Source organism: Motilimonas thetidivivens (genome assembly GCF_046452435.1).
In the GTDB taxonomy this organism is placed as follows: Bacteria; Pseudomonadota; Gammaproteobacteria; order Enterobacterales; family CBDFNC01; genus Motilimonas.
Genome location: NZ_JBKFDK010000030.1, coordinates 1 through 43,466, shown reverse-complemented (window position 1 = coordinate 43,466; position 43,466 = coordinate 1). Strand labels below are relative to the sequence as shown.

At 45.7% G+C, this 43,466-nt stretch carries 35 protein-coding genes; 18 read left to right on the top strand and 17 right to left on the bottom strand.

The features are described 5' to 3' along the window. Positions 1-183 precede the first annotated feature (183 nt). Entirely contained in the window at positions 184-723 is a 540-nt protein-coding gene (locus ACK8OT_RS17715) for a gamma carbonic anhydrase family protein (RefSeq protein WP_410197839.1), read from the top strand. A 63-nt stretch (positions 724-786) separates the two neighbouring features. On the opposite strand, the gene ftnA is transcribed toward ACK8OT_RS17715, so the two are convergent. Then, positions 787-1,329: a non-heme ferritin gene (gene ftnA, locus ACK8OT_RS17710; protein ID WP_410197838.1), complete on the bottom strand. Its 543-nt coding sequence runs from the start codon at positions 1,327-1,329 to the stop codon at positions 787-789. Between the two features lie 334 nt (positions 1,330-1,663). Between ftnA and ACK8OT_RS17705 the strand changes: the two genes are divergently transcribed. The 3 genes from ACK8OT_RS17705 (at position 1,664) to ACK8OT_RS17695 (ending at position 4,987) form a co-directional block, all read left to right on the top strand. Next, positions 1,664-2,269: a histidine phosphatase family protein gene (locus ACK8OT_RS17705; RefSeq protein ID WP_410197837.1), complete on the top strand. Its 606-nt coding sequence runs from the start codon at positions 1,664-1,666 to the stop codon at positions 2,267-2,269. A gap of 28 nt (positions 2,270-2,297) precedes the next feature. Then, complete coding sequence (locus ACK8OT_RS17700; protein WP_410197836.1) at positions 2,298-2,720, top strand: universal stress protein; 423 nt, start codon at positions 2,298-2,300, stop codon at positions 2,718-2,720. Between the two features lie 302 nt (positions 2,721-3,022). Next, positions 3,023-4,987 (top strand): methyl-accepting chemotaxis protein, encoded by a 1,965-nt coding sequence (locus tag ACK8OT_RS17695; RefSeq protein ID WP_410197835.1) that lies wholly within the window; start codon positions 3,023-3,025, stop codon positions 4,985-4,987. A 5-nt stretch (positions 4,988-4,992) separates the two neighbouring features. On the opposite strand, the gene ACK8OT_RS17690 is transcribed toward ACK8OT_RS17695, so the two are convergent. The 5 genes from ACK8OT_RS17690 to prlC form a co-directional block, all read right to left on the bottom strand. Then, positions 4,993-5,736, bottom strand: coding sequence for a class I SAM-dependent methyltransferase (locus ACK8OT_RS17690; protein ID WP_410197840.1), 744 nt, complete (start codon positions 5,734-5,736; stop codon positions 4,993-4,995). 47 nt (positions 5,737-5,783) lie between these two features. Then, positions 5,784-8,966 (bottom strand): EAL domain-containing protein, encoded by a 3,183-nt coding sequence (locus ACK8OT_RS17685; RefSeq protein WP_410197834.1) that lies wholly within the window; start codon positions 8,964-8,966, stop codon positions 5,784-5,786. 121 nt (positions 8,967-9,087) lie between these two features. Then, positions 9,088-10,170 carry a mechanosensitive ion channel family protein gene (locus ACK8OT_RS17680; protein ID WP_410197833.1) on the bottom strand — a complete coding sequence of 361 codons (1,083 nt, stop codon included), beginning with the start codon at positions 10,168-10,170 and terminating at the stop codon, positions 9,088-9,090. 3 nt (positions 10,171-10,173) lie between these two features. Continuing rightward, positions 10,174-12,732: a putative bifunctional diguanylate cyclase/phosphodiesterase gene (locus tag ACK8OT_RS17675; RefSeq protein WP_410197832.1), complete on the bottom strand. Its 2,559-nt coding sequence runs from the start codon at positions 12,730-12,732 to the stop codon at positions 10,174-10,176. 180 nt (positions 12,733-12,912) lie between these two features. After that, the gene (gene prlC / locus ACK8OT_RS17670) at positions 12,913-14,946 is read right to left on the bottom strand and encodes an oligopeptidase A (RefSeq protein ID WP_410197831.1); all 2,034 of its coding nucleotides are present in this window, start codon (positions 14,944-14,946) and stop codon (positions 12,913-12,915) included. Between the two features lie 379 nt (positions 14,947-15,325). On the opposite strand from prlC, the gene ACK8OT_RS17665 reads away from it, so the two are divergent. Both ACK8OT_RS17665 and gorA read left to right on the top strand, forming a co-directional pair. Beyond that, positions 15,326-17,293, top strand: coding sequence for a sensor histidine kinase (locus ACK8OT_RS17665; protein WP_410197830.1), 1,968 nt, complete (start codon positions 15,326-15,328; stop codon positions 17,291-17,293). Between the two features lie 176 nt (positions 17,294-17,469). Continuing rightward, the gene (gene gorA, locus ACK8OT_RS17660; protein WP_410197829.1) at positions 17,470-18,825 is read left to right on the top strand and encodes a glutathione-disulfide reductase; all 1,356 of its coding nucleotides are present in this window, start codon (positions 17,470-17,472) and stop codon (positions 18,823-18,825) included. Positions 18,826-18,880: 55 nt separating this feature from the next. Here the strand turns inward: gorA and ACK8OT_RS17655 are convergent, their stop codons facing one another. From ACK8OT_RS17655 to ACK8OT_RS17635, 5 genes are all read right to left on the bottom strand, one after another. Continuing rightward, entirely contained in the window at positions 18,881-20,527 is a 1,647-nt protein-coding gene (locus tag ACK8OT_RS17655; RefSeq protein WP_410197828.1) for a phosphoethanolamine transferase, read from the bottom strand. A gap of 108 nt (positions 20,528-20,635) precedes the next feature. Then, positions 20,636-21,847 (bottom strand): organoarsenical effux MFS transporter ArsJ, encoded by a 1,212-nt coding sequence (arsJ, locus tag ACK8OT_RS17650; protein WP_410197827.1) that lies wholly within the window; start codon positions 21,845-21,847, stop codon positions 20,636-20,638. A gap of 66 nt (positions 21,848-21,913) precedes the next feature. Then, the gene (locus ACK8OT_RS17645) at positions 21,914-22,420 is read right to left on the bottom strand and encodes a cyclin-dependent kinase inhibitor 3 family protein (RefSeq protein ID WP_410197826.1); all 507 of its coding nucleotides are present in this window, start codon (positions 22,418-22,420) and stop codon (positions 21,914-21,916) included. Between the two features lie 11 nt (positions 22,421-22,431). After that, entirely contained in the window at positions 22,432-23,436 is a 1,005-nt protein-coding gene (locus ACK8OT_RS17640; RefSeq protein ID WP_410197825.1) for an ArsJ-associated glyceraldehyde-3-phosphate dehydrogenase, read from the bottom strand. Positions 23,437-23,470: 34 nt separating this feature from the next. Beyond that, complete coding sequence (locus tag ACK8OT_RS17635; protein ID WP_410197824.1) at positions 23,471-23,818, bottom strand: ArsR/SmtB family transcription factor; 348 nt, start codon at positions 23,816-23,818, stop codon at positions 23,471-23,473. A gap of 186 nt (positions 23,819-24,004) precedes the next feature. Here ACK8OT_RS17635 and ACK8OT_RS17630 point away from each other — a divergent pair, with 186 nt between their 5' ends. From ACK8OT_RS17630 to ACK8OT_RS17605, 6 genes are all read left to right on the top strand, one after another. After that, on the top strand, positions 24,005-25,987 hold the full coding sequence (locus tag ACK8OT_RS17630) for a HAMP domain-containing methyl-accepting chemotaxis protein (protein ID WP_410197823.1): 1,983 nt from the start codon (positions 24,005-24,007) through the stop codon (positions 25,985-25,987). A 67-nt stretch (positions 25,988-26,054) separates the two neighbouring features. Next, the gene (locus ACK8OT_RS17625; protein WP_410197822.1) at positions 26,055-27,290 is read left to right on the top strand and encodes an ABC transporter substrate-binding protein; all 1,236 of its coding nucleotides are present in this window, start codon (positions 26,055-26,057) and stop codon (positions 27,288-27,290) included. A 326-nt stretch (positions 27,291-27,616) separates the two neighbouring features. Beyond that, complete coding sequence (locus tag ACK8OT_RS17620; RefSeq protein WP_410197821.1) at positions 27,617-28,375, top strand: amino acid ABC transporter substrate-binding protein; 759 nt, start codon at positions 27,617-27,619, stop codon at positions 28,373-28,375. A 14-nt stretch (positions 28,376-28,389) separates the two neighbouring features. Then, positions 28,390-29,061, top strand: coding sequence for an amino acid ABC transporter permease (locus ACK8OT_RS17615; protein ID WP_410197820.1), 672 nt, complete (start codon positions 28,390-28,392; stop codon positions 29,059-29,061). After that, positions 29,058-29,795, top strand: coding sequence for an amino acid ABC transporter ATP-binding protein (locus tag ACK8OT_RS17610; protein WP_410197819.1), 738 nt, complete (start codon positions 29,058-29,060; stop codon positions 29,793-29,795). Before ACK8OT_RS17615 ends, ACK8OT_RS17610 begins: the two co-directional genes overlap by 4 nt. A 107-nt stretch (positions 29,796-29,902) precedes the next feature. Next, entirely contained in the window at positions 29,903-30,694 is a 792-nt protein-coding gene (locus ACK8OT_RS17605; protein WP_410197818.1) for a CLCA_X family protein, read from the top strand. Here the strand turns inward: ACK8OT_RS17605 and ACK8OT_RS17600 are convergent. The 3 genes from ACK8OT_RS17600 to ACK8OT_RS17590 all read right to left on the bottom strand — a co-directional run bounded on the left by ACK8OT_RS17600 (position 30,691) and on the right by ACK8OT_RS17590 (position 32,895). Next, positions 30,691-31,071: a hypothetical protein gene (locus ACK8OT_RS17600; RefSeq protein ID WP_410197817.1), complete on the bottom strand. Its 381-nt coding sequence runs from the start codon at positions 31,069-31,071 to the stop codon at positions 30,691-30,693. The genes ACK8OT_RS17605 and ACK8OT_RS17600 overlap by 4 nt on opposite strands. Further along, complete coding sequence (locus ACK8OT_RS17595; RefSeq protein ID WP_410197816.1) at positions 31,072-31,428, bottom strand: hypothetical protein; 357 nt, start codon at positions 31,426-31,428, stop codon at positions 31,072-31,074. It lies immediately after the preceding gene. A 75-nt stretch (positions 31,429-31,503) separates the two neighbouring features. Then, positions 31,504-32,895 carry a DUF4397 domain-containing protein gene (locus tag ACK8OT_RS17590; protein ID WP_410197815.1) on the bottom strand — a complete coding sequence of 464 codons (1,392 nt, stop codon included), beginning with the start codon at positions 32,893-32,895 and terminating at the stop codon, positions 31,504-31,506. 244 nt (positions 32,896-33,139) lie between these two features. On the opposite strand from ACK8OT_RS17590, the gene ACK8OT_RS17585 reads away from it, so the two are divergent. From ACK8OT_RS17585 to metE, 3 genes are all read left to right on the top strand, one after another. After that, positions 33,140-33,886: a substrate-binding periplasmic protein gene (locus ACK8OT_RS17585; protein ID WP_410197814.1), complete on the top strand. Its 747-nt coding sequence runs from the start codon at positions 33,140-33,142 to the stop codon at positions 33,884-33,886. Between the two features lie 181 nt (positions 33,887-34,067). After that, positions 34,068-34,472 carry a hypothetical protein gene (locus ACK8OT_RS17580; protein ID WP_410197813.1) on the top strand — a complete coding sequence of 135 codons (405 nt, stop codon included), beginning with the start codon at positions 34,068-34,070 and terminating at the stop codon, positions 34,470-34,472. A 174-nt stretch (positions 34,473-34,646) separates the two neighbouring features. Beyond that, positions 34,647-36,953, top strand: coding sequence for a 5-methyltetrahydropteroyltriglutamate--homocysteine S-methyltransferase (metE, locus tag ACK8OT_RS17575; protein ID WP_410197812.1), 2,307 nt, complete (start codon positions 34,647-34,649; stop codon positions 36,951-36,953). A gap of 210 nt (positions 36,954-37,163) precedes the next feature. Here metE and ACK8OT_RS17570 read toward each other — a convergent pair whose 3' ends face one another. Continuing rightward, positions 37,164-37,781 carry a beta-phosphoglucomutase family hydrolase gene (locus ACK8OT_RS17570; RefSeq protein WP_410197811.1) on the bottom strand — a complete coding sequence of 206 codons (618 nt, stop codon included), beginning with the start codon at positions 37,779-37,781 and terminating at the stop codon, positions 37,164-37,166. A gap of 176 nt (positions 37,782-37,957) precedes the next feature. Here ACK8OT_RS17570 and ACK8OT_RS17565 point away from each other — a divergent pair, with 176 nt between their 5' ends. Both ACK8OT_RS17565 and ACK8OT_RS17560 read left to right on the top strand, forming a co-directional pair. After that, entirely contained in the window at positions 37,958-39,604 is a 1,647-nt protein-coding gene (locus tag ACK8OT_RS17565) for a tetratricopeptide repeat protein (protein ID WP_410197810.1), read from the top strand. A gap of 191 nt (positions 39,605-39,795) precedes the next feature. Continuing rightward, positions 39,796-41,403, top strand: a complete 1,608-nt coding sequence (locus ACK8OT_RS17560) for a methyl-accepting chemotaxis protein (RefSeq protein WP_410197809.1) — start codon at positions 39,796-39,798, stop codon at positions 41,401-41,403. Between the two features lie 432 nt (positions 41,404-41,835). On the opposite strand, the gene ACK8OT_RS17555 is transcribed toward ACK8OT_RS17560, so the two are convergent. Both ACK8OT_RS17555 and gloA2 read right to left on the bottom strand, forming a co-directional pair. Beyond that, positions 41,836-42,267 carry an MAPEG family protein gene (locus ACK8OT_RS17555; protein ID WP_410197808.1) on the bottom strand — a complete coding sequence of 144 codons (432 nt, stop codon included), beginning with the start codon at positions 42,265-42,267 and terminating at the stop codon, positions 41,836-41,838. Beyond that, positions 42,257-42,646: an SMU1112c/YaeR family gloxylase I-like metalloprotein gene (gene gloA2 / locus ACK8OT_RS17550; protein ID WP_410197807.1), complete on the bottom strand. Its 390-nt coding sequence runs from the start codon at positions 42,644-42,646 to the stop codon at positions 42,257-42,259. The genes ACK8OT_RS17555 and gloA2 overlap by 11 nt, the downstream gene beginning before the upstream one ends. A gap of 248 nt (positions 42,647-42,894) precedes the next feature. On the opposite strand from gloA2, the gene ACK8OT_RS17545 reads away from it, so the two are divergent. Then, entirely contained in the window at positions 42,895-43,407 is a 513-nt protein-coding gene (locus ACK8OT_RS17545; RefSeq protein ID WP_410197806.1) for a P-loop NTPase family protein, read from the top strand. The last annotated feature ends 59 nt before the right edge of the window (positions 43,408-43,466 follow it).

Here is a 43,466-nt window from a genome sequence, read left to right as displayed (position 1 = left end):
CGCCGTGTCAATGGATGCGCATTATAGGGAGATTCGTTTTCAGCGCAAGGCTTTTTTGTAAGAAAAATGCAATTAATTTCCTCCCACAATATACCCTCAAGTTATCCACAGGATCTCCCATGTTCTTCGCTTGTTTTGCTGATTTATTGTGCTAATGTCGGGCGTATTAACATGGAGAAAGTCATGAACAAGAATATCCGTCCTTATAAAGGTATCCACCCTAAGACTAATAACACTAACTATATTGACCCATCCGCCGTGCTGGTTGGCGAAATATCATTAGGGATTGATGCAAGTGTTTGGCCGTTAGTTGCCGCACGAGGTGATGTAAACAGTATATATATTGGCGAACGCACCAATATCCAAGATGGCACTGTGTTGCATGTTACGCGTAAAACGCCGAGCAATCCCGAGGGATACCCACTGATTATTGGCGATGATGTGACCGTAGGACATAAAGCTATGTTACATGGCTGTCGCATTGGCGATCGTGTTCTGGTGGGAATGGGCGCGATTATTCTTGATAATGCCGTGGTTGAAGATGATGTCATCGTCGGAGCAGGCAGCTTAGTCCCTCCCGGCAAAACGCTAGAATCTGGCTATTTGTATGTTGGTTCGCCTGTTAAACAAGCAAGAAGATTAACCGAGGCTGAGTTGGCATTCCTGCCTGAGTCTGCAGACAATTATGTTAGGCTTAAGAATGAATACTTGGCTGAAGACTAAAAGCGGCTGACTATATTGTAAAATGAGCCCACTAAGGGCTCATGATTTAGCCAAGGGCAGAAATTAAAAGCCCGCTTCAGCCACTGTCGCGGAATCAATAATGCTTGGGCTACCTGATTTAGCTAACTCAGCAAGTTCTTTGTCCATAAAGTACAAGGCTTGTTTGTTGTCACCGAGAAGCTCTAGCTTATCTATGATAGTTTTAAACAGCTTTTCTTCTTCGTGCTGCTCAGATACATACCATTGTAAGAAATTAAACGTCGAATAGTCCTGACCAGAAAACGCCACATGGGCCAGTTCATTGATTTTTTGCGTGATCATTTGCTCATGCTCTAGCGTCATATGAAACACATGTGCAAGTGATTCAAACTCATGGGGAGGCGCATCGATAGCCCCTAGGATTGGCAATGCGCCGGTTTCACTTACATAGGTAAATAGACGATGCATATGTTCCATTTCTTCTTTAGCGTGTCCACGTAAAAAGACTGCAGCACCTTCTAAGCCGCGATCTTCACACCACGCACTCATCTGTAGATACAAGTTTGATGAGTAAAATTCCAAATTAATCTGCTCGTTCAATTTTTCGATCATGGTAGGCTTTAGCATAGCGAGTCCTTAATATACATCTATGATACTTCATTAATTTTGCTATTTTCACACAGTTAGACTGCAAAATACCACCACCTCAATCAGACTCATACACAAGCATGAAATTACTGCTGATTTATTCTACGATTCTTGACTTATTTCACATCACGAACTATGTGCCACTGGTACAATGCCTCCACTTTCACAAGTTAGAGGCGATGAACATGGAACTGTTATTTAAAGAATGGAAAATTTTAAGCTTCATCATGCTACTTTTTTTGCTTTCATTTATCTAATTAGTGCTGTCGATCCTTTATCATAGCTAGCCACCTTCTTAAAACTATGGCTAACATTGAAAACCTTATATTTATTTCGCCATGGCGAAACGGATGCTAACAAAGCAGGAATTCTTCAAGGCCACCTAAATACCACATTAAGCTCACGGGGCCATCGACAAGCTAACCAATTAGGCTATTACAGTCGCCAATTAGACTTAGATCTGATCCATTGCAGCGATCTTACCCGCGCCAAAGCAACGGCAGCACCACTCTTACGATTCCACTCATGCCCGATTATTTACAGTAACCAATTACGCGAAGTGAGTTACGGCCCCCTAGAAGGAAAGGTAATCAGCCAACTTAACCAAGTAGAACTCCACAACTTGCAGCAATTTTATCAAGCTCAAATACCCTTGCCCTATGCCGGTGCTGAGCCGATAGCCCAACTCGAAAAACGGCTACTTGGCTATTTAAAATTAATACTTGATCACCCGAAGCAAAACCACGCTATCGTTAGCCACGGACAGGCACTCAATTATCTGATCCACTTACTCTTAGGTTGGCCAATACAAAAAATGCAGATGTTAGAGCTCACTAATTGCAGTGTCACAGAACTGAAATTTGATCAACTAAAATGGCAGTTAGTCAGACTGAATCAAGATGTTACATCTATACTTTAGAAGATAGGCCATAACTAAGGGGGGCATCATGTCCGGTTACCGTCATATATTGGTTGCGCTGAACTTAGATGAGGATTGTAAACCTCTACTCGACAAGGCACTTCAACGTGCAGAAATCGATCAAGCAACCCTAACCCTGCTTCACGTTAATATCCAGCTGAACCAACTCTACACCAATATGATCTCAATGGATTTAACACAATTAAAAGAACAGTTAACTGAGCGCTCAGAAAAACTGTTTGATCAAATCATGGCTGGCGTTGATTATCCAAAAATAAACCATCAAGTGATCTGTGGCGACCTGCCCGAAAGCATTTTAACTGCGGCTCAAGAGCTAGAAGTTGATTTGATTATCGCTGGCCACCATCATGACTTCTGGGGATATTTTCATAACACGGCGAAAAAGCTACTAAACCAAGCACCTTGTGATCTACTTATCGTGCCTGTGTAACATTCACCTAAAAACCGCTCGGCTTGCATAATGCCTTTTTAGTATTGGCAACCCGAGCGCACTTACGGCAAAAATATTTTGGCCCTTCCACCAAAGCTTGCAATACAGCTTGATTATTTTCGATATCGGATCGTTTCCAATCGCACAAACTCTGATTCTTTTTCATTAAAAACTCATTATAAAGTATGAATTAATGTCACATATCTGTCATGTCTAAACGCTAAGCTCGGTGCATCAATGGGAGATGCCCTGTTTCTGGCACAGCCACTTCTTTTTCACTCTCGGCAGCTAAGGAATGCACCATGCGTATTAGTACTTTTTCTTCCCTATCTTCTATTTTACTATTGCTAATAGCAAGCATTCTCGGTTATTCGATTTGGCAAAGTGGCCATGAAATCCAGACCATGCAGGCTCAAGCTAATAGCTACCAAAAGTTGAAACACCAAATCAATGTGGATTTTCAACGCACCATCCAAGCTTATCTGGATAGTGGTGATGCAAGCCAATTACAAAATGCCACCAATCAACTACAACTTGTGTATGAGCAAATTACACAACAGCAAATGGCCAACTCAGTCACGATCAAACAACAAATAACCACGCTATTGGATGGCCTAGGCGGCCAATATCGGGCAGCAGGAAAACTATCCGGGAATAACCAGCAAATTCTTGCCTTAGCAGAAACCGAAATGCGTGCATATGCCAATAGCCTAAACCAATATGGCATCGAAGGACTGCAACAGAATACGAATTTGGCAAGCCAATACCTTGCTGTTAGCCAAGAGCTAACTGACACCTTAACGGAATTGAGCCTCAGCCGTGTTGCGTTGTTTAGCAGCGCCAGCGAAGAAAACTTGGACCAATTGGAATACCTACAAACCAAGCTCGTTAATATCAGTCAACAGCTACAACAACTCGCGCCCCTCAACCTGTTTCACCCGGTTGAAACGAAATCCGAGCCTGGCATCCTTAGCTTTGACGATGACGAAGAGCCTATCGAAAAAGGCCAAGAGGCCATCGCTGAGTTAAGTAGTTTAATTAAGCGCTACCCTAAAGAGCTGGATAACACGCGACAAAATATTAACTTAACCCAAAGTGCCAGTAGCCAATTGCACCAAGAAGTCGCACAACTGGAGCAAGGATTATTAAACCTAGAGCAGCAGCTACAAACATCGGTTGCACAACGGCTAGATGAAATTCAACTGACCCTACTGATTGCCGTTGCTGTCTTGGTTGGTTACAGCATGGCCGCCTATTTATTTCAGCAACTGCTGATCGTGCGTCGCTTAAAACAGCTCAATAACGCCTTTGCTCAACTGGTTCAAAGCAACCAAACCAAGCCACTGATGCTGGCTAAATCCAATGATGAATTAGGTGAGATAGCGCAGCGTTTCAACCAATTAATCAGTCGCACTCAAGCCACAGAAGCACTAAAAGCCGAGCAGTTGGTGAAAGTATCGAATGCCTTAAAACAGATGGTGAAACAGGTCGAAACCATTGAGCAAGACTCCAAAGCCAATAGCCAATCCGCTAGCCACAGCGCAACCATGATGGCCGAGTTGAACAACCTATCTAAAGAGGTTGAAACCAGCTCTGTCACCATTTTGGGATATGCGAAGAACAACCAAGATGCCATGCAAGCCAGTCAGGAATATGCTCGCAATGTCTTGCAAGCTACCGAGAGTACCAGCGAGGCGGTCAACCGCTGTCATCAATCATTAGGCTCACTTAACGTGTCGGTGGACAATGTGGCTAGCATTATCGATGTGATCAGCAGCATCTCAGACCAAACCAATCTGTTAGCCCTGAATGCCGCGATTGAAGCCGCTCGTGCCGGCGAGCATGGCCGAGGTTTTGCCGTTGTCGCGACCGAAGTGCGCCAGCTGTCTCATAGCACCCAAGAGTCGCTGGGCCAAATTGCGACGATATTAGAGCAATTACGACAAGCAACAGCCGGGCTTAGTGTCGATATTAAAGGCATTGCCACGGCATCCGAGGCGCAAAAAACAACCGCAAATATCCTCTGGGATACCGCTCATAGTGTCCGAGAAAATGCGATGAGTTCAGCCGTGGTCGCAGAACAAGGTAGTGTCAATGCAAAACTTCAGTCGGGTAAATTAATCGACTTTGCATCAGCCATGGAGCAGGTAAAGCAACAGTCGCAACAAGTATCCAGCCTGTCGCAACAAATTGCTCAACAAATCAAACAAGAAGCGGACAGCATAATCAATACCCTGAATACCAATCCGCTTGAGCAACAGCAGTAACTCAGTTAGCTGATAGCCTTATTTACGTATACATCGAAGCGATTGTTCTTGGTTGCAAAAGCCAAGGTAGGTTTTTGTTCATCAAGCCAAGGCGCATAGTCTGGTCGTTTTACAACAACCCGATACTGCGCAGCGGCCAAGGCGGGAGCAAGCAACGCATCGGCATCAAGATCTGGCCCAACTAAATGCTGAAACACCCGCATTTCTTTCTTTACCAGTGCGCTTTTTTTCTTGTGCGGAAACATAGGATCCAGATACACCACATCAGTGCTGGCTTGGCTTAACCAATCAATGCCCGAGTCAAACACTAAAGACATATTGGCCTGCATCCACTCACCAATTTCAGGATCTTGATAAGCCCGCTGCAACCCGTCAGCCAATAAAGCAGCCACCACCGGAGAGCGTTCAACTAAAGTCACTTGGCATCCTAAAGAGGCAAACACAAAGGCATCTCGACCTAAACCCGCCGTTGCATCGATGACCTTCAACCCCGCTTTAGCCTTAATCCCAATCGCTTTAGCAATGGTTTGTCCTTTGCCACCGCCGAACTTACGACGATGCGCACTAGCCCCGGTGACAAAGTCTACCGCAACTGCACCTAGCTTAGGCTCATCTAATTTGCGTAGCTCTAAACGATGCTCGGTAAGCACTAAAGCAAGTTTGTCAGCATCGGTTAAGGCATCGCTAAAGCCCCATTGGGTTCGCAAGGCAGCAGCGTCATTTTGACGACAAGGAGAATCAACAAGCAGTGGGATCACAACAGGCTCTCAATCAGTAAAATGGCGATAATAACAAATTATTCCATGGCCAGAGAGACTAGCGCCATCATTTCAATCGGCATAGGTTTACCTAAATGATAACCTTGAGCGAAATCAACGCCAATCTCAGCCAAGCGCATCATCACCCTTTCGTCTTCAACGCATTCTGCTATGGTTTGCTTGCCCATTAACTGGCTCACTTCATTAATACTGCGCACCATGGCGTAGTCCATTTCATCATCTGCAATATCGCGGACAAATAAACCATCAATCTTAAGATAATCCACCGGTAATCGCTTCAAGTAGCCAAACGAAGACAAGCCGGTACCAAAATCATCTAGAGCCAGCTTACAGCCCAGCTTTTTCAGCTCTTTCAATAAGAAAGAAGCATGACTGAAGTTAGCAATGGCCACGGTTTCGGTGACCTCAAAACAAATTTTGTAAAGAGGAAGATCTGAGTCCACCAAGGCTTTAACTAAGTATTCAACGAATTCTTTGTTACCAATAGATTGACCCGAAAGGTTAATCGAGCATTGATCCAATTTAGCAACATGATCGGGATGACCTTTTAACCAAGCTAAGGTTTTATCTATGATCAGTTTGTCGAGCTTATCGGCTAGATTGTAGTTTTCAGCCGCTGGAATAAACAACCCAGGCGGTGCCAACTTACCGTTCTCGTCAATCATACGCGTCAAGACTTCATAATGCAGATAGCCAGAGTCATCCTTTCCACTCACCCGCTTTATGGGCTGAGCGTACAAACAAAAACGTTGTTCACGTAACGCTTGCTGAACCTTGTTAACCCATTGCATTTCCCCGTGACGACGCTGCACTTCTTGGTCATCTTGCTTAAACACATGGACACGGTTACGGCCTTCATCTTTCGCCGCATAACAAGCCGTATCGGCACAACTTAATACGTGTTGGCGATTACCGCTATTTTTATTGATTTCTACTAAGCCGATACTGACGCCAAGGGAGAAGGTCTTTTCCTCTGAGATAAAATGGTGCTCAGCAATCGCCGCCACAATACCATGAGCATAAGCCAAGGCATCGTCGGGTTGACAGTCGGCAATAATCACCCCAAATTCGTCTCCGCCCAAGCGGGCCAATAGCGCGTGAGTAGGTAAACTGTCGGTCAACAAGGTAGATAACTGCTTCAACACTTCATCACCTGCGCTGTGACCACAGGTATCATTAATCACCTTAAACTGATCCATGTCCAAGTACATTAAGGCATGAACTTGCTCACCTTCACTCGCTAGATCTATGTGCTTTTGCAACTGGGTTTCAAAAAAGCTGCGGTTATTAAGCCCCGTTAAAAAGTCGTGGGATGCTTGATGAGCCAGCTGCTCCGACAATTCCTTGGTTTCGGTAATATCTTCACAAACTAAGAAAAATTGCTCTTTTCCCGGCACCTTGCGGGTGGTTTCATTTAACCAAAGGGTTTTACCTAATCGGGTTTGGTATTGAATTTGACGGGTCTGTAGGCCATCCGGATGACTCGCACAACGATTTAAGTACTTAATTTGGCTACCTATATCGTGCGCTTCTGTATGCAATAGCGTGATGTTTTTACCGACCACATCATCCACTGCATAGCCCAATAGTAAGGCACCGTAACGGTTACACGACAGCACCAAGCCTTGGTTATTGATCGTTAATAGCATGAAAGGATTTTCGTCATGCAATACCCGATATCGAGCCTCACTTTCCCTTAGCTCAACTTCCGCCCGCTTAATGCTATTAATATCGCGACCTTCCAATAGGATCATTTCAACCCCTTGAGCGCCACGCACGGGCTTGAGGGATAAATCCACCACCACGTTTTGTTTCGATGCATTTTGCTGCTGGCTTTCATAACGAACAAAATCGCCCTTTTGCACCATGTCGATGGCGGAAACTAGCTTTTGTTGCTCATCAAGATCGTGACGCCACCATGGCGACTCCCAGATATACTCACCAATCACATCCACTTCATTGAGATTTAATAACTGCAGGGCTGCCTTGTTTACTTGCAGAATACGCCCTTTATCATCAAGTAAAATAATAAATTGGAAAGCTTCATGAAACAGTGCACTAAAGCGGGTACGACTAGCTCTCAGCTCGCTTTCAACACGTTTTTGTTTCAATAAGTTAAATTGCAGCAGCGCGATAATGACACACAGACTTAACACCACCACCAAAACGAAAAAGAAGTTATCCCGATAACTGCTGTATTCACTGTCTGGTTGGTTAGTTAAAAAAGCATTCTTTGGTAGTTGTTCCGGATCGAGCTGCCAGTGTTCCAGCAACAGCGCATCGAACACAAACTGATTGGTCGCTTTAGTCTCAATTGGCAATGCCTCGATTGGCACACCATGCAAAATATCCAGAGCCTTACGAGCAGCTCTCTCACCTTGGCTAAAACCGCTGATCATTTTGCCGCCAACAATGCCATAACCTAAAGTGTAATCCCAAGCACCAAACATAGGCACCTTAGCCACTTCAAACAAGGCCTTCAGCACTTTATCGTATTCGATATACATACCGTCACGATCGCGGGCAAACACTGTATATAAAATAATCGCATCGTCAGTAATTTCACTGACTTTTTGCTTCAATGAAAGAAAGCTTTCATCATGTAAAACATGAATTTTAGGGTAAAACTGACCACGAATTTTTTCGATGTCGCGCTGGATCAATTTGCCGGAGTGGGTGTCATCAACAATGACATAAATGTTGCTGGTAAGCGGCTTTAAACTTAAGGCAGCGGTTAAGGTTTCTGATAAATCAGGCGTTTCCACTACACCCGTCACTTTTGACATGCCTTCAATCAGCGCAGGTGTAAAATTATTCACTCCGGTAAAAACGATGGGAGTATTGGGGAATAAGCGTTGGCCATAGGTCTTGGCCAAGGCTAATGCATTGTTATCGGTCACTATCACCAAATCAAATTCACGATGCGAGAATTTGCGAGCGAACGCCTCGGTTAACAACACCATGTATTCATCGGTGAAGAAACGCTTACTGTCAAGATAGGAAACATATAGAGAAACGTCTTGATTCTTGAGGATAGACTCGATACCCGCTTGCATATCACGGGTCCATTTAAACCCCTGATGATAGGAATGAAGCACCAGAACTTCTTGCTCTTTCGCTTGCACGGAAGCAATCGGAATATGCAGCAACAGGCCGAGTAAACAAGAAACAATAAAACGACTAAGCCCCAAAATCTGCATCCAATCTCTATTTTATTAACAAGCTAACCAAAGATAAGCTGAGAGTACTCCGCCCGTTGCGCTAACGTCAACTTGAGCACAAGTAGTTTGTGATCAAGCTGAAAAGTATTGCTCTTGTAGTTTAGCCCTCTGGCGCTACTTTCGCCTCCGGTACAACACCTTCAATGTGTAAGGTTTGAGTTGGGAAAGCAAACTCTGCATCATAAGACTCAATGATCGCCATAATTTGCAGTAAAACATCTTGCTTCACCTCGTGGTAGCGAACCCAATTAGTGGTCTTGGTAAAGGTATAGACAAAAAAGTCCATCGACGACGAACCAAAACCATTAAAATTAACGATTAAGGTTTGGCTGGCATCTATCTCATCATGCTTTTGCAGCATGGCTTTAACGTCCCTGACAATCGCCGCCATGGCCTGACTATCCGCATAACGTATACCCAAGGTTTCATAAATTCGGCGATGGCTCATGCGTGACGGGTTTTCCACTGCGATGCTAGAAAAGATCGCATTAGGAACATACAAGGGCCTTTTATCAAAGGTACGAATAATCGTAACACGCCAACCAATGTGCTCTACCGTGCCTTCTATACTACGGTCGGGGGAGCGGATCCAATCGCCGACCTTAAATGGGCGATCGAGATAAATTACAAAAGCACCAAAAAAGTTAGCCAGTAAATCCTTGGCAGCCATACCGACAACCAAGCCACCAACACCACCAAAAGCAAGTACCCCTGAAATACTAAAGCCTAAGGTTTGGAATATGCCTAACGCAGTGATCACCAAAACGGCGGCTTTCATTAGCTTACCTAAGGCATTAACCGTGGTTTCATCTTTGCCTAAATTGATAAATCGCTCTTCCGCGGCGTTGATAAAACGCAAAAACGCCCAAGCGATTAAGCCCGTCAAGATCAGGGTTAAAGACAGTGGAATATAGTCCAACAAGGCACTATTTTGGTCTTGCGCATAAACGCTAGCCACCAAAGCCAGCCCAACGGTTAAAATGACCCAGTTGATGGGTAACCATACCGACGACCAAATAGCATCATCCCAACCTGTTTTGGTCATTTTGACCAAACGTTCCATTTTTTTGGCGAAGTAGCGCCAAACGACAAAGGCGACACTGGTCACTAGCAGGATAATGGTAACGTCAAACATCCAGTTATTGGTTTTATAACCGTTGATTAGATTTGAAATCCATTCCATTGATTAAAGTAACTCCATTAAATCTGGCTGACACTGCTGCTGCAGATAATCTTTTAGCTGGTCAAAAGGCAAAGGCTTACTCAGTAAAAAGCCTTGAGAAAAATCACAACCTTGCTGTTGCACATAGGCTTGTTGAACCGCTGTTTCCACTCCTTCAACCACCACTTGCATGCCTAAGTTATGAACAATATTGATGATACCGTTAAACAACAAGTTATCTTGCTGATTACGAGGAATATCGGCAATAAATGAACGATCTATTTTAACCACATCCGCAGGCAAACTACGCAAATAATTTAACGAGGAATACCCTGTACCAAAGTCATCAATGGCAATTTTTACCCCAGCCGCTTTTAGCGCGCTAATCCGCTTCATATGCTGAGTATCACTATTCATTAGCAAACTTTCGGTAATCTCTAAGGTAACACAATGGCTTGCAAGACCACTTTTCTCGATCACGGTTAACCATTCCGAGGCATTAATATCAACACTTTGAAACTCCAGTGTCGAGCGATTAATACACACCTCGATACCAGCATATCCCAACTGATGTAGCTGCTTGGTTTGAAAACAGGCCTGTGTTAACACTTGCTGCCCTAGCTGTTGAATCAACCCAGCTTCTTCTGCCAAAGGAACAAACACCATAGGTGAAATAAAGCCCCGCTCGGGATGATACCAACGCACCAAGGCTTCTAACTTCGCCACACGACCCGATTTGTTATCAATGATCGGCTGATAAAACACCGTTAATTGATTTGCTTTAATTGCCTCGGTTAATGAAACTAGCAGCGCTTGTTTTTCTAGCTCAGATTGGCGCATTGCTTGCTCATACACCACATAGGTATTGCGACCTTGGTTTTTCGCTTCAGACAATGCCAAACCCACGCGTTGCATCAGTTCATCATGGCTAAAACCATGCTCAGGGTAAATCACACAACCTATGCTAGCGGTAATATAAAGCTGCTGCTGCGCCAACTGAAACCCTTGTGCAAAGGCACTTTGCAGCTGCTCGGCAAACACTTCAGCTTGGCGTGCACTTAGCGCATTGGGAACAATGATCGCAAATTCATCACTGCCTAATCGGGCCAAATAATCACGCTGACGTAAGCGTCCTTTTAAGCGCTCAGCCACCAAGGTTAATAATGCATCCCCTGTGGCCAGCTTTTGGGTGTAGTTAATCGACTTAAACTTATCGAGGTTAATTTGAAACACCGCAAACTCATGCTGACAGGCAATACGATGCTCCAGCTCAGCCATAAAGCCAACACGACTGGGTAAACTCGTTAAGCTATCAACATGTTCAATCACTAATTGACTATCACTGATGGGTTCAATCACCACTAAATAACAAGCCACCTCACCGCCATTATTACGCAGCCCGATCAAGGTCATATCACAATGCACAACCTGCCCTAACTTAGTTTCTAATGCTTTACGCCAAGTGAGTTTTTCAACCACGCCGGTCAAAATCGACTGACAAGATAGTGACAGCGCACTGTTCGATGGCTCGACAAGCAAGGCATCCAAACTCAGCCGCTCAACATCATCGGGCTGATAACCTAATAGTTGCAAGGCGGCATCATTAATTTTCTCGACTCGACCCGTTAACCCTAACTGCAACATCGCCATGGGCAAATGACTGATCATCAGTTCAAAGTACTTATCAAGCACGTGATTCCCCACCTGCTTACTTTGGGTAATATCTTGGGTAATGCCTTGTAGTTGCAGTAACCCCTTAGGGTGTTCACGCAGCGAACTGACTTGCGCACGCAGCCATTTCATCACCCCTTTGGCTGAAATAATTCGATATTCAAATACATGAGGCTCGCTCACAACCCCTTCCATAACGCGCTCAAGCTCTAACATGACCTTAGCTCGATCACTGGGCACTATGTATTGCTCTAGGTCTGGTAAGGTTAACTGGCGGGAAAAAGGGACTAAATCAAATAATCGATAGGTGGCTTCAGACCAATGCAGCTGACGAGTCGGAAAATCAACCGACCACGTTCCCATCAAGCCTATACGTAACGACTCTCGCAACCAATGCTCATGCATAGGACCATTGTGAGCCTTAGGCTGGGTTAACGCGGTCCGGCCTTGTTGGTTCAATTCTTTGGCAATAAAGCTACTTAGCAAAGCCATGACATGGGAGCCTTGATGATCTTTCACCAAGGGCTGGCGATACACCGCAATACATAAACCAATTGCCACTTGCTGCTGATCGTATAAGGTGGCACAAATCATGGCTTCAGAGCTCCCTTTAGCCAATAGTTCTGGCGCAGGAAAATCTGTTTCTTGGCTTCGTTCAATAGCCAATATCGGCTGATGTAACGCTCTGGCAAAGGCTGAGTTTCCTAGCCATAAGGTATCTATATCCTGACAAGCACCCTCACTTGCTTGCACATAAAGCAAGGTATTGGTTTTATCTAAGGTCGTCAGCAACACAGCATCTGCACCTAAGTGCTGGCGTAACTGCTGGACAAACACATCACACAAGCTTTGCCCTGAAAGACCAGACACGGCAGCCACAATGTCAGGCAAGGCATGTAAACTGTGCGGCATAAAGGCACCATCTTAAAATAAGTTCAGAAACAGTTGCTTATCTTAATAAAAAAAAGGGGGGGGAAGATATGATGAGTGAAGAAAAAAGTGAATAATGTGCTTGTTTTGCACAAACAAACCTCACTTTTGTGAGGTTTATTTGATATTAGTGGTTTTTTATCCCTTTGGGCTATAGGGTTTTTATGCTGCCTTGATGCCTGAATGACGTAGCAAGGCATCTACCTTAGGCTCGCGACCACGAAATGCGCTAAACAGAACCATAGGTGAGGCTGAGCCACCTTGCTCTAAAATGTGCTGCATAAAATCACGACCCACTTCGGCACTAAACACACCTTCTTCTTCAAAACGAGAAAACGCATCGGCTGAAAGCACCTCTGCCCATTTATAGCTGTAATAGCCCGCCGCATAGCCGCCAGCAAAAATATGGCTAAAACCATGCTGGAAACGATTATAAGCCGGCGGCACAACCACAGAAACTTGCTCACGCACCTCATCTAACTTAGCTTGCGCTTGGTTAGCAAGGTCTGGGCTGTATTCCAAATGCAGTTTGAAATCAAACAGTGAAAATTCTAACTGGCGCACCATCATCAAGGCTGAATGGTAGTTTTTCGCCGCTAACATCTTATCTAGCATCGCCTCTGGCAACGGCTCACCGGTTTGGTAGTGACCCGAAATAAAGGCCAGCGCTTGTGGCTCCCAACACCAGTTTTCGAGGAACTGACTTGGCAGCTCAACCGCATCCCAAGGCACACCATTAATGCCCGATACACCGCTCGTTTCCACCTGAGTCAGCATATGGTGAATACCATGGCCAAATTCATGGAATAAGGTAGTCACTTCATCGTGGGTGAATAAAGCCGGTTTGTCCGAAGTCGGTTTATTAAAGTTACAAGTTAAATATGCCACCGGTTTTTGTAAGCTGCCATCAAGACGACGACGTCGAGTTAAGCAATCATTCATCCATGCTCCGCCACGTTTATGCTCGCGGGCATAGAGATCAAAGTAAAAGCTACCGCGTAGTTCACCTTGCTGGTCAAAAATGTCATAAAAGCTGACATCCGGATGCCAAGTATCAACCCCTTCACGTCGCGTGATTGTCAAACCAAACAAACGCTTAACCACTTCAAACAGGCCGCTAACGACTTTCGACTCTGGGAAGTATGGGCGTAGCTCTTCGGCAGAAATAGCATATTTGTGCTGCTTGAGTTTTTCACTGTAGTAACTTAAATCCCAAGCTTGTAAATCGGTTTGGCCCGCCGATTGTTTAGCGAACTCACGTAACTCGTCCATTTCCAATTGCGCTTGGGGTTTAGATTTAGCTGCCAAATCAGTTAAAAAGCCCAATACTTGCTCGGGCGTTTCAGCCATCTTAGTGGCCAGACTTTTTTCCGCGTAGTTAGCAAAGCCCAATAGCTGTGCTAATTCATGACGCAAGGTGAGGGTTTCATCTATGATGGCGCTGTTGTCGTATTTGCCCGCATGTGGCCCTTGATCCGATGCTCTGGTCACAAATGCCTGATACATTTCCTCGCGCAATTCACGATTATCCGCATAACTCAGTACCGGCAAATAGCTTGGAATATCTAAGGTAAATAAATAACCGTCTAAGTCTTTACTGCTGGCTAACTCTTTAGCCGCTTGGATTGCAGATTCTGGCAAACCTGCTAATTGCGCCTCATCTGTGATCAGCTTTTGCCACGCTAAAGTAGCATCCAACACATTGTTGCTAAACTGCGAGCTGAGCTCGGATAAACGCTTTCGAATTTCACCAAAACGCGCTTTTTTATCTTCATCTAGGCCTATGCCTGAAAGCGAAAAATCGCGTAAGGTATCGTCGATAAATTTTTGTTGCTCGGCCGATAAACGGGCAAATTCATCGCCCTCGCGGATCGACTTATAGGCTTGATATAAACCTTCATGCTGGCCAACAAAAGTGCCAAAATCTGACAACAAAGGCAGACAACCATCATGGGCAGCACGTAGCTCATCATTACTCACTACCGAGTTAATATGGGATATCGCTTGCCAGGCCTGATTCAATTGATCAGACACCTCATCTAAAGGCATCACAAAATTTTGCCAAGTGTAAGGCTTATCACTGGCCAAAACCTGGTTAATGGCTTGCTTGTTTTGATCGATCAAGGCCGCAATATCAGCTTGAATCGTGTCAGGCTTAATGGCGCTAAACTGAGGTAATGGTTGGGCTATTGTCATCTTTAATCTCAAATTATAAGTGCGATATAACAAACATGAGGCTACTAACAGCAAATATCAAGGCAACAAAAGCTATTAACCCATATACCAATAACATGATTAAAAATAGCAACCGAAATAGATGTAACCGATATATGATAAATTCTTTATAGCTAAATGCGCGATCTAACTCGGATTTTAGCCGGATGGTCTGGGTCAAGCGCTCCCCAAATGCCTCCTGTGAATGTATTCTCAATAAATAGCCGACCTTGCTTAGTCGGTCTATGATTAATCTGTACACTTGCCTCGCCTTAACTGCTTAGGCTAAATCGAAAGGCAAAAAAGTTAATTACGCATTAATTCGAGCTGAGTAAGTTGCTCGGCCAATAGGTAACATTGAATGCCAACAGTGGTTGCAAAAATTAAACGCTCCGTTAGTCAAAACAGTCTCTCTTTTCGACTGCTGTCCTACATTTTGTTATGTAGCAGTGTGTTGGCCGTGGTTATCACTATGGTGCAACTACTTTGGGACTATCGTAAAGACGTTGGCCAAATAGAAAACAGCATCACTCAAATTGAAGCCAGCTTTTTGCAGCCCATCGCTGCCAGCCTGTGGAATTTAGACGAAGAACAAGTGCAAGTTCAGGTCGAAGGGATCATGAACCTGCCCAATATGCAGTATGTCTTGATCAAAGAAATTCTGGGTAGCTCTGAGGTGCCGCTCATCGAAAAAGGCATGCAAAAGCAAAAGTTTGATATCAGTCGTGAATTTGATTTGGTTTACCAAGGAGAAGTGGTTGGTCGATTACTGGTTGCCGCCTCCCTCGACGAGGTATATCAACGCCTAATCGAAAAATCCATGGTGATTTTAGTCAGCCAAACCATCAAAACCTTAGTGGTTTCAATTTGTATTTTGCTGATCATCTATTACCTAGTGATCCGCCACCTCAACCGTATTGCCGACTACACCCGCTCGTTGAAGCTCGACGCAGCCTTGCCGCCACTGAAGCTCGAAGGCCGAGATCCCCACCCTTCTAATCCAGACGAATTAGATGGGCTTGCCGCGACCTATAACCAAATGCGCGAGAAAATTTTTGCCGAGCTATCAGCCAAAGAGAAGGCCAATCAAGAGCTTGCTGCCGAGCGTGATTTTTCAACCACCATCATTAACTCCTCAACGTCTGTCATCTGCTGTTTGGATCAAGCCTTTGATATTGAATCTATCAACCCTGCCGGGGTGATTTTAACCGGATACAGCCAGCAAGAAATGGTCGGTCAAAGTTGGTTAAGCCTGTTTGTCGACCAACCACAACAAGATGAAATCGCTAAGCTACTCACCAAATACCAAGACCAAAAAGATCTCGAAATCACCATGACCGACCAGCTAGGTGAAACCAACACCTTGCTTTGGAGCTTTGTACCGTTTTATGAAGGCGAACATTTCAAATACTTGATAGCCTTTGGTTATGACGTGTCTAGCTTAAAACGTGTAGAAAAAGAAATTAAACGCCTGAATGATCAACTCGAAGAAAAAGTCATCAAGCGCACCGCCAGTCTGGAACAAAGTAACAACCAATTAGTCGTTGCCTTTGATGAACTAAAACGCGCTCAGCAAACCTTAGTTGAATCGGAAAAAATGGCCTCTCTGGGTAGTTTAGTGGCAGGGGTCGCACACGAAATCAATACTCCAATAGGCATCAGTGTTACCGCCTCATCCTACCTTCAGGATCAAACAAAATCGCTAAAACAACGTGTTGCAGAGGGTAAACTGTCCCGTGGATTTATCGAAGAGTTGACCACCAACATGGACGAATCATGTAGCCTGTTGATGAATAACTTACGTCGTGCCTCGGATTTAATCAGTAGCTTTAAACAGGTCGCCGTCGACCAATCAAGTGAGGCCTGTTATACCTTCAATCTCGCGGAAAACCTCAACCAAGTTGTCACCTCGCTCAACCACAAATTGAAAAAAGCCAATTGTACGGTTGAAACCTTTTGCGATAGCGACCTGAAAATGCACAGTTTCCCGGGAAGCTTTACCCAAATCTACTCAAACTTAATCATCAACAGCGTCAACCACGGGTTTGATGACTGGGATGGTGAGCGTAAAATTACCATTCAAGTGACACGTCAAGATGACCGCTTATTAATTGATTATCAAGACAGTGGGCGCGGTATCGACCCAGAAATTGCGCCACGCATCTTTGATCCTTTTGTCACATCTAAACGCGGTCATGGTGGCAGTGGTTTGGGCACCCATGTTATTTATAACTTAGTGGTGCAACTGCTCAAGGGCAGCATAGTGCATGACACCAGTGTTAGCCAAGGGGTCTGTTTCCATATCGATATCCCATACCACAACGTATAACGCCAGTAGTCGCTGCGTGTATCCAGCAGCGACTGCAACTTGCGTCCTCCATCTTTGTATCGCATCATAACCAAACAAAGCCAAACAACTTAACGTGGCTGGTAGATGGCAATAACGAAGCTTATTGCGCTTTACAACCTACCCTAAACACTTATCCAATCCTAAAGGGAAACAAGATGACAGAACATTTTGACTACATTTGTATTGGCGGCGGCAGTGGCGGCATTGCCTCAGCTAACCGAGCTGCCCGTTACGGCGCTAAAGTCGCACTAATTGAAGCCAAAGCCCTTGGCGGCACCTGTGTTAACGTAGGTTGTGTTCCGAAAAAAGTCATGTGGCATGGCGCGCAAATCGCCGAAGCCATCAAGCTATACAGCCCAGATTACGGCTTTGATATCGAACAAAAAGGCTTTGATTGGAACAAGCTAGTCGCCAGCCGCGAAGCTTACATTGGCCGCATCCACCAGTCTTATGATCGCGTGCTAGGTAACAACAAAGTGAATGTGATTAAAGGCTACGCCACCTTTGTTGATGCTAACACCGTCGAAGTTGAGGGTAAGCACTACAGCGCCGACCATATCCTGATTGCTGTAGGCGGCGCACCAACTATCCCCAATATTCCGGGTGCGGAGTACGGCATCGACTCCAATGGCTTCTTTGAACTCACCGAACAGCCTAAGCGTGTTGCCGTTGTCGGCGCAGGCTATATCGCGGTAGAGATTGCTGGCGTACTTAATGCGCTAGGCAGTGAAACCCACCTATTTGTACGCAAACACGCCCCGCTGCGCAGCTTTGATACCATGCTCACGGACACCTTAGTGGAAGTCATGGCCGCCGAAGGGCCACAGCTGCACACCGAAAGCATTCCTAGTTCAGTGGTGAAAAATGATGACGGCAGCCTTACTATTAGCTTTGAAAATGGTGAGCAATACACAGTCGACTGCTTAATCTGGGCCATCGGTCGCCATCCTGCCACCAGCAGCATCAAGCTAGAAAACGCCGGTGTGACCACCAACGCACAGGGCTATATCCCAGTTGATGAATATCAAAATACCAATGTACCGGGCATTTATTGTGTTGGTGACATCATGGCAGGGGGGATCGAACTCACCCCAGTTGCGGTTAAAGCAGGTCGCCAACTTTCTGAGCGCTTATTTAATGGCAAAACCAACGCCAAAATGGACTACAACCTAGTGCCAACCGTGGTATTTAGCCATCCCCCGATTGGCACCATAGGCTTAACCGAAGCCGAGGCCATCGAACAATACGGCAGCGATCAAATTAAAGTATACAATTCAGGCTTTACCGCTATGTACACCGCAGTTACCCAGCATCGCCAGCCTTGTAAAATGAAGCTAGTCTGCGCAGGTGAAGAAGAAAAAGTCGTCGGCCTACACGGTATTGGCTTCGCTGTGGATGAGATGATCCAAGGCTTTGCAGTAGCAATGAAAATGGGCGCGACCAAAGCCGATTTTGATAGCGTAGTCGCCATTCATCCCACGGGATCAGAGGAATTTGTTACCATGACCTAAGCGCAACAGCTAGGTTATCCAAGCCCAAGCCATCGCTTGGGCTTTATTTTATCCGCTAAGCTCTGCATGGTGCGGTAAAGTCCAGCTCATCTTGCCTGATTTGGGTTTCTACGCCATAAAAACCCAATAAACTATGGAACAAGTTATCGTGAGAAAAATCGCCACTTTGAGCCTGTTGTACTAGGCAGTCTCGGTTTATTCCTTTCGCTTGCGCATACTGCTGTGGCAACCAGATCAGCCAAGGCACCTGAGTTTGCTCTTCAGGGGCAATAGCATAAGGCGTACCATGCAGGTACAAGCCATTTTCACCCAAAGACTCGCCATGATCCGACAAGTACATCAAGGCCACATTGTAACTATCGCCATAGCGCTCTAACAAATCAATCACTTGTGCCAAAACATAGTCCGTGTAGGCCAGTGTATTATCGTAAACATTGACGATTTCTTCATCCGTACAGTTCTCGATATCACTACGCTCACAGGCAGGTTGAAACAAAGCATGCTCGGCAGGATAACGCTGATAATAAGTGGGGCCATGACTGCCTATCAGGTGCATGGCGAACAACTTATTGGTCGGCTGAGAGTTTGCGAGTAGCTGCTCTAATTTGGCGATAAAAACCTCATCAAAACAATTCAAACGATGACAATCCGACCAACCTTGCTGATACGAAAATCCAAAAGACGTAACCCCTTTAGCGACATGTTTATCTCCGCCATCATTCTCTAGCCAAGTCACCTCTACACCTGCTCGGCTCAATATATCTAACACATTATCTTGGGCATCGGCTCGCTTTCGCTCGAAGTTGTCGTGAGTTAAGTATGACATCATGCAAGGAAGCGAGTGAGCGGTGGCAGTGCCGCAAGATGAAACTTGTTGTAAAGCAATTAAATCATCATCTTGGGTATAGGGATTCGTGTTACGAGAATAACCATTATATTGCATGTTTGTGGCGCGCGCCGTTTCCCCCACAGCCAACACCACCAGTGTCGGTTTCTGGTCAGCCCCAGATTTCTGCACTGGTAATTGAGCATCTTCACCTAAGGTTTTATAGGCCAGAGGCTTGGTGAAAAAGTTCCGGTTAATGTACTCTGCGCCATAATAAATATGAGCCGGCACTATCATTTTAGTGAGGTAACGATTGTTGCGGCCAACCGACGCGTAATCTTTGTAAAACAGTATCGCTACAATAGCCAAAATCAAAGCAGCAACCAAGATCAGCGCGATACGAGCCAACAACAAACGAGCCCAGCTGGCCGGTAGTAAAACTTGTACGCGAAATAAAGCAGCAGCAGGTAAGCCGCCCAGCAGGATTACAGAGCCAATGGAATAACCATTAAAGTAAGACAAGGCTTCGCCCGAGTTGGTCGCCAGAATATTTTCCACCATGGCGTAACTAAATAAAATATTGTACTGCCAGATGGCGTAAGTGGCGCCAGCCGATGATACCAGCATCAATGCCATGGCCGGCTTTAGCAAATAAGGTAAGGCAAAAAAACTAAAGATAATCAGAAAACAAGCAAACAAAACCAAGCTTGAGGATAATCCAAAAGCCAAGTTCCCAGCACCAGCCAATTCATAAACTCGGTAGTTGACCGGAAAATTCAAAATCACAGCAAAATACAGCGCTAGGATAAAAATAATTTTTTCATAGCTTAATTGCCAACGCGGTAACCATGCTGGCACAACAAAATTTGAATGCACTTTTTCTCAGCCCATTAAACATCAATGAACTAAGTATGGTTGAAGATACTTAAGTGAGACTTAAGCTAAGACGAATTTTGCAGATTTATGACAAACCATTGTATACCCCTACACATCCCTCACCTTAGGCAACATAATGGAAATAGCACTAGTTAGAAGCAACATCGCTGCCGACACCCATAAACACATGGCCAAACCGTAGCTTTGAAATACCCAGCCCGATAAAACCGTACCGATTAAACGCCCCATCGCATTGGCCATATAGTAAAAGCCGACATCTAACGACGCGCCATCTTGCTTGGCGTAGCTGACAATCAAGTAAGAATGTAATGAGGAATTAACGGCAAACACCGCGCCAAATAGAAGTAAACCCGCAATCAACACCACTTCAACTTGCCATTGATATTCTATGCTTAACGCAATCAGGGCCGTTACACTGGTGAGCAGCAACGCCCAATACACAGCAGATCGACCATTTGGTACCACTCCACGACGCTTACCCGTTAGGTAGGGCGCAAAGCCTTGTACTACCCCATAGCCGATGATCCACAGCGCTAAAAAGCCACCAACTTGGCTATGGCTCCAACCAAACACACTGGCCAAGTAAACCGGCAAGGCCACCACAAACCAGACATCACGGGCACCAAATAAGCACATGCGGGCAAGCGACAAAATATTTATGCTGCGCGATTTAGCAAACAGCTCGGTAAACTTAGGCTTATTTTTCGCCTTCCCCATATCGGCATCGAGGCTAACTAAGCTAAAGCCAAACACCACCAACAAGACCAGCGCCATTGCCAACACGGCCATTTGAAAACCAAGCAAATGTAATAGCGCGCCGCCGATAAAAAAGCCCGCCCCTTTGAGAGCATTTTTCGATCCCGTCAGCACCGCCACCCACTGAAACAATCGCCCCTGCTGTTCATCGGGCACTAAGGTTTTAATAGCGCTTTTTGCACTCATTTTATTTAAGTCTTTGGCGATGCCGGATAAGGCTTGCGCCAACATCACCCAACCTACCACCAGCCACTCAGGTGGTACGGTTAACATTAACAACGCGATAACCTGTAACAACAGTCCTATATTCATGGTGCGATTTAGGCCAATGCGCGCGCCAAGCCAGCCACCGAGTAAGTTAGTCACCACGCCAAAAAATTCATAAAACAAAAACAGCGAGGCAATCGCAAAGGCGCCATAACCTAAGTCATAAAAATACAACACCACCAACATACGCAACGCGCCATCGGTGATGGTGAAATTCCAATAATTAAAGGTAACAAGGAGATATTGACGTACCGAGCGAGGTAAAGAGGCAAGCACAACGTTTTCCTTTTGCGATAGCCGAAAAAGCAAAAGCTGGCACTGGTGATGCCAGCCATTTACAGATTAATAGACAGAGTCAGCTGCCACGCCATCTATATATTCAATTTGGCTGGCCTTAGTAAAGGCGCCCGGACGCAGCGCTTGCACGCGAGACTTGATGGTATCAAGATCCCAGCCACGCTCTAGTAACAAATGCGCGGCCAATAAACCGGTGCGACCCGAGCCGCCCATACAATGCAATGCCACGCTTTGGTTATCATCGAGTAATTGATGCAACTCTGGCGATGCTTTAAGCCAATCTATGTTAAAGCCTGAGTCTGGTGCTTGATCATCCTCAATCGGACAATGAAACCATAGCATGCCCAAGGCTTGTACTTGTTGGCTTAACTCGGCTACGCCTGCCTTGGCCATTTCTTCTTCGCTTAATGCGGTCACCACCGCCTTCACGCCCTGAGCCTTCAGCTGCTGCAATGAAGCGGTTAAATCTGTGCCTTTAGTGCCAGGGCAAGGTGTCAGTACTAACTCCGCCCCTTTATCATTGAGTGGCAATTGCCAAGTAGGATGTGTCATCTCGTGCTCCATTAATCTGCTAAACCAACAATACGCACTAACTCAGAAGTGCGCGTGGCGTATCCCATTTCGTTGTCATACCATGCATAAATTTTCACCATGGTGCCACCAACGACCATGGTCGACAGTGCATCTACTACCGTCGAACGCTGATCGCCTTTGTAATCAATCGAGACTAGGGGCTTGGTTTCAAAACCTAAAATGCCTTTTAGCTCACCCTGCGCCGCTTGTGCCAGTAAGGCATTCACCTGCTCAACGCTAGTGCTTTGTTTCACTTGAAAAATAATATCTGTTAGTGACGCATTGGCCAGCGGTACGCGCACCGCGTGACCATCTATTTTGCCAGCCAGCTCAGGGAAAATTTCAATAATCGCCTTAGCCGAACCCGTCGTGGTGGGGATCAAGCTCACCCCACAAGCGCGTGCACGACGTAAATCCTTATGCGGTGCATCCAGAATAGTTTGGGTATTAGTCAAATTATGAATAGTCGTAAACGAAGCATTTTCAATCCCCAACTGCTCGTGGATCACTTTCACCACAGGGGCAATACAGTTAGTGGTACAAGAAGCGGCAGTGACAATACGATGCTTAGCCGAGTCAAAAATATGCTCATTTACCCCGACAACAATATTGGCGACCGATTCATGTTTGACCGGCGCCGACACCACCACTCGCTTAACACCTTGCGCTAGGTATTGATTTAAAAACGTCACATCGCGATGCACACCCGTGGCTTCAATCACCACATCGCAATCCGACCAATCTACCGCGGCTATTTCACCTTGTTGCGTCGTGGCAATGGTCTGCCCGTTAATGATCAACGCATCGTCTTTTGCTTCAACCTGATGGTGCCAACGCCCTTGAATCGAATCAAACTCCAATAAATGGGCCAATGTCGAAGCATCACCTGCCACATCGTTAATCTTTACAAATTCTAACTCCGGCCAGTCAAACGCCGCGCGCATTGCTAAACGTCCGATACGACCAAAGCCATTAATCCCAACCTTAATTGTCATCTCTATTTCCTTATTCCGGTGCAACCGGAGCCATTTATTGCGGTGTGCAGCAGTTTGTTTGCTGTGCTAATTGCTGTAATTTTTCAGGCGCAACATGATAACGCTCTACCAGTACATTGTTCTGATTAAGCTGTTGTAATAATTGCAATAACCAGTTTGGCAATGAATTGCTTAATTGATAATAAACCCATAGCCCTTGGCGTTCAGTGGTCACTAATCCCGTTTGCCGCAACAAAGCCAAATGACGCGAAATTTTGGGCTGACTCAAGGCCAATACATGGGTGAATTCACACACACATAAAGGTCCGTATTGGGTTAATAGCAATAAACTACATAAGCGTGTTTCATCAGCCAGTAATTTGAAATATTCATGCTCTAACATATGGATATCCATATATGGTAATGACGAGAAAGTAACAAATCCTCTAACTAGGCACAATGACTTCACTCAACTAACATAAAAAGTTCATATTGATACTCGAAAGAACATCAAATAAACGTCAGGTTTGATGCAGCTATAGCTGACTGCTCTATGCTTATAAAATTAGTCACCAATGGAAATGGCAACATGCGCTTGAGTATTGTGCAGCGAACCATCGCTGGTTTCGTGATTATGTTTATACTACTGGCTATTTTGGGTGGGATCAGTTACTTCAACACCACAGCCATAAACCTTAGCTTGAATAAGGTAACCCAAGAGACAACGCCTTTAGTGCTATCAAGTACCGCACTCAAACAAGCCTTGCTTAAAAACAATCTAAGCTACCTCAAATTTAGAACCACCGACATTGCCGATGAGCTCGATACACACCAGCAAAGTTTTAATACTGAGCAGCAAACATTTGAGCAAATCAGTCAACAACTCAGCACCAGCCAAGCACTTGATCCCAGTTTGCAGGGCAACTTTAGCGAACTGCAAAACGCTGCTGCACACTACTTTGAATTAGCAAAGCAAATCCTAGTTGAACACCGTAACTTAGTGACCACCCAAAATAGCTTACAAACACTGCGCAGTGAATTTGTCAAACAAGAGGATCAGTTTCAACAAGTTACCCTATTATTACTAAGTGAAACAGCTAGTAAGCGCTCACAACGAAACAAAGCAGAACGGGTAACTAGTGGCATTGCACGAGATTTACGCGAGATCAGACAAGCCAGCGTTAAGACCGATTTACGTAAATTACAAGATGCGTTAAGCCAAGACATAACAAAAGCACTAGACGGCGCTAAACGGATCAAAGTTGACGAAGGTGTCATCATTCGATTTAACAAGGCCGTGGAAAAACTAGCTAGCATCAGTATTTCACAACAAGGTTTGCTGCCCTTGATGATGCAACAGCAAAAATTACAACAAGAAATTGCCGAGATCACCAGCCAAGCCGACCAACAGATGCAATTGGCCGAGCAGCTACTCGAGCGCTTTACCGAGCAAGCACAAAGCGAAGCGCAAACCGCCAGTAATACAGCCGATAAAGCCGTTAAAACCGCGGTCATTTACATTATCGCGGTCACCTTAATATCAGCAGCTGTAGCCGCCATCATTGGTTACACCGTCGCGCGCAGCATTCACAAACCATTAGCCCTAATTTCTCCGGTCATTAAAGCCATGGCGACCGGAAACATGACACAAAGGGTTAACTATCAATCCAATGATGAATTTGGGGCATTGGCCGCCTCGCTCAATTCGCTGGTTGACAGCATGGCAGATGTACTCAGCCAAATTAGCCAAGGGTCAACCCAGCTGGTCCAAGAAGCCAACACCGCCGCCGAGATCAGTGAACGCACCATGGGTCGCGTTGCCGACCAAAAAAACCAAACGGATCAAGTCGCCACGGCTATCTCAGAAATGGAAGTCAGTGTTGGCGAAGTATTCAGATCCACCGAAAATACCCTTTCCGAAGTCACCTTAGCCAATGAAGACACCAGCAATGGTCGCAGTTTAGTGGCGAAGAATCGCGATCTAACGGAGCAATTAGCTCAATCGATAGATCAGGCAGTGCAAATTACCCGCAAACTTGAAGAGTTCAGCAGTAATATCGGCAGCATTTTAGATGTCATCCGCGGTATTGCAGACCAAACAAATTTACTCGCGTTGAATGCCGCTATTGAAGCAGCTAGAGCGGGCGAGCAAGGTCGAGGCTTTGCCGTGGTGGCAGATGAAGTACGCACCCTTGCCACACGAACACAGCAGTCGACTGTTGAAATTCAAGCCATGATCGAAAACTTGCAACTAAGCTCACAACAAGTTGCCAGCGTGATGCACCAAAGCCAAGACCAAACCAATCTCTGCGTCGAACAAACTCGTCTCACCGATGCCGCTCTACAAGCCGTAGTGACACGCATGGAAGCGATCAAAGAAATGAGCGTGCATGTCGCCCATGCCACCGAAGAGCAAATAGCGGTGAGCCAAGACATAGCGAAAAACATCAATGGGATCACCGAAGTCGCTTTAGAAACCGAGAGGGAAGCCAGCGACTCAGCCAAAATCAGTGAAGTATTAGCCCAACTAATCGAACAGCAACGGCATTTAATCAGTCGTTTTAAAGTGTAATTTTGGCCTTATTGCCGAGTAAAAAAAGCAATAAGGAGTTGTTAACCAGCCCAAGAAGGGGTTCGTAATGAAGTTTAAGACCTTGCCATATGCCATCGGCACATCCTTGTTATTAACGGCCTCCATTGCCAATGCAGGCTCAATAACCATTGAAAGCTGGCGTGAAGATGCCGCGATTTGGAACGACGTCATCATTCCGGCTTTCAACGCCAAACATCCCGACATTAAAGTCACTTTCATTCACACCAATGCCACCGACTATAATGGCACACTCAATAAAAAGCTCGCCGAGGGCAATGCAGGTGATTTAATTACTTGTCGGCCTTTTGATGACTCCCTTAAATTATTCCAAGCCGGATACCTCAAAGACATCACAGAGTTAGATGGCATGGGTAATTTTCCTAACTTTGCTAAAGCCGCTTGGCAAACCGATAATGGCGCGCAATCGTTTTGCTTACCTATGGCTTCAGTGATCCATGGTTTCTTCTACAATAAAACCATTTTCAATGAGCTAGGTATTGCACCGCCTAAAACCAACGATGAGTTTTATGCCGCGCTTGAAAAAATCAAAAGTAGCGGTAAATACACGCCCATCGCCATGGGGACAAAAGATAAGTGGGAAGCCGCTACCATGGGCTTTCAAAACATTGGCCCTAACTATTGGCAAGGCGAAGACGGACGCCTAGCCTTAATTGATGGTGATGAGAAGTTTAACGAGCCACAGTACGTTCAAGTATTTGAGCAACTTGCCAAATGGGGGCCCTACATGGGCGAAGGCTATCAAGATCGCAGCTATAATGACGCTATCGCGCTGTTTGCGGATCAAAAAGCAGCCATCTACCCTGCAGGCTCTTGGGACATTGCGGCATTCAATACCAAGCTCGACCTCGGTGTGTTTATGCCCCCCGTCGCCAAAGCCGATGACGAATGCTACATCAGTGACCATACAGACATAGGTGTGGGCATCAATGCCAATAGCCCTAATATCAAAGATGCTGAGACCTTTTTAAAATGGATGACAACAGGTGAATTCGCCGCGATTTATACCAATGCATTACCCGGCTTCTTCTCACTCTCTAATCACTTTATTGATGTTGATGATGCCACGGCTAAATCAATGATCGCATGGCGCGATACCTGTGATTCAACCATTAGGAATTCATATCAAATTCTCAACCGTGGAGAGCCTAGCCTAGAGCTAGAAATCTGGGAAACCAGTGTTGGGGTAATCAATGGCACCATGGCACCAAACGACGCAGCCGAACGCCTTCAGAAAGGCATGGACGCTTGGTATAAGCCTTAGCCCACTTATAATGAATAACTTAGATGCAAGAAGTTGGTCAAATGACGACGAGCTTCTTGCCTTCTTTAGCCGCATAGTTGCGACCTCAACCTAGGGGAAAGCGCCACATCCCATTGCTAGCGCCGCTCCAACGCAACTGATTTTATCGATAATCCAATCAGCCACCCCTCCTTTTTCCCAGAGAAATATTTGACTAATTTATCGCCACAAAATAGTGCTTTCCTTAATAACTTATATAATAATTAGTTATCTAAAACTGTATTGTAATTACTTTTTAGACTTTAATATAACCAAAATAACTTAATTTAGACAAAGAGACTGCAAATATGACAACAGGTTTAGCCCGTGTGCTTGCTATTTCACTAGCAATACTTAGCTTTATTACCAGCCCCGTTTTTGCTCAAGACACCATCAAAGTAGGTATGTCGGGTCGTTATTTTCCCTTTACCTTTGTGCAAAAGGACCAGTTACAAGGTTTTGAAGTGGATATTTGGGATGAAATTGGTAAGCGAGCAGACTTAAAGGTCGAGTATAAAACCGCTAACTTTTCCGGTTTATTTGGCATGTTAGAAGCCGGCCACATAGACACTATTTCTAATCAAATCACCATGACCGATGAACGTTTGGCTAAGTATGACTTTGCCCAAGCCTACGTCGTTGATGGCGCACAGATTGTGGTGAAAAAAGGCCGCGACGACATCAACACAGTTGCAGATCTTAAAGGTAAGAAAGTGGCCGTAAACCTTGGCAGTAACTTTGAGCAACTACTGCGCCAAGCGGATCCCAACAAAGAAATCAATATCATCACTTACGATGCGGGTTTTGAACAAGATGTCGTACTTGGCCGTACCGATGCCTTTGTAATGGATCGCGTTTCATCGGCACAGTTGATTAAAAAGTCGGGTTTACCCCTACAGCTAGCAGGTGAGCCCTTTGCTACTATCAAAAATGCCATGCCGTTCGTTAAATCTGAAACCAATCAAGCCTTGATCGAACGTGTGAACCAAGCACTGAGCAGCATGAAGCAAGATGGTACGTTAACGCAAATCTCAATCAAATGGTTTGACGCTGACATTACGCAATAAAGGAGAGTCCACAGTTGAACTTTGATTTTATCTACACCTTAGAGCTGTTTCCCATACTGCTAAAGTACTTGGGAGTGACCATGCAGATGGCGCTGTTCGGCTTTGTCATCGCATTAATCTTAGCAGTGGCAATAGCAGTAGTGCGGGTGTTTGCTATGCCCGTATTGAATCAAGTTGCAATTGTGTTTATTTCTTTCTTTCGTGGCACGCCGCTATTAGTGCAGCTATTTTTGCTCTATTACGGTTTGCCGCAATTGTTTCCTTGGTTGGTGGGGCTCGACGCCTTTAGCGCCGCTGTTATCGGCCTTTCGCTGCATTTTTCTGCCTATATGGCGGAGAGCATCCGCGCAGCCATATTGGGGGTTGATCGTAGCCAAATGGAAGCAAGCTTAAGTATTGGCATGACCAAACTGCAAGCCATGCAACGTATAATTTTACCCCAAGCCGCTCGGGTTGCCTCGCCTTCCCTGATGAACTATTTCATCGACATGATAAAAAGTACTTCGCTCGCCTTCACCTTAGGCGTGGCCGAAATCATGTCGAAAGCGCAAATGGAAGCTTCATCTAGCTTTAAATTCTTTGAGAGCTTTGTCGCCGTCGCGATTGTTTATTGGGTTGTAGTGGTGATCTTTACCCAATTACAACATCGCCTTGAAATTCACCTTAACCGAGCATACGTGAAATGATCAACGTCACTAACCTAAGCAAAACTTTCGGTCACCATGAAGTACTAAAAGGCATCGACTTTAGTGTGCAACAAGGTGAAATCGTTGTCATTATTGGACCATCCGGCACAGGTAAATCTACCTTACTGCGCTGCCTAAATTACCTTGAAACACCGACCACAGGGAGCATTCAAATTGGCCCAATCAAGGTCGAAGCCGAACATGCCAGCAATAAGCAAATAACCCAATTGCGCCAGCAAAGCAGCTTTGTGTTCCAAAACTACGCATTATTTGCCAACAAAACAGCGCTTGAAAACGTAGCCGAAGGCTTAATTACGGTATGGAAGGAGCCTAAGCAACAAGCTCTTAGCACCAGTAAGCGAATTTTGGAGCAAGTCGGCTTAGGTGAAAAATGCCACCAATATCCAGCGCAACTGTCAGGTGGTCAACAACAACGCGTAGGCATTGCCCGCGCGATGGCTGCCAAAGGCGAAGTTATCTTATTTGACGAGCCAACTTCGGCACTGGATCCAGAGTGGGTCGACGAGGTATTGGCTGTAATGAAGCAACTGGCTCGCAGTAAACAAACCATGATAGTGGTGACCCATGAAATGCAGTTTGCCCGTGAAGTTGCTGATAAGATCATATTTATGGAAGGCGGTCACATCATAGAGCAAGGCCCCCCCGAGCAGCTATTCAACGCGCCACAAAGTGAACGCACTCGCGCTTTTTTAGCTAGAGCAATGAAATCCTAAACCGCCGCCCTGATTATTGTGTCTGTTGCAGCCCATTTTTGCCGCTGTCGAGCTTGGAACGGATGATCCCGCTCGGCTTCTTAAGTCGGTTTTGTTAACATCAAAATATGACCATACAGCGCTTATCTCGACTTCATCAGCCTCATTTTCGTAGCGGACCCGATTACCGCCAAGGTCTTGATGCCAGCTTTCAAGATATTCAACTCAATTTTGCCTTTGCCACCATTAAAGTTGGCCGCTGGGTCACCGCGCAAGAACAACAAATCGCAGCCAACCTGATCTTTGATGCCTTGTCAGATCTCGCCGCCATACTAAACCTGCCCAACCAAGCCATCGGCCTCAAGCAACAGCTAAACTTTGCCTTCGGAACTGGTGGTCAAAGCGGCGTTCAAGCCCACTATGCTCCAAGCAGTCGCACCTTAGCCTTAGCGAAAAATGCCGGAGCAGGCGCACTGGCCCATGAGTTTTGGCATGCCTTTGATCACTACATTACCGATAAGCTCTTTGCCCCACCCCATTATAAGTTCGCATCAGATACTTGGCTGAATAAAAACAAAATAATTACGCATCCATTGAATGAAGCGTTAGCACAATGCTTTCGCTGCGTATTGTTGTCCCCCTGTGGTAAGCAAGCATCTAGCTACACCCAAACCGCCATTGCACTAGACAAACAATTACAACAGCTTTACTACAGCCGCCCCACGGAATTAATGGCGCGCGCCTTTGAAGCCTTTGTGCAAGACCACCCTAGTATTTCGAATCGGTATTTAGTAGCGGGAACGCAACAGACAGAGCTGGCTAAAGTCGGTATCTATCCACTTGCAGCACATCGAGAAGCGATTGCTCAAGCCTTTAAGCTCTATTTTTATCAATTAGGCTTCGCGTTAAAGCAGCGCTAATACAAGGTAATCAACTTGTCTTTAGCGGGAGTTCCATGCTTATAAGGTTGTACCCGCCAAATTGAGCCATGGGGTTTGTTGCCCTTATAATCACTGCATTGCAGCGAAGGCTCGTGATAATTAGCGTCCGCTATCAGCAAGGGGCGGCCTTGTTCTTTAGCGGCTAATACCATCCATACCACGTCTTTTCTAAATCTGAGCTGACAGATAAGAAAGCCATCAACTCGGCTTTGCACCGACACAATCAAGCCCCGCTCTTCGCGTGTTTTTTTCAAGTACACCTGATCTTTGGTATATATGGTACCGTGCACGTAACTAGACATGCCGATCCAAGCAAACAAGCCAAAAGTAAACTTTAACCATAATTTCGCTCGCACCTACAACACCTTGATAATTTTATGTTTGGATGGAATACCATAACGAAACGGTTGCACCCGCCACATTTTTCCCGGCTCTTTACGCCCCTCGTAGGGGCGACATGCAAACGAGCCTTCATAGTATTTCGCGTTAGGAAGCAGTAAAGGTCGGCTTTGGCCAGCGGGTGGTATCAGTAACCAAACTTTATCTTGCAGGTAGCGCACATGACACAACAAATCTTGGTCAACGCGATTTTGAATGGTCACTATCATGCCTCGGTCATCAAAGCTTTTGCTAAACGAGGCTTGGTCGCTACTAAATGTCATTGCACTAGCAGGAAAACTACAACAAATTAACCACATCGTGAAACGTAACATCAGTACAACCTAGGCAAAATAAAACAGGCTCTAAAAGAGCCTGTTTAAGTTTAAAGCATTGCACGTAAAAGTCGATTAGTCATCTAGGCTAATCACGCCAACACCCGTTGCTGTAGTAGGATCATCCACTGCAACTAAGGTCGTCAAAGTACCAGCGGCCAAAGGCAACTCAGCTGGACCGATCGCAATGGTAGAAGGGTCATCCACAGGTGTGATCATTACATAGGCTGTACCAGGCATCAAAGATAATACTGTGCTGTCACCTTTGTAAGGAATGTTTTTCAAAATCACATCATCATCGCTCGGTGAAGCATCGGCGCTTAAGTAAATATCAACATTTCCAGCTAAAGTAGACGCATGAATTGCACGCAATTGGGCTTCCGTAGCCACGCGACGGGTTTTATCTGTCACCACATAAGTTTCATCGTTGTCGATGTTGTCGCCTAAATTACCAATCGCCAAGGCAGTGTAAGTCATGCCCGCTTCTAATGTTGCGCCGGTTAATCCTAGCGCATCAACGACCACAACTGGATCAGATTCACTGACACTGACAGCCACATCATAATCACCCGCTGCAAGAGCAAGGTATTCTGTTTTGGCTTTATAAGCTAAACCGTATAGAGGGGAGCCCATTGCAGGCGCGTTGCCATTAACCCAAACATCAACCGCAGGAGCATCTGAGATAGTGTGAACAACACGTAGATCAGCACCAGTATTGGTATCTTTGACCACCACAGGGCCAGAGCCTGAATCCACTAATAAATTCACCGGCGATTCACCAGCCATGGTATTGGCAACCGCGGCAACCACCCAATCAGAGCCAGCCGCTATATCAACCGCACCAGAGTCAAAATAAACGACGCTAGGATCATCTGCATTAGTTAAACGGATTTGGTAAGTGCCCGCAGGTACTTCGACCGCCCCCGTTGAGGCTTTGTAAGGTACATCATCAGCAAACGGCGCTTCTCCGCTGAGATCGGCTCCCGGCTCGGTAATAAAAATGTCAACGGTTGGCGCATCGGGTGCGGCATGGATCGCTTGCACTCGCACACCTGCGGGCATAACAGCATCACGGGAAACAATCTCTGGGCCAAACTCATCGGTATCACCCGAGCCAATCTTGGCCGCCTTACCTAATGCAACTATGTTGTATTCCATGTCTTTCATTAGATCTAAGGTGGTTTCAGGCACCACAGTCAAAGTACTACCGTCAGGTAAAATAGCATCAACCTGAACCGTATGGCTACCGGCTGTCACCTTAAGTTGGCCTGATGTTTGTTGGTAATCAACACCTTCTAAAGCAGGTTTACCGTCTAGCCAAACATTAACTTTGGGGGCGTCGGCTGCAGCATGTAAAACGCGAAGATAAGCGTTCTCTACCACAGGATCATCGTTATCGCTGCTACCACAAGCAGCTAAAGTGGCGGTGATAATTGAAGTTAGTAAAATCTTATTAAACGTTTTCATGCATTGCTTCCTTGGATGTATCAGTGATTGTTGTTTTGTTCACTCAAGAGGTTGCATCCACCAATGAATGTATATCCCCTTCGCTCAACCAATTACGCAACCTGTTAACAATGCGATCACATTTATTTTTCGATTAATTAACTCACCTTGGCAAACTACACTCAAATTATTAGCTTGATCACAATAATTTGAGCAAGGAAAAAAATAGACCATGCTTAGTGGAAGCTCCCATTGGTTATAAAACATGAACCACAGACTGATTTTGGCCTCCTTGCTTTATATGATGTGCATGTCTTGCTTGCAGGCTGTCACTCTCGATGTTGTTACCGAAGAATATGCCCCCTATAACTATACCCAGCAAGGTGAAGTAAAAGGGCTAGCAAGCCAAATTGTGCAAGCCACTTTGCAGCGAGCGGGCTTTTCCTATCAAATCAAAGTGCTGCCTTGGTCTCGCGCCTACCATCTAGCCAAGAGCAACCCTAACACCCTGATTTATAGCATCAGCCGCACCCTACACCGCGAGCCCTATTTTTATTGGATAGGCCCTATTGCAACCATTGAATCCCACTTTTTTAGCTTAAAATCGCGCCAAGATATCCAACCGTTTAGCCAACTAAAGCAAGCCAGACAATATCAAGTGGGCAGCATACGTGATGATTATATTGAGCAGTTTTTGTTGCTACATGGCTTTACCAACCTACAACGAAATAACAACCACGAAGCTAATTTAGAAAAACTCTTATTAGGCCGCATAGATTTATGGCCCGTCTCAAAAGAAACCGCCAGTTACTATCTTGGATTAAGAGGTCTGTCTCTGGATCAAGAGCTTAAACTGGTTCACAGCATCAGTTCATTTAGCGGTACCGAGCTGTATATGGCGATGGGTTTAGATACACCGCAAGCAACCGTTGAGCGGCTGCGACAAGCCCTGAGCCAAATCCAAAATGACGGTACCTATGACAAACTGACAAAACAACATTTATCTCAATAAGAACAGGATTAAAATATAATCAAAACAAATAATTAACATTGAATAAATTGTTGAAAAATAATCTAAGATGGAGTGCAAATTATGCTCAAACAAAAGCAAAAATCTGTGCCAGTTAAGCCAATATTAGTGCTAAGTTGACGCACCAAGTTTTACACTGAACAGTATTTATTGAGGAGTAACGATGCCCTTTTCCATTAAACGTAACAATGATGGCGGTTTGATCGTCAAAGCAACGGGCGACATTTCCTTCGATGATCTTTCTCAATTCAAGGCTTCGCTGTATCAGTCAAGCAGTGATGTTATTAACACCCATTACCAAATCTTAAACTACACCGACGTGACAGAGTTAGACCTAAGCCATGAAGACATTTGGCAAATAGCGCTGCAAGACAAGGCCGCGTTACAAGTAAACCCGCATATGCTCATCGCCATCGTCAGTAACAAAGATGTGATTTATGGCTTATCACGCATGTGGAGTGCCTATACGGAAACCTCCCCCCTCAATACGGGTGTATATCGAGATATCGAAGCCGCACAAGAATGGATAATGCAAAGACAAATTGCCCAAGCCCTTAGTATTCGATAATCGACCGAACCAAAAATCAAACGGCTCCTATTCTCTCGAAACCATATAACCCCACCTCAACATGAATATATCTAATAATTAAAACAAGTATTATGAGATTGATTCACAATCGTTAATGAAAAATACTAATAGCCATCTAAACGTCTACAACTTAATTTTAAACGGGACATTATCATGGCTAAAATTTCATCACTGGGTTACCCCCGCATAGGCGACAAACGCCAACTAAAACATGCATTAGAACAATATTGGTCAGGCAAAGCTGGGCTGAATAACCTGTTAGAAACAGGTAAGCAGATACGTTTACACAATTGGCAACAGCAGGCGCAAGCAGGCGTTGAACTTGTCCCAGTGGGGGATTTTGCTTGGTATGACCATGTGCTCACCCTTTCCGCTACCTTTGGCGTGATCCCAGCCAGACACCGTAGCCAAGATGGTCAGATCACCCTAGATACCTTATTTGCCATGGCACGTGGTCGCAGCGATGATAAACAAGGCGAACATCACGGTTGTTGCAAACCGCCATCGGCCGCGTGTGAGATGACCAAGTGGTTTGATACTAACTATCACTACCTAGTGCCAGAATTTGAACAAAACCAGAAGTTTGAATTAAGTTACAGCCAGATACTTGATGAGGTTAAAGAAGCCATCGCCGCCGGTTTACAACCTAAGCCGGTGCTATTAGGCCCTATTTCTTACCTATGGCTAGGTAAAGCGCAAGGCAACTTTGATAAGCTAGACCTACTAGCCAATCTATTACCAGCCTACCAAGACCTATTAAACCAATTTAAGCAACTTGGCGTCACTTGGGTACAACTCGACGAGCCAGCTTTAGTGCTAGATCTGCCCAAACAATGGCAAGATGCTTATCAAACCGCTTATCAAGCCTTGCAAGCCAACCGCCCTAAACTACTGCTAGCGAGCTACTTTGACAGCTTGGCCGATAACCAAGCCCTCGCACTGGCATTACCTATCGATGGTTTACATATCGACTTAGTGCGCGCACCAGAGCAACTTAAACCTATTTTGCAACAATGGCCGGCCGACTGGGTGCTGTCTGCGGGCATCATCAATGGCCGTAACATTTGGCGCAGTGACTTGCGCAGCGCCTTTAATAAGCTCAAACCCGTGGCAGATTTGTTAGGCGATCAGCTTTGGCTCAGCCCATCTTGTAGCTTATTGCATAGCCCAGTGGATTTGGATTCCGAGCAAAAACTCGATGCAGCCATCAAGCCTTGGCTTGCCTTTGCCAAGCAAAAACTCAATGAACTAAACCAGTTGCAGCAAATTGTAAACGACCCACAAGCGGCTAACAGCCAAGCTTGGCTAGCCGAAAGCGATAAAGTGGTTGAACTGCGTGCCACCTCGCCGTTAATTCACAATGACGAAGTCAAACAACGCGTGGCGAATCTAACCAGTGCCGCTAGCCAACGTTATAGCGACTTTGCAACGCGCATCAAGCAGCAGCAAGCCCATTTAAATCTGCCACCTTACCCAACCACCACCATAGGCTCGTTCCCACAAACGGCCGACATACGCCAAACGCGTAGCGCTTACAAGCAAGGCAAGATCAATCAAGATCAATACATTCAAGCCATGCAGGCCGAGATCCGCCAAGTGGTCGCCGCACAAGAAGCGCTGGATCTGGATGTACTGGTACATGGTGAGCCAGAGCGTAACGACATGGTGGAATACTTTGGTGAACTGCTCGACGGTTTTGCCTTCACTCAATTTGGTTGGGTGCAAAGTTATGGCTCGCGCTGTGTTAAGCCGCCCATCATTTATGGTGACGTCAAACGTAGCCGTGAGCTCTCGGTCAGTTGGAGCACCTTTGCCCAATCGTTAACCAAAAAGCCAATGAAAGGCATGCTCACCGGCCCCATTACCATTCTTTGCTGGAGCTTTAACCGCGACGATATCAGTCGTGAAACCTGTGCCAAACAAATCGCCCTCGCCATTCGCGATGAAGTGGTTGCATTGGAAGCCGCAGGCATCAAGGTGATCCAAATTGATGAGCCGGCATTACGTGAAGGCTTGCCACTCAAAGAAGCGGCCAAAACCCCTTACCTAGATTGGGCAACCGAGGCATTTCGTATCAGCGCCAGTGGCGTGAAAGATGAAACGCAAATCCACACTCACATGTGTTACTGCGAATTTAACGATATTCTGCCGTCGATTGCCGCCATGGATGCCGATGTGATCACCATAGAAACCTCGCGCTCAAACATGGAGTTATTGGATGCGTTTGAAGCCTTCCAATACCCTAACGATATTGGCCCGGGCGTGTATGACATTCACTCGCCGAATGTGCCAGAGCAACAATGGATGGTGGATTTAATCCAAGCTGCTGGGCAAAAAATTGCGCCTGAGCGTTTGTGGGTAAACCCAGATTGTGGCTTAAAAACTCGTAACTGGTCTGAAACCAACGCGGCTTTAAGGAACATGGTGGCCGCCGCTAAGACCTTACGCGAGAATAGCTAACTCATTTCTGGGTAAGCAGGTTACCAGTGAATATCGTATGAATGAGTAGCAAAACTTCGTTTTCATGGATGAAAACGTAGAGCGTATAGGGATATATCCACAGCGTTTTTGCGGATTGTTCATACGATAATACTTATCCAAAGCTCAGCTTAATAAGTTTGCGTCCCTTGGTGCTGATGGCCCACACGCCAAGGGACACAACCCAGGTTGCTAGGTCTTTGATGGCCTAGCAACAAATTGGCTGATCACCCCATCAATCACTAAATAGCAATCCATTCCCGCGGCCTGCGCGGCTGCCAGCCCCGTTTTAGTATCTTCAAACACCACACATTGCTCAGGGGCTAAACCCAATTGCTGCGCTGCCAACAAGAAAGTATCTGGCTCAGGTTTGTGGTTATTTACATCGTTCGCACATACCACAGCATCGAGTAGCGGACGTAACGCTAAGGTATCTAAGATAAAATCCGTGGTTTTGGCATCAGCACCGGTACCAATGGCAAAACGCTTTTGGCCTTGGTATTGCTGTAATAGGCTAAATGTGGATGGGATTACCTCAACCTGATGGCGAATTTCATCAAAATAGTTACGCTTACTCATCACCAAATCAAGGGGGTCAAAACTGCGTTGTTGATGCTCATTGATTAGCTCGGCAATGCCAAATGTGGGCGTGCCGCCATGGCTATGTAACCAAGCCTCATCATAGATAAAGCCAAAGCGCATCGACGTTAACTGCCATGCCTTTAAATGCAACTTCATCGAATCAACTAAGGTGCCATCCATATCAAAAATCACACCTTGGTAGGCATCTAAGTTTATTGTGACTGCCATCTGCATACCTCAATCGCTGGGCTTATTACTATATACGATAGCCAGATCAAATCTCACCATTTCAGTTTTTATTTAGTTATCAAAAAGGGCTAACATAACCCGATTGTTGCCGTGGCGAGTTTATTCAACTTGAGCCAACCATTTGCCAGCCATTAGCCGAGAGTCAGAAGCCAAGCATGTTCAAAGTTATTCAGCATTATATTCGTGAAAAAGGCAAAAAGACCTTACCTGCATTCAGTGCGGCTTCGGGCACCATGGGCACGGTTGCCGATGTGATGGAGCCGATTGCCCCTTTCGCACAATATCTCTACTTTGCTTCCTTAGGTGCGCTGCTGCTGTTATTAGCCACGGCGCTGGTCAAAGCGCCTTGGCGTGATCCCTTGGCCGGCATTATCTTATTTTTTACCATCTCGGCCGCCATCAACGGCACCATTTATTACTGCCAAAGTCCAGAGCAGCCTAACGGCTTACTCGCCAGCCAAATTGAAGCGGTGGCAAAGTTACAAGCACGATTGGGCATCATGCAGCAATCATTAACCCAAATCGATCAGCAGACCAAGGCCATCGCCACCAGCAATGAACAAATTGCCCAGCACACCCAAACCACGGCACAAGAAATTGCTAAGTTAAATCAAAACCTTGAAAAGTTAGTACAGGATAAAGGCCAAGCCGCCATTATCAGCGAGCCAAGCTCGCCGCGAGATTATTACCAAAACGCTCGGTTGTACGAAATGAAAGGCGATTACCGCCAAGCCAGACAAGCTTATCTTGGCTACTTTCAATATCAGCAAGAATACATCGACCCCCATTTGCGCTACCAAGGCTTCTTAAAAATCCAAGAGGGTTTTGCCGGAGCCCGTGAAATCTACAATGAGCAGTTTCAGCAGCAAACGAGTACCACAGTCGCGTTTGCTAAAGCCATGCTACTGGAAAGCGAGCCGCGCCAAGCGCAGTTAGAAGAAATTGTCGCTGCGCAGCCGGACTTCACCCCGGCTTGGTATGAATTATCACGGCTCTATTCCAGCGCCCTATTAGGACGCCAAACCAGCGAACACAAGCTGCTGGAAAAACAGTATTTAGAACAAGTGATTCGCCTTAACGAGCAAGGCCAATGGCTAAAATATTACCTTGACCAAGAGCAGTTTAATCGCCATCTCGACGATGCGCAGAGCCGCTATAAACTCGCCGAAACTCGCTCTGAAACGGGACTAAAGCAAACCCTTACTTTCACTCCCAGCTTAAGTAATCTCGGCTTTCAACTGGAGCTGCAATACCTAGATACGCCGCAACAGATCCTCTACAAAACCGCAGAAATGAGTGAGTTTCAGAGCACGGGGCAAGGCCATTGGCGCGATCCCGAAACCGGCCTGTTGGTACCCAACACCTCTATTACCTTGGCGAAAAACATTCAATCACCGCAATCTATCCAATTCAAACTGGTCGATGCCAGCGGCAATGTCAGTCAAGTTTATCAATATCACTTTGACGCCCAGCAGCACGCCGCCCTAGCACAACAACAAATGCTAGAAATGACCAAGAATGCTTGGCTGTTACTGCGCGATTTTGACGGTGAAACCTTGGTTTATTTTAGCCAAATCGCCAGCAGTCGCTGCGCCATCAGCGCAGTCCACTATTCCATCAACAACGATAAGTTAGATCAACAAATCCAACTGCCCCCCTGCGATTTACAAGACCCCTTTAGCCTACCCGATGACTACAACAGCTATTTTGCAGGGCCTAATGATTTAGAATCCATCAAGATCCAGCTGACATATCACAATCAGCAAAAATCGAGTGTAGAAACATTTCGCAAAGTGCCATAACCCATATCGAGGGAGCCGCTATATAAGCCATTAGCGGCTATCTCATCCAGCTCACAATAATCCATTCGTATTCATCAATATGCGCTTTTTTATTCTATCTTTTACTGTAAGCCCTACTACCACTGCGCAAACAAGTGGGTGATAAAAAAACTAACTTTCTACGAGTAGTCAACCTGTTAAAAGGCCTGAACATGTCGATATCTAGCAAGCTTCTTCTTACCTTGATCAGCGTTTTTGCCTTGGTACTGGTTTCTTCTACCGCGTATCAATTGCGCCAAGAAACTAAGCTGTTAAACACCGTGCTTGCTGAGCAATTGCACGACAAGGCCAGTAACTACTTTGATAGCCTGAACATGATGATGTTAACGGGCACCATGGCACAAAAGAACAAGCTCAGGGAAAAAGCCTTAGCGCAGGCTAATATCGAACAAGTTAGGGTTATTCGCAGTGAAATCACCAACAAACTCTATGGCGCAGGCAGCGCCGAGCAACAACCCCAAGATGACATAGACAGACGCGCACTGGCGGGTGAAACGGTAATAGAAAATATCTCAGCGAGCTGGGGCGAAGGGATCGTCGTCGCGCTGCCCATGGCGGCGAGTAAAGATTATCGCGGCACCGACTGTTTAGGCTGCCATATGGCGCAAGAAGGCGATATTCTTGGTGTCATCCGCTTGGAATACAACCTTAGCCATATCAATAAGTTGATCAGCAATAGCTCGGTGATTGCGGGCGCTATCATGACAATCATTGCCGCCATTGGCTTCATCGTCACCCTGTATTTGATTCGAACCATTATCATCAAACCCATTCGCCACATAGGCAATATCATGACAGCGGTCAGTAACAACAAAGATCTGACGCTGCGCACTCAGCTCACTCAACAAGACGAAATTGGCCAAATGGGCACCTCTATCAATGCATTTTTAGTGAGTGTCGAACAAAGTTTGCAACAAGTAAGTGACACCGCTAACCAATTATCTGAATCAGCACAGCAATTAACCCAAGTCGCCAGCACTAACGATCAGGCTGCCAGTAAGCAAATGCAAGAAACCCAAGAGGTGCAATATAAGATCACAGACATGCAAACTCAGCAGCAACATGCCAGCGACAGCTCTAATCAAGCCGCCTCGCTGATTACCGATACCAGTGACATCATCGCGACCAGTGCCACTAAGGCACACAATGCCAGCGATGAAATCAACGGCTTAGTGACTCATATCGATGGCGTAAAACAACACATTAGCCAGCTTAACCAACAAACCGAGCAGGTATCGAGCATTTTAGCCGTGATAAAAAGCATTGCCGATCAAACTAACCTATTAGCACTTAACGCCGCCATCGAAGCTGCACGCGCAGGTGAGCAAGGACGAGGCTTTGCGGTGGTCGCAGAAGAAGTACGCACCCTTGCCAGCCGAACCAGTGAAGCCACCGCCAATATCGAAACCATCATCACAGAGTTTCAACAAGGTAGCTCCGCTTCATTGCAATCCGTGGATCAAGTCAATCAAGCCGCTCACCAACGTGCCGCTGATATCGAAACCTTATCTCAAGCCATGGCCGAAGCCGTCAACGCCATGCAAGCCATCTTGCAGCATGCTAACCAAATCAAACAACAAGCCCATTCAACCGCAGATCTAAGTGAGCAAGTGCAAAGCCAAATCATGGTGATTGCCAACCATGCTCAAGACACCTCAACCTCGGCCGGCCATAGCCGCGACATCAGCTTAAAATTGGCCGGCTTGTCTGAGCAATTGGCGCAATTACTTGGACAGTTCAGCTTGTCTAACAAGCAATGAGCGAGGCAGGTCATATTAAAAAGAGGTAACTTGATTATGCTAAAAGTGACCTAACACTACCAGCAAGCACGAGTCCTAGCATCTAGCTGGTGTTGCAGCCTTAGATTATTAATCTCAGTACAACAAAACAAAGTCCATACATTAGAAAAATTGAAATGATCAAAAATAGAGCCCAGCGCAAAAAACTTACAAATGGATGGCTGAATATTTTCCTAATATATTGATGCTCATACTTTCTGAACAATAAAACAGTAACTGCATAATGAGACACTAATAAAGTAAATCCCGCCTGGAAAAGAGCCAACTTGTTCACGAGGTAATCGCTTACCCCAGAATTACTTACAACAGCTATGCCTACCATTACAATGATTACGCTCCAACTTACCTTGTTAGGTATATTCACATATGCCATGACTAAAATTAGTAAACGATTCATACTTGAAAAATTAGCAACTCAACCAACCAATACACCAGCATGGCCCACAGCGCTATGCTGGATAATATGTAAAGCAAGAAACGGTGAGTCACTTGGTTATAACTACATTGCACCCCGCTGTGTAAAAACCGCCCGATAACAAACAGCCAAGCAGTGACCAAATAAAAGGGATTATTCATGGCCAAGAGCTCGATGGCGATTGCCAAGGCATAAAACAGAATCGGCAACTCAAATAAATTACGAAAATTATGGGCGGGTAGGTTGACCGACTCTGGCAGCAATTGTTGGATCTTCTCAAAACTAGCGAGCTGTTGCGGCGAGATACGTTGGCGATAAATATATGATAACCGCCGCCAATACATCAGTAGCCAAACGGCTAAGGTCAAACACATCAAAGCCGCAATCGGTAAATAAAGGCTAGTTAGCATCTTGGTACAATTCCAGCGGCAAACCATCGGGATCTTGAAAGAAGGTAAATGCCCGCCCGGTGTATTCATCAATGCGGATCGGCTCGGCAATAATGTTATGGTCGGCCAAATACGCTACCGTTTGTTCAACACTGTCGACCCGAAAAGCCAAATGCCTTAACCCTTGCGCTTCGGGTCGACTCGGCCTAGCAGGGGGGTTAGGAAAAGAGAACAATTCTAACTGACCCCCATCGGGCAATTGCAAATCCAGCTTATAGGATTGGCGCTCGGCGCGGTAATGCTCACCTATAATAGGCAGCTGTAATACCTGATGATAAAACGCCTTTGAGCGCTCATAGTCAGAGCAAATAATCGCAACATGGTGGATCCCTTTAAGCACAGGCTACCTCTCTAGCACAGTAGTAAAACACGCGTCAGCTTATCACTTTTTAATCAAGTTTTGGCATTGACTTTGCGCTAAGCAATCGCCAAGATAAAGCCATGAACATATTCCGCTTTGCCTCAATTTTAAGCATTATCATCATTCCAAGGAATGGTGGGATTGCTTATACCTGAGTGTAAAGCAAACCCGCCAACAGGCGGGTTTTGTTTTCCTGCTTGTTGGCCTTAGCGCAAGCAGGAGAAGCAATGAAAAAAGTCGCCGTGTTTGGCAAGCCCGGAAGTGGCAAGTCCACCTTAAGTAAACAGCTCAGCGCTGCTAAAGGCATTCCATTATTTCAACTCGACAACATAGAATACGCCAGCAATGGCGAGCGTGTTGCACGTGATATCTACGACAATCAACATCAAGCGATCCTTGACCAAGATAGCTGGCTAATTGATGGCTTTGGCCCCATAGCTTCGTTTCAACAACGCCTCGCCGCAGCAGACACCCTGATTTATATCGATCTCCCCTACCCACTAAGTTACTGGCTAGTCACCAAACGCATGCTTAAAGGGTTGTGGACTAAACCCGAAGGCTGGCCCGATGGCAGCTCGGTCATCAAGGGCACCTTGACCAGTTATAAGGTACTGAAAATGTGCCCGCAATTTTATAATGACGCGTTTTTACAACGCCTTACCGCCATGACACCCGCGAAAAAGCTGTATGTGATCCGCTCGTTGCAACAACTCAATCAATTTGTTGACCATGTTGATTAGTGTTTTTTGTAGGACCGGAGCTTGCTCCGGGAATCGGTGATGTTCGCGCAGCGAGCTGC

Excerpts from the sequence above, each read along its gene's own strand:
- ACK8OT_RS17715 (WP_410197839.1), top strand. The coding sequence starts at position 184 with ATGAACAAGAATATCCGTCCTTATAAAGGTATCCACCCTAAGACTAAT.
- ftnA (WP_410197838.1), bottom strand. The coding sequence starts at position 1,329 with ATGCTAAAGCCTACCATGATCGAAAAATTGAACGAGCAGATTAATTTG.
- ACK8OT_RS17700 (WP_410197836.1), top strand. The coding sequence starts at position 2,298 with ATGTCCGGTTACCGTCATATATTGGTTGCGCTGAACTTAGATGAGGAT.
- ACK8OT_RS17695 (WP_410197835.1), top strand. The coding sequence starts at position 3,023 with ATGCGTATTAGTACTTTTTCTTCCCTATCTTCTATTTTACTATTGCTA.
- ACK8OT_RS17685 (WP_410197834.1), bottom strand. The coding sequence starts at position 8,966 with ATGCAGATTTTGGGGCTTAGTCGTTTTATTGTTTCTTGTTTACTCGGC.
- ACK8OT_RS17680 (WP_410197833.1), bottom strand. The coding sequence starts at position 10,170 with ATGGAATGGATTTCAAATCTAATCAACGGTTATAAAACCAATAACTGG.
- ACK8OT_RS17675 (WP_410197832.1), bottom strand. The coding sequence starts at position 12,732 with ATGCCGCACAGTTTACATGCCTTGCCTGACATTGTGGCTGCCGTGTCT.
- prlC (WP_410197831.1), bottom strand. The coding sequence starts at position 14,946 with ATGACAATAGCCCAACCATTACCTCAGTTTAGCGCCATTAAGCCTGAC.
- ACK8OT_RS17665 (WP_410197830.1), top strand. The coding sequence starts at position 15,326 with ATGCCAACAGTGGTTGCAAAAATTAAACGCTCCGTTAGTCAAAACAGT.
- gorA (WP_410197829.1), top strand. The coding sequence starts at position 17,470 with ATGACAGAACATTTTGACTACATTTGTATTGGCGGCGGCAGTGGCGGC.
- ACK8OT_RS17645 (WP_410197826.1), bottom strand. The coding sequence starts at position 22,420 with ATGACACATCCTACTTGGCAATTGCCACTCAATGATAAAGGGGCGGAG.
- ACK8OT_RS17640 (WP_410197825.1), bottom strand. The coding sequence starts at position 23,436 with ATGACAATTAAGGTTGGGATTAATGGCTTTGGTCGTATCGGACGTTTA.
- ACK8OT_RS17635 (WP_410197824.1), bottom strand. The coding sequence starts at position 23,818 with ATGTTAGAGCATGAATATTTCAAATTACTGGCTGATGAAACACGCTTA.
- ACK8OT_RS17630 (WP_410197823.1), top strand. The coding sequence starts at position 24,005 with ATGCGCTTGAGTATTGTGCAGCGAACCATCGCTGGTTTCGTGATTATG.
- ACK8OT_RS17625 (WP_410197822.1), top strand. The coding sequence starts at position 26,055 with ATGAAGTTTAAGACCTTGCCATATGCCATCGGCACATCCTTGTTATTA.
- ACK8OT_RS17620 (WP_410197821.1), top strand. The coding sequence starts at position 27,617 with ATGACAACAGGTTTAGCCCGTGTGCTTGCTATTTCACTAGCAATACTT.
- ACK8OT_RS17610 (WP_410197819.1), top strand. The coding sequence starts at position 29,058 with ATGATCAACGTCACTAACCTAAGCAAAACTTTCGGTCACCATGAAGTA.
- ACK8OT_RS17605 (WP_410197818.1), top strand. The coding sequence starts at position 29,903 with ATGACCATACAGCGCTTATCTCGACTTCATCAGCCTCATTTTCGTAGC.
- ACK8OT_RS17595 (WP_410197816.1), bottom strand. The coding sequence starts at position 31,428 with ATGTTACGTTTCACGATGTGGTTAATTTGTTGTAGTTTTCCTGCTAGT.
- ACK8OT_RS17590 (WP_410197815.1), bottom strand. The coding sequence starts at position 32,895 with ATGAAAACGTTTAATAAGATTTTACTAACTTCAATTATCACCGCCACT.
- ACK8OT_RS17585 (WP_410197814.1), top strand. The coding sequence starts at position 33,140 with ATGAACCACAGACTGATTTTGGCCTCCTTGCTTTATATGATGTGCATG.
- ACK8OT_RS17580 (WP_410197813.1), top strand. The coding sequence starts at position 34,068 with ATGCCCTTTTCCATTAAACGTAACAATGATGGCGGTTTGATCGTCAAA.
- metE (WP_410197812.1), top strand. The coding sequence starts at position 34,647 with ATGGCTAAAATTTCATCACTGGGTTACCCCCGCATAGGCGACAAACGC.
- ACK8OT_RS17570 (WP_410197811.1), bottom strand. The coding sequence starts at position 37,781 with ATGGCAGTCACAATAAACTTAGATGCCTACCAAGGTGTGATTTTTGAT.
- ACK8OT_RS17565 (WP_410197810.1), top strand. The coding sequence starts at position 37,958 with ATGTTCAAAGTTATTCAGCATTATATTCGTGAAAAAGGCAAAAAGACC.
- ACK8OT_RS17560 (WP_410197809.1), top strand. The coding sequence starts at position 39,796 with ATGTCGATATCTAGCAAGCTTCTTCTTACCTTGATCAGCGTTTTTGCC.
- ACK8OT_RS17555 (WP_410197808.1), bottom strand. The coding sequence starts at position 42,267 with ATGCTAACTAGCCTTTATTTACCGATTGCGGCTTTGATGTGTTTGACC.
- ACK8OT_RS17545 (WP_410197806.1), top strand. The coding sequence starts at position 42,895 with ATGAAAAAAGTCGCCGTGTTTGGCAAGCCCGGAAGTGGCAAGTCCACC.